Annotated in this window: 48 protein-coding genes (2 of these 48 cut by a window edge); 20 read left to right on the plus strand and 28 right to left on the minus strand. The window is 57.0% G+C overall.

The window, feature by feature from the left end:
• The 4 genes from nirB to UR504_RS17490 form a co-directional block, all read left to right on the plus strand.
• Window positions 1-711, plus strand: the end of a protein-coding gene (gene nirB, locus UR504_RS17475) for a nitrite reductase large subunit NirB (RefSeq protein WP_302237755.1). It extends 1,833 nt beyond the left edge of the window; only the last 711 of its 2,544 coding nucleotides appear in the window; its start codon lies off the left edge, out of view; the stop codon is at window positions 709-711.
• A complete protein-coding gene (gene nirD, locus UR504_RS17480) occupies window positions 708-1,034 on the plus strand; it encodes a nitrite reductase small subunit NirD (RefSeq protein WP_115876866.1) in 327 nt (108 codons plus the stop codon). Before nirB ends, nirD begins: the two co-directional genes overlap by 4 nt.
• Window positions 1,035-1,169: 135 nt before the next feature.
• Entirely contained in the window at window positions 1,170-2,543 is a 1,374-nt protein-coding gene (gene cysG, locus UR504_RS17485; protein WP_302237749.1) for a siroheme synthase CysG, read from the plus strand.
• A gap of 143 nt (window positions 2,544-2,686) precedes the next feature.
• Window positions 2,687-2,857: a YhfL family protein gene (locus UR504_RS17490; protein WP_127732476.1), complete on the plus strand. Its 171-nt coding sequence runs from the start codon at window positions 2,687-2,689 to the stop codon at window positions 2,855-2,857.
• 144 nt (window positions 2,858-3,001) lie between these two features.
• On the opposite strand, the gene trpS is transcribed toward UR504_RS17490, so the two are convergent.
• From trpS to pilM, 12 genes are all read right to left on the minus strand, one after another.
• Window positions 3,002-4,006, minus strand: a complete 1,005-nt coding sequence (gene trpS / locus UR504_RS17495; RefSeq protein WP_115876864.1) for a tryptophan--tRNA ligase — start codon at window positions 4,004-4,006, stop codon at window positions 3,002-3,004.
• A complete protein-coding gene (gene gph / locus UR504_RS17500) occupies window positions 3,999-4,760 on the minus strand; it encodes a phosphoglycolate phosphatase (protein WP_111963775.1) in 762 nt (253 codons plus the stop codon). Before gph ends, trpS begins: the two co-directional genes overlap by 8 nt.
• Entirely contained in the window at window positions 4,753-5,430 is a 678-nt protein-coding gene (gene rpe / locus UR504_RS17505; RefSeq protein ID WP_024907923.1) for a ribulose-phosphate 3-epimerase, read from the minus strand. Before rpe ends, gph begins: the two co-directional genes overlap by 8 nt.
• A gap of 41 nt (window positions 5,431-5,471) precedes the next feature.
• A complete protein-coding gene (gene dam, locus UR504_RS17510) occupies window positions 5,472-6,284 on the minus strand; it encodes an adenine-specific DNA-methyltransferase (RefSeq protein WP_111963774.1) in 813 nt (270 codons plus the stop codon).
• A 67-nt stretch (window positions 6,285-6,351) separates the two neighbouring features.
• Window positions 6,352-7,653, minus strand: coding sequence for a cell division protein DamX (gene damX / locus UR504_RS17515; RefSeq protein ID WP_302237735.1), 1,302 nt, complete (start codon window positions 7,651-7,653; stop codon window positions 6,352-6,354).
• A gap of 92 nt (window positions 7,654-7,745) precedes the next feature.
• Window positions 7,746-8,834: a 3-dehydroquinate synthase gene (gene aroB / locus UR504_RS17520; RefSeq protein ID WP_302237732.1), complete on the minus strand. Its 1,089-nt coding sequence runs from the start codon at window positions 8,832-8,834 to the stop codon at window positions 7,746-7,748.
• A 57-nt stretch (window positions 8,835-8,891) separates the two neighbouring features.
• Window positions 8,892-9,413, minus strand: a complete 522-nt coding sequence (gene aroK / locus UR504_RS17525; protein ID WP_003861630.1) for a shikimate kinase AroK — start codon at window positions 9,411-9,413, stop codon at window positions 8,892-8,894.
• A 286-nt stretch (window positions 9,414-9,699) separates the two neighbouring features.
• The gene (gene hofQ / locus UR504_RS17530) at window positions 9,700-10,938 is read right to left on the minus strand and encodes a DNA uptake porin HofQ (protein ID WP_302237729.1); all 1,239 of its coding nucleotides are present in this window, start codon (window positions 10,936-10,938) and stop codon (window positions 9,700-9,702) included.
• Window positions 10,850-11,254, minus strand: coding sequence for a HofP DNA utilization family protein (locus UR504_RS17535; protein WP_133295253.1), 405 nt, complete (start codon window positions 11,252-11,254; stop codon window positions 10,850-10,852). Before UR504_RS17535 ends, hofQ begins: the two co-directional genes overlap by 89 nt.
• The gene (locus UR504_RS17540) at window positions 11,244-11,597 is read right to left on the minus strand and encodes a HofO (protein WP_240741469.1); all 354 of its coding nucleotides are present in this window, start codon (window positions 11,595-11,597) and stop codon (window positions 11,244-11,246) included. Before UR504_RS17540 ends, UR504_RS17535 begins: the two co-directional genes overlap by 11 nt.
• Window positions 11,598-11,702: 105 nt before the next feature.
• Window positions 11,703-12,197, minus strand: coding sequence for a PilN domain-containing protein (locus UR504_RS17545; protein WP_271369608.1), 495 nt, complete (start codon window positions 12,195-12,197; stop codon window positions 11,703-11,705).
• Window positions 12,194-12,970 (minus strand): pilus assembly protein PilM, encoded by a 777-nt coding sequence (gene pilM, locus UR504_RS17550; RefSeq protein WP_127732488.1) that lies wholly within the window; start codon window positions 12,968-12,970, stop codon window positions 12,194-12,196. Before pilM ends, UR504_RS17545 begins: the two co-directional genes overlap by 4 nt.
• A 120-nt stretch (window positions 12,971-13,090) precedes the next feature.
• On the opposite strand from pilM, the gene mrcA reads away from it, so the two are divergent.
• Complete coding sequence (gene mrcA, locus UR504_RS17555) at window positions 13,091-15,643, plus strand: peptidoglycan glycosyltransferase/peptidoglycan DD-transpeptidase MrcA (protein WP_111963766.1); 2,553 nt, start codon at window positions 13,091-13,093, stop codon at window positions 15,641-15,643.
• An 80-nt stretch (window positions 15,644-15,723) separates the two neighbouring features.
• On the opposite strand, the gene nudE is transcribed toward mrcA, so the two are convergent.
• Window positions 15,724-16,284 carry an ADP compounds hydrolase NudE gene (nudE, locus tag UR504_RS17560; protein ID WP_008503041.1) on the minus strand — a complete coding sequence of 187 codons (561 nt, stop codon included), beginning with the start codon at window positions 16,282-16,284 and terminating at the stop codon, window positions 15,724-15,726.
• A gap of 324 nt (window positions 16,285-16,608) precedes the next feature.
• On the opposite strand from nudE, the gene UR504_RS17565 reads away from it, so the two are divergent.
• From UR504_RS17565 to pckA, 5 genes are all read left to right on the plus strand, one after another.
• The gene (locus tag UR504_RS17565) at window positions 16,609-18,744 is read left to right on the plus strand and encodes an intracellular growth attenuator family protein (RefSeq protein ID WP_115876853.1); all 2,136 of its coding nucleotides are present in this window, start codon (window positions 16,609-16,611) and stop codon (window positions 18,742-18,744) included.
• A 66-nt stretch (window positions 18,745-18,810) separates the two neighbouring features.
• The gene (gene yrfG / locus UR504_RS17570; RefSeq protein ID WP_127732494.1) at window positions 18,811-19,494 is read left to right on the plus strand and encodes a GMP/IMP nucleotidase; all 684 of its coding nucleotides are present in this window, start codon (window positions 18,811-18,813) and stop codon (window positions 19,492-19,494) included.
• Window positions 19,491-19,892 (plus strand): ribosome-associated heat shock protein Hsp15, encoded by a 402-nt coding sequence (gene hslR / locus UR504_RS17575; protein ID WP_302237718.1) that lies wholly within the window; start codon window positions 19,491-19,493, stop codon window positions 19,890-19,892. Before yrfG ends, hslR begins: the two co-directional genes overlap by 4 nt.
• Window positions 19,893-19,909: 17 nt before the next feature.
• Entirely contained in the window at window positions 19,910-20,794 is an 885-nt protein-coding gene (gene hslO / locus UR504_RS17580) for an Hsp33 family molecular chaperone HslO (protein ID WP_161495995.1), read from the plus strand.
• Between the two features lie 360 nt (window positions 20,795-21,154).
• Window positions 21,155-22,774: a phosphoenolpyruvate carboxykinase (ATP) gene (pckA, locus tag UR504_RS17585; RefSeq protein WP_274241111.1), complete on the plus strand. Its 1,620-nt coding sequence runs from the start codon at window positions 21,155-21,157 to the stop codon at window positions 22,772-22,774.
• Between the two features lie 66 nt (window positions 22,775-22,840).
• On the opposite strand, the gene envZ is transcribed toward pckA, so the two are convergent.
• Both envZ and ompR read right to left on the minus strand, forming a co-directional pair.
• Window positions 22,841-24,187, minus strand: coding sequence for a two-component system sensor histidine kinase EnvZ (envZ, locus tag UR504_RS17590; RefSeq protein WP_008503047.1), 1,347 nt, complete (start codon window positions 24,185-24,187; stop codon window positions 22,841-22,843).
• Window positions 24,184-24,903 (minus strand): two-component system response regulator OmpR, encoded by a 720-nt coding sequence (ompR, locus tag UR504_RS17595; RefSeq protein ID WP_001157751.1) that lies wholly within the window; start codon window positions 24,901-24,903, stop codon window positions 24,184-24,186. The genes envZ and ompR overlap by 4 nt, the downstream gene beginning before the upstream one ends.
• A gap of 232 nt (window positions 24,904-25,135) precedes the next feature.
• On the opposite strand from ompR, the gene greB reads away from it, so the two are divergent.
• The 5 genes from greB to feoC all read left to right on the plus strand — a co-directional run bounded on the left by greB (window position 25,136) and on the right by feoC (window position 31,170).
• Window positions 25,136-25,609, plus strand: a complete 474-nt coding sequence (gene greB / locus UR504_RS17600) for a transcription elongation factor GreB (protein WP_133295259.1) — start codon at window positions 25,136-25,138, stop codon at window positions 25,607-25,609.
• Between the two features lie 88 nt (window positions 25,610-25,697).
• Entirely contained in the window at window positions 25,698-28,028 is a 2,331-nt protein-coding gene (locus UR504_RS17605; protein WP_302237710.1) for a Tex family protein, read from the plus strand.
• A 318-nt stretch (window positions 28,029-28,346) separates the two neighbouring features.
• Window positions 28,347-28,574, plus strand: a complete 228-nt coding sequence (feoA, locus tag UR504_RS17610) for a ferrous iron transporter A (RefSeq protein ID WP_008503050.1) — start codon at window positions 28,347-28,349, stop codon at window positions 28,572-28,574.
• Between the two features lie 30 nt (window positions 28,575-28,604).
• Window positions 28,605-30,923: a Fe(2+) transporter permease subunit FeoB gene (gene feoB, locus UR504_RS17615; protein WP_302237707.1), complete on the plus strand. Its 2,319-nt coding sequence runs from the start codon at window positions 28,605-28,607 to the stop codon at window positions 30,921-30,923.
• Window positions 30,924-30,933: 10 nt separating this feature from the next.
• The gene (gene feoC / locus UR504_RS17620; protein ID WP_048976275.1) at window positions 30,934-31,170 is read left to right on the plus strand and encodes a [Fe-S]-dependent transcriptional repressor FeoC; all 237 of its coding nucleotides are present in this window, start codon (window positions 30,934-30,936) and stop codon (window positions 31,168-31,170) included.
• A 33-nt stretch (window positions 31,171-31,203) separates the two neighbouring features.
• Here the strand turns inward: feoC and UR504_RS17625 are convergent, their stop codons facing one another.
• Both UR504_RS17625 and bioH read right to left on the minus strand, forming a co-directional pair.
• The gene (locus UR504_RS17625) at window positions 31,204-31,473 is read right to left on the minus strand and encodes a YdgH/BhsA/McbA-like domain containing protein (RefSeq protein WP_048976276.1); all 270 of its coding nucleotides are present in this window, start codon (window positions 31,471-31,473) and stop codon (window positions 31,204-31,206) included.
• A 111-nt stretch (window positions 31,474-31,584) separates the two neighbouring features.
• On the minus strand, window positions 31,585-32,358 hold the full coding sequence (gene bioH, locus UR504_RS17630; protein WP_274241123.1) for a pimeloyl-ACP methyl ester esterase BioH: 774 nt from the start codon (window positions 32,356-32,358) through the stop codon (window positions 31,585-31,587).
• Between the two features lie 36 nt (window positions 32,359-32,394).
• On the opposite strand from bioH, the gene gntX reads away from it, so the two are divergent.
• From gntX to gntT, 3 genes are all read left to right on the plus strand, one after another.
• Window positions 32,395-33,078 (plus strand): DNA utilization protein GntX, encoded by a 684-nt coding sequence (gene gntX, locus UR504_RS17635; RefSeq protein ID WP_127732505.1) that lies wholly within the window; start codon window positions 32,395-32,397, stop codon window positions 33,076-33,078.
• A gap of 61 nt (window positions 33,079-33,139) precedes the next feature.
• Window positions 33,140-33,715: a Fe-S biogenesis protein NfuA gene (gene nfuA / locus UR504_RS17640; RefSeq protein ID WP_008503055.1), complete on the plus strand. Its 576-nt coding sequence runs from the start codon at window positions 33,140-33,142 to the stop codon at window positions 33,713-33,715.
• 382 nt (window positions 33,716-34,097) lie between these two features.
• On the plus strand, window positions 34,098-35,414 hold the full coding sequence (gene gntT / locus UR504_RS17645) for a gluconate transporter (protein WP_024907902.1): 1,317 nt from the start codon (window positions 34,098-34,100) through the stop codon (window positions 35,412-35,414).
• Window positions 35,415-35,501: 87 nt separating this feature from the next.
• On the opposite strand, the gene malQ is transcribed toward gntT, so the two are convergent.
• Together malQ and malP are read right to left on the minus strand one after the other, a co-directional pair.
• Complete coding sequence (gene malQ / locus UR504_RS17650; protein ID WP_115876846.1) at window positions 35,502-37,580, minus strand: 4-alpha-glucanotransferase; 2,079 nt, start codon at window positions 37,578-37,580, stop codon at window positions 35,502-35,504.
• Window positions 37,581-37,589: 9 nt separating this feature from the next.
• Window positions 37,590-39,983 carry a maltodextrin phosphorylase gene (gene malP / locus UR504_RS17655; RefSeq protein WP_302237695.1) on the minus strand — a complete coding sequence of 798 codons (2,394 nt, stop codon included), beginning with the start codon at window positions 39,981-39,983 and terminating at the stop codon, window positions 37,590-37,592.
• 585 nt (window positions 39,984-40,568) lie between these two features.
• Between malP and malT the strand changes: the two genes are divergently transcribed.
• Entirely contained in the window at window positions 40,569-43,274 is a 2,706-nt protein-coding gene (gene malT / locus UR504_RS17660; RefSeq protein WP_008503059.1) for an HTH-type transcriptional regulator MalT, read from the plus strand.
• A 61-nt stretch (window positions 43,275-43,335) separates the two neighbouring features.
• Here malT and UR504_RS17665 read toward each other — a convergent pair whose 3' ends face one another.
• The 3 genes from UR504_RS17665 to glpE are packed head-to-tail and all read right to left on the minus strand — an operon-like array spanning window position 43,336 to window position 45,321.
• Window positions 43,336-44,094 (minus strand): DeoR/GlpR family transcriptional regulator, encoded by a 759-nt coding sequence (locus UR504_RS17665; protein WP_008503060.1) that lies wholly within the window; start codon window positions 44,092-44,094, stop codon window positions 43,336-43,338.
• 16 nt (window positions 44,095-44,110) lie between these two features.
• Window positions 44,111-44,941, minus strand: coding sequence for a rhomboid family intramembrane serine protease GlpG (glpG, locus tag UR504_RS17670; protein ID WP_028015659.1), 831 nt, complete (start codon window positions 44,939-44,941; stop codon window positions 44,111-44,113).
• Window positions 44,942-44,988: 47 nt separating this feature from the next.
• Window positions 44,989-45,321, minus strand: coding sequence for a thiosulfate sulfurtransferase GlpE (glpE, locus tag UR504_RS17675; protein ID WP_008503062.1), 333 nt, complete (start codon window positions 45,319-45,321; stop codon window positions 44,989-44,991).
• 188 nt (window positions 45,322-45,509) lie between these two features.
• On the opposite strand from glpE, the gene glpD reads away from it, so the two are divergent.
• Entirely contained in the window at window positions 45,510-47,018 is a 1,509-nt protein-coding gene (gene glpD, locus UR504_RS17680) for a glycerol-3-phosphate dehydrogenase (protein WP_320739961.1), read from the plus strand.
• Window positions 47,019-47,113: 95 nt separating this feature from the next.
• Here glpD and glgP read toward each other — a convergent pair whose 3' ends face one another.
• From glgP to asd, 6 genes are all read right to left on the minus strand, one after another.
• Window positions 47,114-49,561, minus strand: coding sequence for a glycogen phosphorylase (gene glgP / locus UR504_RS17685; RefSeq protein ID WP_302237689.1), 2,448 nt, complete (start codon window positions 49,559-49,561; stop codon window positions 47,114-47,116).
• 18 nt (window positions 49,562-49,579) lie between these two features.
• Entirely contained in the window at window positions 49,580-51,013 is a 1,434-nt protein-coding gene (gene glgA / locus UR504_RS17690; protein ID WP_008503065.1) for a glycogen synthase GlgA, read from the minus strand.
• Window positions 51,013-52,308: a glucose-1-phosphate adenylyltransferase gene (gene glgC, locus UR504_RS17695; protein WP_008503066.1), complete on the minus strand. Its 1,296-nt coding sequence runs from the start codon at window positions 52,306-52,308 to the stop codon at window positions 51,013-51,015. Before glgC ends, glgA begins: the two co-directional genes overlap by 1 nt.
• 17 nt (window positions 52,309-52,325) lie before the next feature.
• Entirely contained in the window at window positions 52,326-54,299 is a 1,974-nt protein-coding gene (glgX, locus tag UR504_RS17700; protein ID WP_302237685.1) for a glycogen debranching protein GlgX, read from the minus strand.
• A complete protein-coding gene (gene glgB, locus UR504_RS17705) occupies window positions 54,296-56,482 on the minus strand; it encodes a 1,4-alpha-glucan branching enzyme (RefSeq protein ID WP_320739962.1) in 2,187 nt (728 codons plus the stop codon). Before glgB ends, glgX begins: the two co-directional genes overlap by 4 nt.
• Window positions 56,483-56,731: 249 nt before the next feature.
• Window positions 56,732-57,671, minus strand: partial view of an aspartate-semialdehyde dehydrogenase gene (asd, locus tag UR504_RS17710; RefSeq protein ID WP_033146834.1) — the 3' portion only. 164 nt of this gene lie beyond the right edge of the window; the window shows 940 of its 1,104 coding nt (coding positions 165-1,104); its start codon lies beyond the right edge, outside the window; the stop codon is at window positions 56,732-56,734.

Here is a 57,671-nt window from a genome sequence, read left to right on the forward strand (position 1 = left end):
GATCTGCCGGAAATCTGGCGTCAGCTGATTGAGGCTGGCTTCGAAACCGGTCACGCGTATGCCAAAGCGCTGCGCATGGCGAAAACCTGCGTGGGCAGCACCTGGTGCCGCTACGGCGTCGGCGACAGCGTGGGCTTCGGCGTGGAGCTGGAAAACCGCTACAAAGGCATCCGTACCCCGCACAAAATGAAGTTCGGCGTCTCCGGCTGCACCCGCGAATGTGCGGAAGCGCAGGGTAAAGACGTGGGGATCATCGCTACCGAAAAAGGCTGGAACCTCTATGTGTGCGGCAACGGCGGCATGAAACCGCGTCATGCGGACCTGCTGGCTGCGGATCTCGATCGCGACACGCTGATTCAGTATCTCGACCGCTTCATGATGTTCTACATCCGTACCGCCGATAAGCTGACCCGTACCGCCTCCTGGCTCGATAACCTCGAGGGCGGCATCGACTACCTGAAATCAGTCATTATCGACGACAAGCTGGGCCTGAACGAGCATCTGGAAGCCGAGATGGCCCGCCTGCGCGAGGCGGTGATCTGCGAATGGACGGAAACCGTCAACACCCCGGCGGCGCAGACGCGCTTCAAACACTTCATAAATAGCACCCAGCGCGACCCGAACGTGCAGGTAGTGCCGGAGCGCGAACAGCATCGTCCGGCCACGCCGTATGAACGTATTCCGGTTACGCTGGTGGAGGAAAACGCATGAGCCAGTGGATAAACATTTGCGATATTAACGACATTATCCCCGCCACCGGTGTGTGCGCGCTGCTGGGCAGCGAGCAGGTGGCGATTTTCCGCCCTCACCACGATGAACAGGTCTTTGCTATCAGCAACATCGACCCGTTCTTCGAGGCCAGCGTGCTCTCCCGCGGACTGATTGCCGAACATCAGGGGGAACTGTGGGTTGCCAGTCCGCTGAAAAAGCAGCGTTTCCGCTTAACCGACGGACTCTGCATGGAAGATGAAAGCTTCTCGGTCAAACACTACGACGTCCGCGTGAAGGACGGCGAGGTGCAGCTGAAAGCATAACCCCTCTCCTTTTCAATACGAAAAGCTTATGACCCCTTATGGGTAACGGCAGGAAAAACCGTATGTTCTGTACGATTCCTGCTGTTATCCTGACGTCAATTCTTACTCCCTCCATGAATGCTGCGAGGTAACGTCGTGGATCACCTGCCGATTTTTTGTCAATTACGCAACCGCGACTGCCTGCTAGTGGGCGGCGGCGACGTGGCCGAGCGTAAAGCGCGCCTGCTGTTAGAGGCTGGCGCCCGACTGACCGTTAACGCCATTGCCTTCGCCCCACAGTTTGAGGTCTGGGCTCAGGAAGGGATGCTCACGCTGAAACAGGGAGAGTTTGATGAGTCCCTGCTGGATACCTGCTGGCTGACCATTGCAGCGACGGATGACGATGAAGTGAATCAGCGCGTGAGCGATGCCTGCGAAGCGCGCAGAATTTTCTGCAACGTGGTGGATGCGCCGAAAGAGGCCAGCTTCATCATGCCGTCGATTATCGACCGCTCGCCGTTGATGATAGCCGTATCGTCCGGCGGACGCTCCCCGGTTCTCGCCCGCCTGCTGCGGGAAAAGCTGGAAGCCCTGCTGCCGCAGCATCTTGGTCAGATTGCGCATTACGCCGGGCAGCTCCGCTCCCGCGTGAAGCAAACCTTTTCGACCATGGGCGAGCGTCGTCGCTTCTGGGAAAAATTCTTTGTGAACGACAGGCTGGCGCAGTCGCTGGCGAATCAGGACACCAAAGCCGTTGAAGAGACCACCGAACAGCTGCTGAGCGAGCCGTTGGATCACCGCGGTGAAGTGGTGCTGGTGGGCGCAGGCCCCGGCGATGCGGGCTTGCTGACGCTAAAAGGGCTACAGCAGATCCAGCAGGCCGATACCGTGGTTTACGATCGCCTGGTCTCCGATGACATTATGAACCTGGTGCGCCGCGATGCCGACCGCGTCTTCGTGGGCAAACGGGCGGGCTACCACTGCGTGCCGCAGGAGGAGATTAACCAGATCCTTCTGCGCGAGGCGCAGAAAGGTAAACGCGTAGTGCGCCTTAAGGGTGGCGATCCGTTTATCTTTGGTCGCGGCGGCGAGGAGCTGGAAACTCTCTGTGACGCGGGTATTCCCTTCTCCGTCGTGCCGGGCATTACGGCGGCATCCGGCTGTTCAGCGTACTCTGGCATTCCGCTGACCCACCGCGACTACGCCCAAAGCGTGCGTCTGGTGACGGGGCATCTTAAAACCGGCAGCGAGCTGGACTGGCATAACCTGGCCGCTGAAAAGCAGACGCTGGTGTTCTACATGGGGCTAAACCAGGCCGCCACGATTCAGGCGAAGCTGCTGGAGCACGGTATGAATGCGGATATGCCCGTCGCGCTGGTCGAAAACGGCACCGCCATTACGCAGCGCGTGGTGGATGGCGTGCTGACGCAGCTAGGCGAGCTGGCGCAGCAGGTCGAAAGCCCGGCGCTGATCGTGGTGGGCCGCGTGGTTGAGCTGCGCGATAAGCTGAACTGGTTCTCGAATCACTAACGCATATTCTTCCTTTCCGGAGTAGTCCCTATACGGACTACTCCCCTCTTACCGCTGTCGATAACATACTGCCCCGAAGTGGAACTTTCCCCTTTATTCCCCTGATATACATCTAACTTTCGTTTTTAAGACAAGGAATGCGTATGTTCAAACTGGCAAAGGTCGCCGTTCTGGTTGGCCTGTTATCGACTCTGACTGCCTGTACCGGTCATGTACAGAACACCAAAAATAACTGCAGCTATGATTACCTGCTGCACCCGGCGATCTCCATTTCGAAGATCATCGGTGGTTGCGGTCCGGCGGCACAGCAGTAAGCGTTTTACAGGCGTAAAAAAACCGGGATGTCCCGGTTTTTTTAGTTTTGGAGAGTGTGTTTTTTTTCGGGTGGCGGCTTTGCCTTACCCGACCTACACGATCCTGTAGGCCGGGTAAGCGTTAGCGACACCCGGCAAGCAGACTCAAGGCTTCGCAACAAACCCAATCGCGTTGTACACCGCTTTCAGGGTTTCGGACGCGCGCGCGCTGGCTTTTTCCGCGCCCTCTTTCATCACTTTCTGCAGGAAAGCTTCGTCGTTACGGTAGCGGTGATAACGCTCCTGCAGCTCAGTAAGCATGCCGGAAACGGCATCTGCCACTTCGCCTTTCAGGTGGCCGTACATCTTGCCTTCGAAGTGTTTTTCCAGCTCAGGGATGCTCTGACCGGTCACACCGGAGAGGATATCGAGCAGGTTGGAGACGCCCGCTTTGTTCTGCACGTCGTAGCGCACAACTGGCGGCTCGTCGGAGTCCGTGACCGCGCGCTTGAGTTTTTTCACCACCGATTTTGGATCTTCCAGCAGGCCGATAACGTTATTGCGGTTATCGTCAGACTTGGACATCTTCTTGGTCGGCTCAAGCAGCGACATGACGCGCGCGCCGGACTTCGGAATGAATGGCTCAGGTACTTTAAACACATCGCCATAGATCGCGTTAAAGCGCTGGGCGATGTCACGGCTCAGCTCCAGGTGCTGCTTCTGGTCTTCACCCACCGGCACCTGGTTGGTTTGATACAGCAGGATGTCTGCCGCCATCAGCACCGGATAGTCGAACAGTCCGGCGTTGATGTTTTCAGAGTAGCGGGCAGATTTATCCTTGAACTGGGTCATGCGGCTCAGCTCGCCGAAATAGGTGTAGCAGTTCAGCGCCCAGCCCAGCTGCGCGTGCTCCGGCACGTGGGACTGAACGAAAATGGTGCTCTTCTCAGGATCGATGCCGCAGGCCAGGTACAGCGCCAGGGTGTCCAGCGTGGCTTTACGCAGCTTCTCAGGATCCTGACGCGCGGTAATCGCATGGAGATCGACGATGCAGTAAATGCAATGGTACTCATCCTGCATGCTGACCCACTGACGTAGCGCACCCATGTAGTTACCAATGGTCAATTCACCTGAAGGCTGTGCGCCACTAAAAACGATGGGCTTAGTCATTGTTCAATTCCTGATTTTCACTGTGCGAAAGCCCGAGAGCGGGCAACAAATCTTTGAAGTGGTCGAAAACAACGTCCGGCTCACTCAGCGTGATGGCTTCACCGTAGTTGTAGCCATAGGTTAACCCCACGGAAGGACATCCAGCCGCGCGGGCAGCCAGAATATCATTGCGTGAATCGCCGACAAAGAGCAGCTCCGCAGGCGTTAAGGATAATTTTCCTGCCACCAGCAGCAGCGGTTCCGGATGGGGCTTTTTATTTTGCACGTCGTCGCCGCCCACAATCACGGAGAAATACTTCGCGATATCGAGCGCTTCCAGCAGAGGTGCGACAAAAGGTGTCGGTTTGTTGGTCACCAGTCCCAGCGGAATGCCCTTCGCGGACAGCGCGCTCAGCGTTTCCTGAACGTCCGGGAACAGGAAGCTGCCCTCTTCGACCGTCTCTTCATAGAAACGATCGAACAGTTTGCGCAGAATACGCAGCTGCTCTTCCTGCGGGATATCCGCGTGATCGACGCTCGGTTTACCCTGGGCGGAACGCTGTGACGCACGCTCCTGACGCGCCCACGTCAACGCGCGCTCCATCAGAACATCGGCCCCGTTGCCAATCCACGTGACGACACGCTCTTCACCCGCAACGGGAAGTTCAAGCGCGTACAGCGCCTGGTCTACGGCGCTCGTTAAGCCCGGCGCGCTGTCGACCAGCGTGCCGTCGAGGTCAAATGCGATACCCCGAATTGCCTGCAATTTATCCATGACTTACCTTCGCCAGCTCGCGGCGCATTTCATCAATGACTTTTTTGTAATCCGGTTGGTCGAAAATGGCTGAACCGGCAACGAACATATCCGCACCTGCCGCCGCAATTTCACCAATGTTATTCACTTTCACACCGCCGTCCACTTCCAGACGAATATCGTAACCTGATTCATCAATGCGACGGCGTACTTCACGCAGCTTATCCAGCGTATGGGGGATAAACGACTGACCGCCAAAGCCCGGGTTAACAGACATCAGCAGGATCACGTCCAGTTTATCCATGACATAATCGAGATAGCTCAGCGGCGTGGCCGGGTTAAACACCAGGCCCGCTTTACAACCGTTCTCTTTGATCAGCTGCAGCGTGCGGTCTACGTGTTCAGAGGCTTCCGGATGGAAAGTGATGATGCTGGCACCCGCTGCGGCGAAGTCAGGCACGATGCGATCAACAGGCTTCACCATAAGATGAACGTCGATCGGGGCGGTAATGCCGTAGTTACGTAATGCTTTGAGCACCATTGGGCCAATGGTCAGATTAGGGACGTAGTGGTTGTCCATAACGTCGAAATGGACAACATCTGCACCAGCCGCGAGAGCTTTGGCAGTGTCTTCACCCAGGCGGGCAAAATCGGCCGACAGAATTGAGGGAGCAATCAAAAACTGTTTCATCCGCTTCTCCTTGAAATGTGTTTACCGGCGGGCAAAACGGCTCAGGGGCGATAAAGAGCCAGAAGTTCGTCCACCTTTTTACGCGTGCCGCCGTTGCTGCTAATGCTACGCCGCACCTTAACCTGAAAATGCTTCGCGGCTTTGTACCATTCGCGCGTATCAGGCGTGTCGTGATTTGAAATTAACACCGGAATTCTTTTGCTGACCAGCTTTTCCGCCATCTCAGCCAGACGAGCCTGTTCAGCCGGGCTGAAGCTGTTGGTGTGATAAGCGGTGAAATTCGCCGTTGCAGACAATGGTGCGTAAGGCGGATCACAGTAAACCACCGAGTTTACGCCTGCCAGCTCCATACACTCTTCATAGGAGAGGCAATGAAACTCAGCGTTCTGCGCTTTTTCGGCAAAGTGATACAGCTCGTCCTGCGGGAAATACGGGCGCTTATAGCGACCAAACGGCACGTTAAATTCCCCACGAAGATTATACCGGCACAGGCCGTTGTAACCATGACGGTTGAGATAGAGGAATAGCAGCGCTCTGCGGAATGGATCCTGGCTCTGATTAAACTCCGCGCGGAACTGATAGTAGACGTCAGGGGTGTTGTTCTCTGGCGTAAACAGCTTGCGCGCCTCTGCGACATACTCTTCGGTACGCAGCTTAACGATGTTATAGAGGCTGATAAGATCGTTGTTGATATCCGCCAGGATATAACGAGAAAAATCGGTGTTGAGGAACACCGATCCTGCACCCACGAAAGGCTCGATTAGACACTCGCCTTCAGGCAGGTGTTTTTTAATATCATCGAGCAGGGGGTATTTCCCCCCTGCCCATTTCAGAAAAGCGCGATTTTTTTTCATGCTGACTAACTGATTACACCTTCTCCGGCTGTGGAGAAAGCTCCGACAGCATCCTGCGCTTTAAACATTACTTCAGATCGGCCTGAACCTGATGAATCGGCTTCGCCCAGGGGTTTTTCGCCTGAACATCAGCTGGCAGTGCCGCTACAGCACGTTTCGCTTCATCTTTGGACGAATACACGCCGCTGACCAGCACGTACCACGGTTGACCGTTACGGGTCGTCTGATAAACAACATAGTTTTTCAGATTTGATTTCTTCGCCCAGCTGTTGAGGTTGTCATAGTTAGACGAACTGCTCAGCTGCAGGGTGTAGTTGCTGGATGGCGCAGACTTCAGCGAGCCAACGTTACCTGCCGTTTTGCCTGCTGTGGCGCTGGAGGCTGTTGCCGTTGCTGCAGGCGCAGCTGTGGCAGCCGGTGCCGTGGTGGTCGCTGTTGCTTTCGGTGCGGTCTGAGTGACTGGCGCTTTAGCAGGCTCGCTCACCGCCGCCGTTTCAGTATGTTTAGGCTGTGCCGGTACGGCTTTCACTTCAGGCGCTTTGACTACTGACTGAGGTTTGGTTTCACGCTTAGGCTCAATCACCGCCTGCTTACGTTCAGGACGTGTCGCAGTTTGCGTCTGGCGCGGTTTGGTTTCCGTCGCAGCCGTTTGTGGTTGGGCGTTACCACCGCGAATCGGGGCAACGGTTGCCGGCTCGGTTGGCAGCGTGGAGTTAACCACGACGTTATCAACCTGCTGCTGGTTCTGCGGCTGCGTCAGCGCATTGTTCAGGTCTCCCTGAACTTCTACGCGCTGCTGACCTTCAGGCGTAGCAGGTGCCTGGCCCTGAGCAGAGGTTGAAGAAACGGGCGGCAGAGAAACATCCTGCGGCGCTGTGGTGTTGCCTGCGGTCTGCTCTGCGGAAGTCGCTCCCGGTGCAGGCTGTGCACCATTCGCCTGATTGGACGCATCGTTACCGGAAAGGTTGATGCTCTTCTCAGCGGAAGCCGTTTGCTCGGTTGAGTTCGTTGACGGTGCTTTAAGCGCGGAGCCAATGCCGACAATCAGCAGCACAAGCACCAGAACGCCAAGGCCCATCATAATGTACTGGCGGGAAGCCGGTTTCGGCGCAGCAGCTTTTTTACGTTTACGCGGGCGACGCTCTACAGGCTGTTCGTCCATTGAATCTTCTTCGGACTCATAATCCTCTTCTGCTCGCTCTTCGTGCGCGTTGCGGCTGCGCGAAGGGCGACGATCGTCTGCATCCAGATCAACATCGTCAAAGTTGATCTGCGGCTCGTTATCACGTTCTGAAGATTGACGAGAACGACCAGTACGACGATCGCTGGGATCGGGTTTCAGCTCGTCTTCTGGTTTGAATTCATCCATTTAACACCCCACTCAAAGGCTTATGCCAACGACTTTGCATTTCACCTGAAGCTAAACGACCACCTGCGACAGTGGCCTGACCTTTCTAGTTGTTACGCCTGCTGACAATCAGCGATAGCGCCAAGAACGACATCGTGCGGCACTCCGCCGCGCACTTCACTCTTCCCTATTGCAAGCGGGAGTACAAGACGCATCTCACCTGCCAATACTTTTTTATCGCGCATCATGTGGGGTAAATACGCTTGCGCCGACATCTCCTGCGGCCCGGTCACCGGCAAACCTGCACGTTCAAGCAGCGCAATGATACGTGCCGTCTCTTCCGGTTTGAACTGTCCGAGGCGTTCAGAGGTGCGCGCTGCCATGACAATACCGGCCGCGACGGCTTCACCGTGCAGCCAGTTGCCGTAACCCATCTCGGCTTCAATGGCGTGGCCAAACGTATGCCCAAGATTCAGTAAAGCACGTAAGCCCGTTTCACGCTCGTCTGCAGCGACAACTTCTGCTTTCAGCTCACAGCAACGACGAATGCAGTATGCCAGTTTAGCCTCATTCAGGCCCAGCAACGCATCCATATTCTCTTCAAGCCAGACAAAGAACTCGCCATCCAGAATAATGCCGTATTTGATCACTTCCGCCAGACCCGAAGCCAGTTCGCGCTTCGGCAGGGTTTTCAGACAGTCGAGATCCACCACCACCGATGCAGGCTGGTAGAACGCGCCAATCATGTTTTTGCCGAGCGGATGGTTGACTGCCGTTTTGCCACCCACAGAGGAGTCGACCTGGGACAGCAACGTGGTTGGGATTTGAATAAAACGGACGCCGCGCTGATAGCTTGCGGCCGCAAAGCCGGTCAGATCGCCCACAACACCGCCGCCCAGGGCAAGCAGTGTTGTATCGCGACCGTGCGGTTTTTGCAGCAATGCGGTAAAGACGGTATCCAGTACCGTCAGGCTTTTATACTGCTCGCCATCGGGGAGAATCACACTGTCGACTTTTACGCCCGCCTGCTCAAGCAGGTGGCGTACGCGGTCGAGATAAAGCGGAGCCAGCGTCTCATTGGTGACCAGCATCGCCTGATCACCCGCTTTCAGTGGTAAAAAGGAAGCTGGGTCGTTAAACAAACCAGCCGCGATGGTGATAGGGTAACTACGTTCCCCGAGAGTAACTGTAATCCTCTCCATGACGCGACATCCACCTTTAATGCTTTTACCCGCAGGCGAGTGTATATAAAGCCAGAATCAGTTGCTTTCCAGCATATGAATAATCTGGTTTGCAACCACTTTAGCGCTCTGGTCGTCAGTACGAATGGTCACATCGGCAATCTCTTCATACAGCGGATTGCGTTCATCGGCCAATGCTTCCAGAACTTCGCGTGGTGGCGTTTCAACCTGCAGCAGCGGGCGCTTTTTATCGCGCTGCGTACGTGCCAGCTGTTTCTCGATAGTCGTCTCAAGATAGACCACTACGCCACGGGCGGAGAGACGGTTACGGGTTTCGCGAGATTTCACAGAACCGCCGCCTGTTGCCAGAACGATGCCCTGTTTTTCCGTGAGTTCGTTGATCACTTTTTCTTCTCGGTCACGGAAACCTTCTTCGCCTTCTACATCGAAAACCCAGCCCACATCAGCTCCGGTTCGTTTCTCAATCTCTTGATCAGAATCGTAAAATTCCATATTGAGTTGTTGAGCTAACTGACGCCCAATAGTGCTTTTGCCGGCACCCATAGGCCCAACCAGAAAGATATTGCGTTTCTCTGCCATTTTATCGGTACTACTAAGACTATTCGTTAATGGTAATCCCCGCTTCGCAGACACCCAGCGTAGCAGGACATGAACTGAAACCTCATATGCAATAGAGCGAGAGTCAGACTAAAAATTATCTCAATACTCCGGCTTGTTTGGCAACTGATTAAATCACCGCGTCGGGCGCATAAGGTAATAAGACGTAAGTCCAACTCAAATCGGTACTCCTTGTATGCTAATTCATGCCCCACGTCAAACATCTGCAACAAACTGAATGCAAAATCATTGCGGGGATCGTTACCCGTCAGCGAATACCGACCAGACGTGGCGTAATAAACACCACTAATTCACGCCTTTCGTTGTCTTTCCCGTCATGGCGAAAAAGCGATCCAATCCAGGGGATGCTCCCAAGCCCCGGTACGCTGTCAGTGCCAGTTTTGTTCTTCTGGGAAAATATTCCGCCCAACGCCAGCGTTTCTCCACTTTTTACCTCCACCTGGGTTTCTATCTCCTGCTTGTCGATAGCCAGCGTTTCGCCATCGGCCTGCTGCAGAACCTGTCCCGGCATATTTTCGCTGATGTGTAATTTCAGGCGCACGCGTCCCCCCGGCAACACCACCGGCGTGACCTCCATGCCTAATACCGCCTCCTTAAACTCAACTGAGGTCGCCCCGCTTTCACCGCTTGAGACCTGATACGGGATCTCACTCCCCTGCTTGATGCTGGCTGGTTGCATATGCGAGGCCAGAAGCCTCGGGCTGGCGATAATATCGACCTGCTGTTTTTGCTCCAGCGCAGAGAGTTCCAGATCAAGCAGCCGACCATTGATCCGTCCGATGTTAAAACCCACGTGGCTGGTGGCGCTGGCAACGGAAAGATCGCTGCCAAGCGTGGTGAGCTGTCCAACTTTGCCCGCGTCGGTGGCGTCGGCGAGATTCCACTTCACCCCTAGCTCGCGCAGGCTTTTTTCATTAATGGTCACAATGTGCGCCGCCAGCTCGACCTGTTCGACGGGAATATCCATCTGGGCGGCCCAGCGCTGTAGAGTCTCCACCACCGTCTGGTTATCCCGAATCAGCAGCCGGTTGGTACGCGTGTCGACGGATAAACTCCCCTTTGGACTCAGGAGTTTTTCCGCGGCTTTCTGCAGCTCTCCGGCATCGGCATAGGAAAAAGCGATGCTGTGAGACACCAGCGGCGCATCAAGCTGTCTTCGGGCCCGCTCCTGTTCCGAGCGTTCCTGCTGTTCACGCTGCCAGGCCGCGGTATACACATAAAAAATGCCGCCCTCCTCTCGCAAAACGAGGCCAGCGCTGGAGACAACCGTCTGTAATGCCTGTCGCCAGGGGACGCGCTTCAGATTGAGCGAAAGCGTGCCGCCGACATCAGGCGATATCACCAGATTTCTATTCTCCTGGGCAACCAGACTCTGTAGTACCTGGGCTACAGGAACGTCATCCACCACCAGCGTGACCGGTTTTGGCGCGGCGGCCCACAGCGGATGGCTGAACGCCAGCAGCCACAGCATTATCCGTAAATTCATTCTTATCCGTTCCTTCTCGTTGCCACGTCCATTTTCCTGGTTCACATGTGTCACCCACATCAACAACCAGTTCCGTTTCATTGATGGTTGTTATCGTCCAGCCTTCCGGAAAGCGCTCATGCGTTTTCAGCCGATACCAGCGCTTTTGCCCATCCTGTAAAATGCCGATAGCCTGCTGTCCTCCCACCATGCCGCGATAGTGCCACTGCGCCAGCTCGGCAATGGCGCAGGGATCGTCCGGCGGGTGAAAGGGATCGCGCATACCGGTTAGTAGCAGCGCAGAGCAAACCAGCAAACATCGCGTGCTATTTCGCATGTTCTAGCTCCAGCCGCAGGCGCAACGCTGTGCCATGTGGTGTAATCGCGAAAGCGGCGATCTGCACATCCCGCTGCGCCAGCCGGGAAAAAAGCGCCGGGATAGCCTGCCACTCAACCTCCAGCATCAGTTCTCCTCCGTTCTGTAGCGGCTTCCAGTGAACGAGCGTCGCGTCATCGCCCTGAAAATCGAGCGGGGAGAACGGCGTCTTCTCCAGTGCTTCCGTTATTTTCGGACGAAACGGCGTCTTTCTGACGGCAGACCATAACGCTGCATTCGTCCTCACGTCCTGAATCAGCTGGCGTTGTCGTTCGGCACTCTGCCCGTCTACCGGTCTGAGCATGGTGCCCCACGCTGCCAGTCCAGCCAGGAGGCTCGCCAGAAACCAGAAGAGCACCCGATTCAAGGGACTGCTTTCGCACCAGCGTTCTAACAGGGTATCCACGCGTTACCCCTCGCTTTTAAGATGAAGGGTGAACATCCATCGCCCCTGGCTGTCCTGCCGAAGCTCACCCGTCGTCCCGGGCGTAAAATCCGCTATTAGGCCAAGCGCATCGCGCAGAGCAGACAGGGCCGGCAGGGTTATGGCATACCCGCTCAGCATCAGAGCAGGGGGCTGATAGCGCAACTCCGTCAGCCAGACCTGTGCCGGAACGGCGCGGGAAAGGGATTCCAGCACCGGTTGCCATGCCCGTTGTTGCAGGGTCTGCACGGGCATCTGCGCCTGTGCGGTCAGTCTTTGCCGGGCGACAAGCGCGTGCTGCACGGCCTGCATTCCCGTCAGATCCGTTTGCAGTGCGCGCAGCTTCACGAGATGGTTGATCCGCAGACAGAAAATGGTCACGAACAGCAACAGCACTGTGCCGACACACATTGCGCCCCAGAAGCGCAGGCATCGCGAGCGCCGCTGCTGTCGCCACGGCAGAAAGTTCATGATGCTCATGCGGGCACCTCGCTCATGGCCAAAGCCAGCGCAACGGTATAATCAGCGCCGCAGTCCGGTAATGGAGCATGGTAACGTTCCAGGATTTCCCACGGGTCACGTCGGCTATCAAACAGCGCGATGTCATCCGGCCCAAGAGCCAGCAGCGCCGCCAGCTCAGCCATGCTTTCTGCTTCGGTAGTTAAGCGGCGTCCCCACTGGTGGCGCATAGCCCAGAGCCACTGCCGATCGTCCCGCCAGGCGATGCATTTCGCTGGTGCCACCGCAGGAAGAAGATTCGCCAGCGCGCTGGCATCCGGAGTAATGGTTACCAGCCGCAAACGCAGCGTTTTCGCCAGCGCCAGTAAGGTGTCGACCTCGTTATTTTGCGCGGCAGTCACGTGAAAGGTATTGCTGAAGGTATCCTGCGCGTAATCGAAACAGAGCGTTTCGGCAGACATCTCCAGTTCTCGCGCGAGCGCCGCACCGAGCCATGTGAGCTGCTCGCTGTCGCGCAGCGCAGCGGCCGGAAGGGGAAGCGACCGCTGCAGGGTGCGTGCTGCCGGGAAAGAGAGGAACACGCGGTGGTAGTGGGGCAGCGTTTTTCGCCAGTCGCGTAACGCATCAACCATCTGTTCTGGCTGACAAATTTTGCCGTCACGAATGATACCTTCGGCCAGAGGTATCGCCCACCAGCGGCGTAAGCACCAGCCAGACCTCTCCCGGGCCAACGAGACGATTCGCACCCTATCCTGTTGAATATGAACGCCCGTTTGCCATATTTTGAAAGCCATGCTTCACGATCTCCTTATCGCCCGTCGTCTTGACGGCTATATCAATGAATCAGGCTTGCCTTTATACTACCGCGCGATTGTTTAGAAACTGCCCAAGTGAAACCAAATGGGAAATCTCCGGTGAAGTTCGTAAAGTATTTATTCATCCTTGCAGTCTGTTGCATTCTGTTGGGAGCAGGCTCGATTTACGGTTTGTACAAATATATTGAGCCACAGCTGCCTGATGTCGCCACGCTTCGCGATGTGCGCCTCCAGATCCCGATGCAAGTCTATAGCGCCGATGGCGAGCTGATGGCGCAGTATGGCGAGAAGCGCCGTATTCCGCTGACCTTAAACCAAATTCCACCCGTGATGGTGAAAGCCTTTATCGCCACGGAGGACAGCCGTTTTTACGAGCACCACGGTGTCGATCCGGTGGGAATTTTCCGTGCCGCGAGCATTGCGTTGTTCTCTGGTCACGCCTCTCAGGGGGCGAGCACCATTACGCAGCAGCTGGCGCGTAACTTCTTCCTCAGCCCTGAAAAAACGCTAATACGTAAGATCAAAGAGGTGTTTCTTGCGATCCGTATTGAGCAGCTGCTGAGCAAAGACGAAATCCTTGAGCTGTACCTCAACAAAATCTACCTGGGCTACCGCGCCTATGGCGTGGGGGCTGCCGCACAGGTGTACTTCGGCAAGCCTGTTGAGCAACTCACCTTAAGCGAAATGGCCACCATAGCCGGGCTGCCAAAAGCACCATCCACGTTTAACCCGCTTTACTCGCTCGATCGCGCCACCGCGCGTCGCAACGTCGTCCTGTCACGTATGCTGAGCGAAGGCTACATCAGCCAGAGCGAATACGACCAGGCGCGTAACGATGTCATTGACGCTAACTACCACGCCCCTGAGATCGCCTTTGCATCTCCTTACCTGACCGAAATGGTTCGCCAGGAGATGGTGAATCGCTATGGTGACAAGGCCTATGAAGATGGCTATCGCGTGTACACCACCGTCACCCGCAAAGTCCAGCAGGCGGCTCAGGAAGCGGTAAGGAACAACGTGATGGACTACGATATGCGTCACGGCTATCGCGGCCCGTCAAACGTGCTCTGGAAAGTGGGCGAAAGCGCGTGGGATAGCAAAAAAATCACCAGTACGCTGAAGGCGCTGCCAACCTATGGTCCGCTCCTGCCTGCCGTGGTAACGCAGGCCGATCCTCAGGAAGCCGTTGCGACGCTCGCGGACGGCACCTCCGTCTCTCTGCGCATGGACGGTGTCCGCTGGGCGCGTCCGTACCGCTCGGATACCCTACAGGGCGCAACGCCGCGTAAAGTGACCGATGCAGTTCAGACCGGGCAGCAAATCTGGGTGCGCAAAGTAGGCGAAGCCTGGTGGCTGGCACAGGTGCCGGACGTCAACTCGGCCCTGGTCTCTATCAATCCACAGAACGGTGCGATCCTGGCCCTGGTCGGTGGATTTGATTTCAACCAGAGCAAATTTAACCGCGCCACGCAGGCGCTGCGTCAGGTCGGTTCCAATATCAAACCGTTCCTCTACACGGCCGCGATGGATAAGGGACTGACCCTCGCCAGCATCCTCAACGACGTGCCAATCTCCCGCTGGGATGCCGGTGCGGGTTCCGACTGGCAGCCGAAGAACTCCCCTGCGGAGTATGCCGGTCCTATTCGTCTCCGTCAGGGTCTGGGGCAGTCGAAAAACGTGGTGATGGTGCGCGCCATGCGCGCGATGGGCGTCGACTATGCCGCAGAATATCTGCAACGCTTTGGTTTCCCGGCACAGAACATCGTTCGCACCGAGTCGCTGGCGTTAGGCTCAGCCTCCTTTACGCCGCTTCAGGTCGCCCGCGGGTACTCGGTGATGGCTAACGGCGGCTTCCTGGTTGACCCGTACTTCATCAGTAAAATCGAGAACGATCAGGGCGGCGTACTGTTCGAAGCGAAGCCGAAAATTGCCTGCCCTGACTGCGATATTCCGGTCATTTACGGCAATACGCCGAAATCCGAGGTGCTTGAGAATAAGGACATGGAAGACCCTGCCGTGTCGCAGGAGCAGCAGAACGGCGTTGTGCCACAGCCGCAGCTCGAGCAGGCGAACCAGGCGCTGGTGGCGCAGACCGGCGCGCAGGAGTACGCACCGCATGTGATCAACACGCCGCTGTCGTTCCTGATTAAGAGCGCGCTGAACACCAACATCTTCGGTGAACCGGGCTGGCAGGGTACCGGCTGGCGCGCAGGTCGTGATTTGCAGCGCCATGATATCGGCGGTAAAACGGGGACAACCAACAGCTCGAAAGATGCGTGGTTCTCCGGCTACGGCCCGGGCGTGGTGACATCAGTCTGGATCGGCTTCGACGATCACCGCCGTGATTTAGGTCGTACCACGGCATCCGGCGCGATTAAGGATCAGATTTCCGGCTACGAAGGCGGAGCGAAGAGCGCGCAGCCGGCCTGGGATGCCTACATGAAGTCCGTTCTTGAAGGTGTGCCGGAGCAGCCGTTAACGCCGCCGCCAGGCGTGGTGACGGTCAATATCGACCGCAGCACCGGTCAGCTTGCCAACGGCGGTAATAGTCGCGAAGAGTATTTCATTGAGGGCACCCAGCCTACCACACAGGCGGTGCACGAGGTGGGTACAGAGATTATCGATAACGGCGAAACGCACGAGCTGTTCTAAAAATAAGAATGCCCGGTAAAAACCGGGCAAAGCATCGTAGGCCGGGTAAGGCGAAGTCGCCACCCGGCTTTTTTTATGGCCTACAGTCGCCCCTGCCCCTTCAACCACTCCCGTACCAGGAACAGCGCGCTCACGTTGCGGGCCTCATTAAAGTCAGGGTCTTCCAGCAGATCCATCAGGTGGGCTAACGGCCAGCGAACCTGCGGCAACGGCTCCGGCTCATCCCCTTCCAGCGATTCAGGATAGAGATCTTCAGCCACCACAATATTCATTTTGCTGGAAAAATAGGACGGTGCCATGCTCAGCTTTTTCAGGAATGAAAGCTCATTAGCCCCGAACCCCACCTCTTCTTTCAGCTCGCGGTTTGCCGCTTCAAAGACGGTTTCACCCGGGTCGATAAGCCCTTTCGAGAACCCGAGCTCGTAAGATTCCGTTCCCACAGCGTATTCGCGGATCAAAATCAGATGATCGTCGACAATGGGAACAATCATCACCGCTTCGCGCGAAGAAGGGCGCATACGTTCATAAACGCGACGCACACCGTTGCTGAACTCCAGATCCACACTTTCGACATTAAACAGGCGCGATTTGGCGACAGTTTCAACATTCAGAATGGTGGGTTTTTGTAGTGGTTTGCTCATCTTGATGGGTCTTAGCAGTGAGAACTGGCGTTATTGTGCGATACGCTGCACGGTTTCGGCAATGTCAATTGTTCTTTATTTACATTTATGCAACGTATTTGGGATCAATCCTCAATTCAAAACAAATGTCAAGAGGTTGAAATGTTTCCAGGAATTTGCTGATATCGCGCCATAACAGGCTTTGCTATCATCACCGGTCACTGGGATGCGCTTCAGAATGCTCAAGTTCGACTCCATACTTGCCGATAGCCAACCACAGACTCTCATTCAATGTAAAGGTGCTACTGACTACACCTGTAAGAAGATAAGTAAGATGGGGAAAGCATGAGCACCATTTTGATTGTTCTCGCTGCTATGCTGGCCGGTGCGTTGGTTGCAGGGTGGTTGTACAGGCGCCGCGTACAGCGCCGTTATCGCCTGCCCTTTTTAAATGCATTTGCGGGTGCGAGCACGCGTAAACTTACGCAAGACGAGCGCGATGCGGTTGAAAACTATCTCGAAATCCTGAACCGTACTCAGTTAACGCCTGGGCCAACGGGAGCCACCGCTGCGCCCGTCGCGCTAAATCTTAATGCACAAAGTGATACCGTGCTCTGCGTGACGCGCTCCATCACGCGCTATGGCATCACTACTGATGACCCTAACAAATGGCGCTATTACCTTGATTCCGTCGAAGTGCATCTGCCCCCGTCCTGGGAGCAATACATTAACGACGAAAACAGCGTTGAGCTGATTCACACCGACTCGTTGCCCCTGGTTATCTCGCTTAACGGCCATACGCTGAATGAATACCTTCAGGAAGCCCCTCGTTTTGCGCTGGAACGCGCCAGTTCAACGCAGGCCTCCATTCGTGGCGAAGAGACTGAGCAGATTGAACTGCTGAATATTCGCCAGGAAACCCATGAAGAGTACGCTCTGAGCCGCCCGGACGGCATCCGCGAAGCCATTCTGATCGTTGCTGCCTTCCTGCTCTTTTTTATCTGCCTCCTCACGCCGGATGTGTTTGTCCCCTGGCTGGCTGGCGGTGCGGTTCTGCTGCTGGCGGGCGGGCTTTGGGGGCTCTTTGCCCCACCGGCCAAAACCTCGTTGCGCGAAATCCACTGCCTGCGCGGAACGCCAAAGCGCTGGGGCCTCTTCGGTGAAAACGATCAGGAACATCTCAACAATATCTCGCTCGGTATTATCGACCTGATCTACCCGCGCCACTGGCAACCGTGGATCGCGCAGGACCTGGGGCAGAAAACCGATATTGATATCTACCTTGACCGCCACGTTGTGCGTCAGGGGCGCTTCTTATCCCTGCATGATGAAGTGAAAAATTTTCCGCTTCAGCACTGGCTTCGCAGCACGGTCATTGCCGGCGGCGCCGCGCTGGTCTTAGTCATGCTGCTGCTTTTCGTGCCGCTGGATATGCCCATTAAATTCACCCTGTCGTGGATCAAAGGGGCGCAAACCATTGAAGCGACCAGCGTCAACAAACTGGATGAAGCCGGTGTGCGCGTGGGGGACACGCTGCGCCTGAAGGGAACCGGGATGTGTAATATTCACACCCCGGGGGCGTGGAACATGCGCCAGAACTCACCGTTTATGCCGTTCGATTGCTCACAAATTATCTGGAACGACGCACCGCCGCTGCCGCTGCCGGAATCCGAAGTCGTGAATAAAGCCACGGCTCTTACCCAGACGGTTAACCGCCAGCTGCACCCGAAACCGGACGATGATTCACGCGTTAGTCCCGCACTGCGTTCGGCCATTCAAAAATCAGGCATGGTTCTGCTGGATGATTTTGGTGACATCGTCCTGAAAACGCAGGATCTTTGTTCCTCTCAGGATGAGTGCATACGTCTTAAAAATGCCCTGGTAAACCTCGGGAACAGTAAAGACTGGGACTCGCTGGTGAAACGCGCCGAAGCGGGACGGCTGGATGGCGTCAACGTGCTGCTGCGGCCGGTTAGCGCTGAATCTCTTGATAACCTGGTCGCCACCTCGACGTCACCGTTCATGATGCGCGAGACCACCCGTGCGGCTCAGGCGCTGAACAGCCCGGCACCGGGCGGCTTTGTAATTGCAAGCGATGAGGGCAGCGACCTGGTCGATCAGCCTTATCCGCAGGTGGCGCTTTATGATTATCCGGCGCAGGAGCAGTGGAGCCAATTCCAGCGCCTGGCGCAGATGCTGATGCAAACGCCGTTCAGCGCAGAAGGGATTGTCACGAGTATTTATACCGACGCCAACGGCACTCGCCATATCGGCCTGCACCGGATGCCGGATAGCGCTGGGCTGTGGCGCTACATCGGCACCTCGCTGCTGATGACCGCGATGCTGATCGCCATTTTCTGGAACGGTTTTATGGCCCTGCGCCGCTACCAGCGCTCGCGCACGCGGCTTGCCGACATCCAGCAATATTACGAAAACTGCCTCAATCCTAAGCTGATCCCCTCGTCTGAGAGCCTGATCTGATAACGTCGTTGCGCGACAAGATGTGCTACCCTGTCGCGCACGTTTCTTCTGGCTGGAGTTCCCCTAATGCATCTTGATATCGCCTGGCAGGAGGTTGATACCGTTCTGCTGGATATGGACGGCACGCTGCTCGATCTCGCCTTTGATAACTATTTCTGGCAAACGCTGGTTCCAGAAACCTATGGCGAACAGCAGGGGATCTCCCCGGCAGAAGCGCAGGCATTCATTCGTTCACAATATAGCGCCGTGCAACATACGCTAAACTGGTACTGTCTTGACTACTGGAGCGAGCGCCTCGGTCTGGATATTTGTGCCATGACTACCGCCCAGGGCCCGCGCGCCGTTCTGCGCGAAGATACATTGCCCTTTCTGGATGCGCTGAAAGCAAGCGGCAAGCGTCGTATCTTGCTGACCAACGCGCATCCACATAATCTGGCGGTGAAGCTGGAACATACGGGTCTGGCGTCGCACCTTGATTTATTACTTTCCACCCACACATTTGGTTATCCGAAAGAGGATCAGCGGTTGTGGCATGCGGTGAAGGAAGAGACGGGTTTGCAGCCGGAACGTACGTTGTTCATTGATGACAGCGAGCCCATTCTGGATTCTGCCGCAAGGTTTGGCATTCGCTACTGTCTGGGCGTCACCAATCCTGACTCTGGCCTGGCTGAAAAAAGCTATCTGCGCCACCCGGGACTGAACGACTATCGCCAGATGATCCCCTCACTGACCGTGAAGGAGACGCCATGAAAGAAAAACCCTCAGACGGGGTAAGACTGGATAAATGGCTGTGGGCAGCGCGTTTTTATAAAACGCGCGCCCTTGCCCGCGAGATGGTAGACGGCGGAAAAGTGCATTACAACGGCCAGCGCAGCAAGCCGAGCAAGATGGTTGAGCTGAATGCCACCTTAACGCTGCGTCAGGGCAACGATGAACGTACGGTGGTGGTTAAAGCCATTACCGAACAACGTCGACCCGCAGCGGAAGCCCTAATGCTTTATGAAGAGACGGCGGAGAGCATTGAAAAGCGCGAGAAGACCGCGCTGGCGCGCAAAATGAACGCGCTGACGATGCCACACCCGGACCGGCGGCCGGACAAAAAAGAGCGCCGCGATCTGATGAAATTTAAACACGGTGAGACTGATTAACCTCACCCGCACGAGAGATGAAAATGGCCCAACACGACCAATTACACCGCTATCTGTTTGAACAATTCGCCGTGCGCGGCGAGCTGGTCACCGTATCCGAAACCTGGAAACAGATTCTGGAAAACCACAATTACCCGCTGCCGGTGAAGACCCTGTTGGGCGAACTGCTGGTTGCCACCAGCCTGCTTACCGCAACGCTGAAGTTTGCCGGGGATATCACCGTGCAGCTGCAGGGCGACGGCCCGATGACGCTGGCGGTCATCAACGGCAATAACCAGCAGCAGATGCGCGGCGTGGCGCGCGTTCAGGGCGACGTGCCAGAAAATGCTGACCTCAAAACGCTGGTAGGTAACGGCTACCTGGTGATCACCATCTCCCCAGAGGAAGGTGAGCGCTATCAGGGCGTGGTCGGTCTGGAAGGCGATACCCTGGCAGCCTGCCTGGAAGATTACTTCATGCGCTCCGAGCAGCTGCCGACGCGTCTGTTCATCCGCACCGGTGAAGTGGACGGCCAGCCTGCTGCGGGCGGTATGCTGCTGCAGGTTCTGCCTGCCCAGGACGCTCAGACCAATGATTTTGAGCACCTGGCGACGCTGACCGAAACCATCAAGGCGGAAGAGCTGTTCAACCTGTCGGCGACCGACGTGCTGTGGCGTCTGTACCACGAAGAAGAAGTGACCGTCTACGACCCGCAGTCCGTGGAGTTCAAGTGCACGTGCTCACGCGAGCGTTGCGCTGGCGCACTGAAAACCCTGCCGGATGAAGAGATCGACAGCATCATGGCGGAAGACGGCGAAATTGATATGCACTGTGACTACTGCGGTACGCACTATGTATTCAATTCGATGGATATCGCTGAGATCCGCAATAACGCCTCCCCGGCGGATCCGCAGGTTCACTAAAGCTCTCTTTCCCCTCACCCTAACCCTCTCCCCTTTGGGAGAGGGCTGGGTTGAGGGGTAAAAAACTCCACCCAAGCTGAATCGTTTTCCCAATGTAACTCTTACGTAATTTTCTTACGTGTATGCGATTACATTCACATTCTTTCCGATAAAATCACCAGCCTTTAACCTTTTCGGAACATTTTCCCCACCCAAAAAGCGATTCCTGCGATAATCCGCCTGCGCCGTGACTGGAGTCGCAGCGTTTTCCGTTAGTAAGGGTTTTGTCCAGATGCGTGAATCTATGAGCCCCGTCGCGGTAAACAACCTCAGAAAAACCCTACAATTTCAGGCAGTACATATTGGCTAAGGAGCAGTGATATGCGTGTTACTGGTTTAACCCCGCAAGATCTCAAGGCTTATGGTATTCACGACGTCCAGGAAATCGTCTACAACCCCGACTACGATACGCTGTATCAGGAAGAGCTCAATCCAGCACTGGAAGGATACGAGCGTGGTGTGTTGACAAATCTTGGTGCTATCGCCGTCGATACCGGTATTTTTACCGGTCGTTCGCCGAAAGATAAGTATATCGTCCGAGACGAAACCACCCGCGATACGCTGTGGTGGGCTGACAAGGGCAAAGGGAAGAACGACAACAAACCGCTCTCCCCGGAAACCTGGCAGCACCTGAAAGGGCTCGTCACCCATCAACTTTCCGGCAAGCGTTTGTTTATTGTCGACGCTTTCTGCGGCGCTAACGCCGATACCCGTCTCTCCGTGCGTTTTATCACCGAAGTGGCCTGGCAGGCGCATTTCGTGAAAAATATGTTTATTCGTCCAACCGACGAAGAGCTGCAGGACTTCGCCCCTGATTTCATCGTGATGAACGGTGCGAAATGCACCAACCCACAGTGGAAAGAGCAGGGTCTGAACTCCGAAAACTTTGTGGCCTTCAACCTGACCGAGCGTATCCAGCTGATCGGCGGTACCTGGTACGGCGGCGAAATGAAGAAAGGGATGTTCTCGGTCATGAACTACCTGCTGCCGCTGCGCGGTATCGCCTCCATGCACTGCTCGGCTAACGTCGGTGAAAAAGGCGACGTGGCGGTATTCTTCGGCCTGTCCGGCACCGGGAAAACCACCCTGTCCACCGATCCAAAACGTCGCCTGATTGGCGATGACGAACACGGCTGGGATGACGACGGCGTATTCAACTTTGAAGGCGGCTGCTACGCGAAGACCATTCGCCTGTCTGAAGAGGCCGAGCCGGATATCTTCCACGCTATCCGTCGCGATGCGCTGCTGGAAAACGTCACCGTGCGTGCCGACGGCTCCATCGACTTCGACGATGCGTCGAAAACGGAAAACACCCGCGTCTCATACCCGATCTACCACATCGACAATATCGTGAAGCCGGTGTCAAAAGCGGGTCATGCCACGAAGGTTATTTTCCTGACGGCGGATGCGTTCGGCGTTCTGCCTCCGGTGTCTCGCCTGACGGCCAGCCAAACGCAGTACCACTTCCTTTCCGGCTTCACCGCCAAGCTGGCGGGTACAGAGCGCGGCGTGACGGAGCCAACCCCAACCTTCTCCGCCTGCTTCGGCGCGGCCTTCCTGTCGCTGCACCCGACGCAGTACGCTGAAGTGCTGGTGAAACGCATGCAGGCATCCGGCGCGCAGGCATACCTGGTGAACACCGGCTGGAACGGCACCGGCAAACGTATCTCTATCAAAGATACCCGCGCCATTATCGACGCCATTCTGGATGGTTCTCTGGACGACGCCGAAACCTTCACGCTGCCAATGTTTGACCTGGCGATCCCAACGTCGCTGCCGGGTGTGGATACACATATCCTCGACCCGCGCAACACGTACGGTTCTCCGGAGCAGTGGCGCGAGAAGGCGGAATCGCTGGCGAAGCTGTTTATCGAGAACTTCGAGAAGTATACCGATACCCCAGCGGGTGCTGCGCTGGTGAGTGCGGGTCCAAAACTGTAGTCCATGTCGGGTGGCGGCTTCGCCTTACCCGACCTACAAAAAAGGGTGGCTCGTGCCACCCTTTTTTCAACTCTCTTTCACCTGCCCTCGCGTCACCGGAACCGGCAGCCAGGCGCGAATGCTCAACCCACCCCGCTCGCTGGTACCAATCTCCAGCAGTCCGTTATGGTTATCCACAATACGCTGCACAATCGCCAGGCCTAAGCCCGTACCGCTGGTGCTGCGCGCGCTGTCGCCGCGCACAAACGGCTGGAACAGATGCTTACGCTGCTCGGGCTTGATGCCCGGACCGTCGTCTTCCACCTGGAACCAGGCGCGGTTGAGCTCAGACCCGCTGCTGACCTTAATCCAGCCGTTGCCGTAGCGCGCCGCGTTAACCACCATGTTGGCGACCGCACGTTTAATGGAGAGCGGATGCATACGAACCTGAATTTCACCGGCCTGAAGGTCGGTATCAATCTCGCGCTCGTAGCCGCTTTCCGCCGCCACGACTTCGCCCAGCACCGCGTTCAGATCCGCCATCTCCATTGGCATCTCCTGCCCGGTGCGCAGGTAGTCGATGAACTGCTCAATGATGGCGTTACACTCTTCAATGTCCTTATTGATGGACTCGGCAAGGTAACCGTCCTCTTCTCCCATCATCTCCGTCGCCAGACGAATACGCGTTAGCGGCGTGCGCAGGTCGTGGCTGACGCCCGCCATCAGCAGCGTACGGTCATCCGCCAGCTGCTTCACGCCTGCCGCCATATGGTTAAAGGCGCGCGTCACTGAACGGACTTCCGAGGCGCCATACTCACGCAGCGGAGGAGGAATAATCCCTTTACCGACCTGCAGCGCAGCGTGCTCCAGGTCGACCAGAGGTCGGTTCTGTATACGGATAAATAGCCACGCGCCGCCTATCGCCAGCAGCATAATCGCCAGGGTATAGCGGAACAGCGGTGAGAAATCGCCCTGATGGATTTCGGTCAGCGGAACGCGAACCCAAATATTGGGTGACAGCCAGGTTTTCAGCCAGACGACGGGCGAGCTTTTGTTGACCTCAACGCGCACTTCCGTTGGACCGCCCAGCTGCTGCGCCATCTGCTGGCTTAGGAATTCGTAGTGCTGCGCCCAGCGCAGGCCAGCGTCTTCCGCCGCTTCGTTGGAATAGAGCGAAATGCCCAGTTCACGATAGATTTCACGGCGAAACGCCGGGGGAACGACGAGCTGCGTGCCGTCCTCCAGCTGCAGTTTATCGGTCATCAGCATACGGACTTCGTAGGCCAGGACCTTATTGAACTGCTGGAGGCTCGGCAGGATCGCAAAGTTCAACACCACCAGGTAGGTCGTCACCAGGCTGACGAACAGCAGGGTGACGATCAGTAACAGGGTGCGGGCAAACGAGCTTCGCGGCGAGAAGCGCATTCGCCTCATGCTTTAGAGCCGTCCGGGACGAACACGTAGCCCAGACCCCATACGGTCTGAATATAACGAGGATGCGCCGGATCTTCTTCCACCATGCGGCGCAGACGGGAGATCTGCACGTCGATAGAGCGTTCCATTGCGGAGTATTCGCGACCGCGCGCCAGGTTCATCAGCTTGTCACGGGAAAGCGGTTCACGCGGGTGGCTGACCAGCGCTTTCAGGACCGCAAACTCGCCGCTGGTGAGCGGCATCGGCTCGTCTTCACGGAACATTTCGCGCGTGCCGAGGTTCAGCTTGAACTTGCCGAAGGCAATAACGGCTTCTTCCTGCGACGGCGCGCCCGGCAGCTCGTTCGCCTGACGGCGCAGCACGGCGCGAATACGTGCCAGCAGTTCACGCGGGTTAAACGGTTTTGGAATGTAGTCGTCCGCGCCGATTTCGAGGCCCACGATACGGTCAACTTCCTCGCCCTTCGCCGTCACCATGATAATCGGCATCGGGTTGCTCTGGCTGCGCAGACGGCGGCAAATAGAAAGCCCGTCTTCGCCAGGCAGCATCAGGTCGAGAACCATCAGGTGGAAAGATTCACGGGTCAGCAGACGGTCCATCTGCTCAGCGTTCGCGACGCTACGAACCTGGAAGCCCTGCTCGGTCAGATAACGTTCCAGCAGCGCACGCAGGCGCATGTCGTCATCCACGACCAGAATTTTGTAGTTCTCTTGCATTGTGTGTACTCCCAAAGGTTCGGATAGTCTTTGTAACAGCGTATTCTAAAAAAGTGCACGTATTCGACCAGTTAATTCTGGTATAAATTCTAGTCGAAATTGTTACAAAGCATATTTAACAGCAGCTTATCTGCTCATTTCATCACATAAATCATTATTAATCCTGTCTGTTACACTGTGTGGTACGTATTGTGCGCAAGACAGTTAACCGGCAGGCAGCAAAGGCTTTACCATGAAAACGCCCCTGATCACCCGCGAAGGGTACGAAAAGCTCAAAAAAGAGATGGATTACCTCTGGCGCGAAGAGCGTCCTGAAGTAACCAAAAAGGTGACCTGGGCGGCAAGCCTGGGCGATCGCAGCGAAAACGCTGACTACCAGTACAACAAAAAGCGGCTACGCGAAATTGACCGCCGGGTTCGCTATCTGACGAAGTGCCTCGAGAATCTTAAAATTGTCGATTACTCTCCGCAGCAGGAGGGCAAAGTGTTCTTCGGCGCGTGGGTGGAGATTGAAAACGACGATGGTGACACCCTGCGTTTTCGCATTGTCGGCTACGATGAAATTTTTGGTCGTAAGGATTACATCTCCATCGACTCCCCGATGGCCCGCGCGCTGCTGAAAAAGGAAGTGGGCGATCTGGCCATCGTTCAGACTCCAGCTGGTGAAGCCAGCTGGTACGTCAATGAGATCATCTACGTAAAATAGTCCGAGAGCGCCCTCCCCGGCTGGCATTTTGCCGTGTCAGCCCGTATAACTATCCCCTGATTTTTTCGACTCAACAGATGATAAAGCCATGATGAATGATTCGCTCTGCCGCATTATTGCGGGTGATATTCAGGCCAGAGCCGAACAGGTAGAAGCTGCCGTTCGCCTGCTTGATGAAGGGAACACCGTGCCGTTTATTGCACGCTATCGTAAGGAAGTCACCGGCGGTCTGGATGACACGCAGCTGCGTAACCTGGAGACCCGTCTCGGTTATCTGCGCGAACTGGAAGAACGTCGTCAGGCGATCCTCAAATCCATCGGCGAACAGGGCAAACTGACCAGCGATCTGGAAAGCGCCATTAACGGCACCCTGAGCAAAACCGAATTAGAAGATCTCTATCTGCCGTACAAACCGAAGCGCCGCACGCGCGGGCAGATTGCGATTGAAGCGGGCCTTGAGCCGCTGGCCGACCTGCTGTGGAACGAGCCGTCGCACGATCCGGAAACCGAAGCGGCGAAATTTATCGACGCTGACAAAGGCGTGGCGGACACCAAGGCCGCCCTCGACGGCGCACGCTACATTCTGATGGAGCGCTTCGCCGAAGACGCCGCGCTGCTCGCTAAAGTGCGTGATTACCTGTGGAAGAATGCCCACATCGTCTCTACCGTCGTCGCGGGTAAAGAGGAAGAAGGCGCGAAATTCCGCGACTATTTCGATCACCACGAACCGATTTCCACCACCCCTTCCCACCGCGCGCTGGCAATGTTCCGCGGCCGCAACGAAGGTGTGCTCCAGCTCTCCCTGAACGCCGACCCGCAGTTTGACGAGCCGCCGAAAGAGAGCCACTGCGAGCAGATCATTATCGACCATCTCGGCCTGCGTCTGAACAACGCGCCGGCGGACAGCTGGCGTAAAGGCGTAGTAAGCTGGACCTGGCGCATCAAGGTGCTGATGCACCTCGAAACCGAGCTGATGGGCACCGTGCGCGAACGCGCCGAAGATGAAGCGATTAACGTCTTCGCCCGTAACCTGCACGACCTGCTGATGGCTGCCCCTGCCGGCCTGCGCGCGACCATGGGTCTCGACCCGGGTCTGCGTACCGGCGTGAAGGTCGCTGTGGTTGACGGCACCGGCAAGCTGGTGGCGACCGATACCATTTATCCGCACACCGGCCAGGCAGCGAAAGCGGCCGTCGTGGTGGCGGCGCTGTGCGAAAAATACAACGTCGAGCTGGTTGCCATCGGCAACGGTACGGCCTCTCGTGAAACCGAGCGTTTCTACCTCGACGTGCAGAAGCAGTTCCCGAAAGTGACGGCACAGAAAGTGATCGTCAGCGAGGCCGGGGCGTCCGTCTATTCCGCGTCCGAGCTGGCGGCCCAGGAATTCCCGGACCTGGACGTTTCCCTCCGCGGGGCGGTTTCTATCGCTCGCCGCCTGCAGGATCCGCTGGCGGAGCTGGTGAAGATCGATCCGAAATCCATCGGCGTGGGCCAGTATCAGCATGACGTGAGCCAGACTCAGCTGGCGCGCAAGCTGGATGCGGTGGTGGAAGACTGCGTAAACGCCGTTGGCGTTGACCTGAATACCGCCTCCGTTCCCCTGCTGACCCGCGTGGCGGGCTTAACCCGTATGATGGCGCAGAACATCGTCGCCTGGCGTGATGAGAACGGCCAGTTCCAGAACCGTCAGCAGCTGCTGAAGGTGAGCCGTCTGGGGCCAAAAGCCTTTGAGCAGTGTGCGGGCTTCCTGCGCATCAACCACGGCGATAACCCGCTGGATGCCTCCACCGTGCACCCGGAGGCGTACCCTGTGGTGGAACGCATCCTGGCCGCCACCCAGCAGGCGCTGAAAGATCTCATGGGTGACAGCAGCGCCCTGCGCAACCTGCAAGCCGTTGATTTCACCGACGACAAATTTGGTGTGCCAACCGTCACCGACATTATTAAAGAGCTGGAAAAGCCGGGCCGCGATCCGCGTCCTGAGTTCAAAACGGCGACCTTTGCCGACGGCGTGGAAACCATGAACGACCTGCTGCCCGGCATGGTGCTGGAAGGCGCGGTGACCAACGTCACCAACTTTGGCGCGTTCGTGGATATCGGCGTGCATCAGGATGGTCTGGTGCATATCTCATCCCTTGCCGACAAGTTCGTTGAAGACCCGCACACCGTGGTCAAAGCGGGCGACATCGTGAAGGTCAAAGTGCTGGAAGTGGATCTGCAGCGCAAGCGTATCGCGCTGACCATGCGTCTGGACGAGCAGCCGGGCGACACCAACGCGCGCCGCGGCGGCCATGGCGGAGGCCGCGAACAGCAGCGTCCCGCCGCGAAAGCGGCAAAACCGCGCGGACGTGATACTCAGCCTGCAGGCAACAGCGCGATGATGGATGCGCTGGCGGCTGCGATGGGTAAAAAACGCTAAGATCATAAATGCCCGGTGGCGCTGCGCTTACCGGGCCTACGGTTTTGTAGGCCGGGCAAACGCAGTGCCGCCCGGCAAGCAGGCCGCAGGGAATTAAAATAAATAGTGTGTAGCCATATTTAAACCGCGAATTATCACCCCGTTAACAAATACTCCCCTTTTCGTTTTCCAGGCAATTCAGCAAATATTGAGCAAGGTCAAACAGGCCGTAAATTAATACCGCAAACAACATTCCGTCACAGTTTTAATATTGCTGATAAAAACTATTCTCATTATCATCCCATAGTAGATAATTTAACCTTTCGTGGAATCAGGCTTATGCAATTCACTCCAGACAGTGCATGGAAGATTACCGGTTTTACCCGCGAAATTAGCCCAGCCTATCGGCAAAAGCTGCTGTCGCTGGGCATGCTACCCGGCTCGTCATTTCAGGTCGTGCGCGTGGCGCCGCTGGGAGACCCGGTTCATATCGAAACCCGCCGCGTGAATCTGGTCCTGCGTAAGAAAGACCTCGCATTAATAGAAGTCGAAGCCTTATCCCGATAACAAGCCAGCGGTTTCAGTGAGTCTAAAAAAATGAAAAAGTTAACTATTGGCTTAATTGGCAATCCTAATTCCGGCAAGACCACGCTTTTTAACCAGCTGACCGGGGCACGCCAGCGCGTAGGCAACTGGGCGGGCGTGACGGTTGAGCGTAAAGAGGGCCAGTTCACGACGACAGACAACCAGGTGACGCTGGTTGACCTTCCCGGCACCTACTCCTTAACCACCATTTCGTCACAAACCTCGCTCGATGAGCAAATCGCCTGTCACTATATTCTTGGCGACGACGCGGATCTGCTGATCAACGTGGTCGATGCCTCAAACCTCGAGCGTAACCTCTATCTGACGCTGCAGCTGCTGGAGCTGGGTATCCCCTGCATCGTGGCGCTCAACATGCTCGACATCGCAGAGAAACATAAGCTGCGCATCGACGTCGATGCCCTCTCCGCGCGCCTGGGATGCCCGGTCGTTCCGCTGGTTTCGACGCGGGCTCGCGGTATTGATGCGCTGAAGCTGGCCATTGACCGTCACGCGGGAAATCGCGACGTTGAGCTGGTGCATTACGCCCAGCCTCTCCTGCGCGAAGCCAACGTGCTGGCGCAGGAGATGGACACCGGTATGCCAGCAAAACAGCGCCTGTGGCTTGGCCTGCAGATGCTGGAAGGGGATATCTACAGCCGCGCTTACGCCGGGCATGCGGCCGATAAGCTGGACGCGACGGTAGCCCGTCTTAGCGACGAGCTGGACGACCCGGCGCTGCATATCGCCGATGCGCGTTACCAGGCCATAGCCTCGATTTGCGACGTTGTCAGTAACGCCCTGACGGCAGAGCCCAGCCGCTTTACGGCGGCGGTGGATAAGGTCGTGCTTAACCGCTTCCTCGGTTTGCCCATCTTCCTGCTGGTCATGTACGTGATGTTCCTGCTCGCCATTAACATCGGCGGCGCACTCCAGCCTATTTTCGACGCCGGTTCCGTCGCGGTCTTCGTGCACGGCATTCAGTGGGTGGGATACACCCTTCACTTCCCGGAATGGTTAACCATCTTCCTCGCGCAGGGGATCGGCGGCGGTATCAACACCGTTCTGCCTCTGGTGCCGCAGATCGGCATGATGTATCTGTTCCTCTCGTTCCTGGAAGATTCCGGCTACATGGCGCGCGCCGCGTTCGTGATGGATCGTCTGATGCAGGCGCTGGGTCTGCCGGGTAAATCCTTCGTCCCGCTGATTGTCGGCTTCGGCTGTAACGTGCCGTCGGTGATGGGCGCACGCACCCTGGATGCGCCGCGCGAGCGTCTGATGACCATTATGATGGCGCCGTTTATGTCCTGCGGTGCCCGACTGGCGATCTTCGCGGTCTTTGCCGCAGCCTTCTTTGGTCAGCAGGGCGCGCTGGCGGTCTTCTCGCTGTATGTGCTGGGCATCGTGATGGCGATCCTCACCGGTCTGATGCTGAAGCACACCATCATGCGCGGTGAAGCGTCACCGTTTGTAATGGAGCTGCCGGTGTATCACGTGCCGCATCTGAAAAGCCTGGCGATCCAGACCTGGCAGCGCCTGAAGGGCTTTGTGCTGCGCGCCGGTAAGGTGATTGTCATCGTCAGCATTTTCCTGAGCGCGCTGAACAGCTTCACCCTCAGCGGACAGGCGGCAGATAACATTAACGACTCTGCCCTCGCCTCCGTCAGCCGCGTCATCACGCCGGTCTTTAAACCGATTGGCGTGCATGAGGATAACTGGCAGGCAACCGTCGGGCTGTTCACCGGCGCGATGGCGAAAGAGGTGGTTGTCGGCACCCTGAACACGCTTTACACCGCAGAGAACATTCAGGAACAGGAATTTAATCCGGCAGAGTTTCATCTCGGTCATGAACTGCTGGGTGCCGTAGAGGAGACCTGGCAGAGCCTGAAAGACACCTTCAGCCTGAGCGTGCTGGCGAACCCTATTGAGGCCAGCAAAGGCGACGGCGAAATGGCGACGGGAGCCATGGGCGTGATGGGCGAGAAATTTGGCAGCGCGTCCGCGGCCTACAGCTACCTCATCTTTGTCCTGCTCTACATTCCGTGCATCTCCGTGATGGGGGCGATTGCCCGCGAGTCCAGCCGCGGCTGGATGGGCTTCTCCATCCTGTGGGGGTTAAACATTGCGTACTCGCTTTCGACGCTCTTTTATCAAACCGTTAATTTCAGCCAGCATCCGCGCTACAGCCTGGTCTGCATTCTCGCGGTTGTGCTGTTTAACGTGATAGTGCTCGGTTTGCTGCGGCGTGCGCGCAGCCGCGTCGACATCGACCTGCTGGCAAACCGTAAAACCGCCGCGACCTGCTGCAGCAGCCCGGCGGGCGACTGTCACTAAGGAGTAAACCATGGCATCGTTGATTCAGGTTCGTGACCTGCTGGCACTGCAGGGGCGAATGGAGGCGAAACAGCTGAGCCTCAGCCTGCATACGCCGCAGCCGATGATCGATGCCATGCTGGAAAGACTGGAAGCCATGGGGAAAGCCGTGCGAATTCAGGAAGAAGCGGACGGTTGTCTCTCCGGCAGTTGTAAAAGCTGTCCGGAAGGAAAGGCCTGCCTCAGGGAGTGGTGGACGCTGCGTTAACAAAGCCGGGCATCGCTGCCCGGCTTTATCGTATTACTTGTAGACGTCCGCCGTTGCGCGTACGTTTTTGGTCTGTTTTTCTGCACTGGTGACGACGTAGTACGTTCCGCCCAGCTCATCCGCTTTCTTCGACAGCTCTCTGCGAGCATCCATCGGCGCGGTGGTGTCAGACGTAGAAATCTCACCAATTTTCGTCAGATTCATGCTGGCAACTTTATCTTTTTCCAGCTCTTTTGCCGCAAAGACGCCAAATGACAGTGACCCAATAACCAGAGAAGTGACAATACCTGTAACAAGTTTCATAGCCTGACTCTCCATAGGATTGTTGTTTTGATTATCGTAGGCAGAACAACCGCAACGACATCTGGAGTATGGTTGCGGTGTGTTACTTTTTCCAGGCAGGATAGAAAATAATCAGTCGAAACGTTGACTTAACGCAATCAGCGCTGAACAAAATTCCGTCGGATGAGAGATAAACGGGGCATGTGCAGCTTTGGCAACGATCTGCGATTCGCTGTCCGGCCAGAGCGAATCCAGCAGCGGAGCCACTTTGCGCGGCACAATTCCGTCGAGGTAGCCATAGATACGCAGGTGCGGCATCGTCAGGGCGGCCAGCGGCTCGCGCAGATCAACCGTTTTCAGGAGTTCCAGCCCGCCGTTTAGAACCTCAACCTCCGGCATCGGCAGCGACAGCACGGTCTGCTTCAGCGTACGGGCATCCTGACGCGCGGTTTCAGTACCCATCGTCTGCAGCGCGAGGAACCGCTCTACGGTCCGCTGGAAATCTTCGCACAGCTGCTGCTGAAAGCCCGCCAGTACCTCGGGTTTTATCCCTGGCCACGCGTCCTGCGCGCTAAAACAGGGCGACGACGCCACCGTCACCAGCGCTTTTACGCGGTCAGGTCTCGACAGCGCAATCTGGCTCGCCACCAGCCCGCCCAGGCTCCAGCCCAGCCAGATGGCATTTTGCGGAGCAGCGTTCAGAACCTGCTCCGCCATCTCATCAAGCGACATGGCCCCAAAACCGCGGCTGCGGCCATAACCTGGCAAATCCACCAGATGCAGCGTGAAATGCGAGGCGAGTTCCTCGCTTACGCAACGCCATACTTCAGCATTCAGTCCCCATCCGTGCAGCAGCACAAGATGGCAATTTCCTGTCCCGACGGTCTGCCACCACAGCGTCTTCATCAGTTACTGTTCTCTTTTTTCACATGGAGGTTGCACATGCTAACAGTACCTGGGTTGTGCTGGCTATGCCGAATGCCGCTGGCACTAGGCGGGTGGGGCATCTGCTCCGTCTGTACGCGATCGCTGCAATGGCGTATCGGGATCTGCCCACAATGTGGTTTACCGGCCACGAATCCCGCTTTGCCCTGTGGCCGTTGCCTGAAAAAGTCCCCGCCGTGGAGCGCGATGGTGGCGGTGGATGATTATGTTCCGCCGCTGAACAGGCTGATCCACGCGCTGAAGTTTTCCGGGCAGAGCTCGCTGGCACAGCCCCTTGCTCGCCTGCTGTTGCTGGCGGTTTTGCAGGCGCGACGTCAGCGGGCTCTGCCAAAAATCGACATGGTGGTGAGTGTCCCCCTATACCGGCGTCGTCACTGGCGGCGCGGCTATAACCAGAGTGACCTGCTCTGCCGTCCCCTCGCACGGTGGCTCGGCTGTCGGTATGATGCCCGCGCGCTGACACGTGTTCATGCCACCGCCATCCAGCATCAGCTCAGCGCCCGGCTTCGCAAAAGAAACCTCAAAAACGCCTTTCGCCTTGAATTGCCGGTCGACGGGCTCCATATCGCGATTGTGGATGATGTTGTCACCACAGGCAGTACCGTTGCTGAACTTTCCCGACTGCTTTTGCAAAGCGGCGCCGCGTCGGTTCAGGTATGGTGTCTGTGCCGTACCTTGTAGCCCTTCTTCAATGGGCGTATGATTATACCCAGGTAATTTAGTCAACTATTAGGCCAAAGCTATGATCCGTATTTCCGATTCTGCACAAGCGCACTTTGCCAAACTGCTGGCAAATCAGGAAGAAGGGACGCAGATCCGTGTGTTTGTGATCAATCCAGGCACGCCGAATGCAGAATGTGGTGTTTCTTATTGTCCTCCGGACGCTGTGGAAGCTACTGACACTGCCCTTAAGTTTGAACAGCTCACCGCCTATGTTGATGAGCTGAGCGCACCGTATCTTGAAGATGCGGAGATCGACTTCGTCACCGATCAGCTGGGTTCTCAGCTGACCCTGAAAGCGCCGAACGCGAAAATGCGTAAAGTGTCTGACGATGCCCCTCTGATGGAGCGCGTTGAGTATCTGCTGCAATCCCAGATCAACCCACAGCTGGCGGGCCACGGCGGCCGTGTTTCCCTGATGGAAATCACCGACGAAGGTTTTGCCATCCTGCAGTTTGGCGGCGGTTGTAACGGTTGTTCAATGGTCGATGTCACCCTGAAAGAAGGGATCGAGAAGCAGCTGCTGAACGAGTTCCCGGAACTGAAAGGCGTGCGTGACCTGACCGAACACCAGCGCGGCGAGCACTCTTACTACTAATTCAGCGCCCGTCTGTATTGCCCGGTGGCGCTGCGCTTACCGGGCCTACAGAAACAGTGCGGTCTGATGCCCTCTCCCTCGTGCGAGGGTGAAAACATCAAAAACGGTAACCTCGTGGTTACCGTTTTGCGTTTACCTCTCCCTCTATATGTTGACCTGCGTCTCATAATTCACATTTTGCCTGCCAGGGTGATTCTCAATCACGTCATGTTACCCGTATCATTCTCATGGGCACTAAGCACACCCATAACAGCCGACTAAACTTAATCGTTTAAAAGGCATCAGTATTAGTGCCGTTACTTCTCTGTTCCCAGTTGGGACAATCGGAATTTGTCGTTGAAACAATGACGTTACCCATAACAATTCAAAGGCCAGGTAAATCATGCCATTAGTCATCGTTGCTATCGGTGTTGTGTTATTACTGCTCTTGATGATCCGTTTCAAAATGAACGGATTTATCGCTCTGGTTCTGGTGGCACTTGCAGTCGGTCTGATGCAGGGGATGCCGCTGGTGAAAGTTATCAGCTCGATTAAAGCCGGTGTCGGCGGCACGCTCGGCAGCCTGGCATTGATCATGGGCTTCGGCGCCATGCTCGGTAAAATGCTGGCGGACTGCGGGGGCGCGCAGCGTATTGCCACCACGCTTATCGACAAATTCGGTAAGAAGAACATTCAGTGGGCAGTGGTGTTAACCGGCTTTACCGTTGGTTTCGCGCTGTTCTATGAAGTGGGCTTCGTATTGATGCTGCCGCTGGTGTTCACCATTGCGGCTGCCGCGAGCATCCCGCTGCTCTATGTCGGCGTGCCAATGGCTGCGGCGCTGTCCGTGACCCACGGCTTCCTGCCGCCGCACCCGGGTCCAACCGCTATCGCGACCATCTTCCACGCGGATATGGGTAAAACTCTGCTGTTCGGTACGATTCTGGCGATCCCGACGGTGATTCTGGCCGGCCCGGTTTATGCCCGCTTCCTGAAAGGCATTGATAAGCCGATTCCGGAAGGTCTGTACAGCGCCAAAACCTTCACCGAAGAAGAGATGCCGGGCTTTGGCGTCAGCGTCTGGACCTCCCTGGTACCGGTGATCCTGATGGCGATGCGCGCCGTGGCGGAGATGATCCTGCCTAAAGGTCATGCGTTCCTGTCCGTGGCGGAATTCCTGGGTGACCCGGTGATGGCAACGCTGATTGCCGTGCTGATCGCGATGTTCACCTTCGGTTTGAACCGTGGCCGCTCCATGGATCAGATCAACGACACGCTGACCTCTTCAATCAAAATCATCGCCATGATGCTCCTGATCATCGGCGGTGGCGGTGCATTCAAGCAGGTTCTGGTCGACAGCGGCGTGGACAAATACATCGCCGCCATGATGCATGAAACCAACGTATCGCCGCTCCTGATGGCCTGGTCTATTGCCGCGGTTCTGCGTATTGCGCTGGGTTCAGCGACCGTTGCGGCGATCACCGCAGGCGGTATCGTTGCCCCGCTGATTGCGACCACGGGCGTAAGCCCTGAGCTGATGGTTATCGCCGTCGGTTCCGGTAGCGTGATTTTCTCTCACGTTAACGACCCTGGCTTCTGGCTGTTCAAGGAGTACTTCAACCTGACGATCGGTGAAACCATCAAGTCCTGGTCCGCGCTGGAAACCATTATTTCGGTGTGTGGTCTGGTCGGGGTGCTGCTGCTCAACATGGTGGTCTGATGCCCTAAGTCGGGTGGCGGCTACGCCTTACCCGACCTGCATGAGCACTGCCTGATAATAAAAAACCCGCCACTGGCGGGTTTTTTATTACTTCTTACCAGCAGCTTTTCGCCGCTTATCCAAATCCTTGATCAGCCTGTTCACCCCATCATCGGCAAACATCGCCTCAAGCGTGGTGGACAGCTTGCGACGCCAGTTCTTGTACTGATAGCTGGTGCCCGGGATGTTCACCGGCTCAGCCATATCAATCCAGTCTTCCGGCTGCAGCCCCAGCAGCGCGCTGTTGCTGTCGGCAATATAGCGCTGCAAACCGCGATTGAGGGTCGCGGTCATCGACATCAATGACGCTTTATGTCCCGCACGTTTCGGCAGACAGCCCTGCTTGTGCAGAGCATCCAGTAGCCCCTGTTTGGAAAGCTCGCGATCCTGATACAGGCCGCGTAACACCTCCTCATCAGGATACAGGCCCAGCGTTTTGCCGAGCGTCAGATCGCCGCTTTCCCAATAGCCACGAAGCGTAGGAAGGTCATGCGTCGTCGCGACTGCCATTGACTGTTCAGGGTACGCTTGCGGCGCGCGGAAGGTTTTCTCATGGTCGTTTTCAAAATAGAGCACTTTATAGGAATAGACGCCGCTGTCGCGGAGCTTGCTGACAATTTCCACCGGCACGGTACCGAGATCTTCACCGATCACCATGCACTGATGGCGCTTGCTTTCCAGGGCCAGGATCGACAGCAGATCGTCAACCGGATACTGCACATACGCCCCGTGATCGGCTGTTTCACCGTACGGGATCCACCACAGACGCAGCACGGACATTACGTGGTCAATACGCAGCGCTCCGCAGTTCTGCATGTTAGCGCGCAGCAGGTCGATAAACGGCTCGTAAGCGCGCTCCGCCATGACGTGCGGATCCATCGGCGGCAATCCCCAGTTCTGGCCCAGCGGACCAAGGATATCCGGCGGCGCGCCGACGGAGGCTTTCAGACAGTAAAGCTCACGGTCACACCAGGTTTCCGCGCCGCCTTCCGCCACGCCCACGGCCAGATCGCGGTACAGGCCAATCGGCATTTTATAGCCCTGGCTCACCTGCCAGCAGGCGGCAAACTGGCTATAAGCCAGCCACTGCAGCCACAGGTAGAAGTCCACTTCATCGGCATTTTTTTTACAGAACGCTTTCACTTCAGGCGTGTCGACGCTCTGATACGCTTCGGGCCAGACCGGCCAGCCCCAGCGCATTTCGTCCTCTTTTACCTGATATGCGTGCAGCGCATCGAACGCCGCCTGCCAGTACAGGCTCTCGCCCTCCTGCGTCACAAACTGGCGGAACGCGGCCATCTGCTCGTCATCGCGCTGCGAAAAGCCTTTCCACGCCAGGCGCAGCGCGGCCATTTTCAGCGCCGTGACGGTGGAATAGTCCACCCAGTCAGCTTCGCGCGCCTGCTTCAGCGCCTGCTGTGTGGTGCTGAGTTTCCACCACGCCTGCGCCTCCTGGCTGTTTTTGAAATCATCTAAGGCGTTAACGTCGATATAAATAACGTTCAGCCAGCGACGGGACGACGGACTATACGGGCTGGCGCTCTCCGGGTTGGCCGGATAGAGCGCGTGGATCGGGTTGAGACCGATAAACGCGCCGCCGCGCTCGCCCACGGATGCCAGCATCTTTTTCAGATCGCCAAAATCACCGATGCCCCAGTTGCTGTCGGAACGCAGAGTGTAGAGCTGCACGCAGGCGCCCCACAGCTTTTTGCCTTCAAGCAGCGCCTGCGGCTCGTAGCAGCGTTTTGGCGCGACGATCACCCGGCAGTGGAAACGCAGATCGTCCTGGGTGAGCGTTAAGGTGTGATACCCCTCCGGCAGCTTTGCCGGAAGGTTTAACGTTTTGCCGCCGGTGGCGTGACCTTTATGCTGATGCCCCTCTTCGGTGGTAAGAAGCCAGCTAAACTCGCCGCGCCCCTCGACCGCCAGCGGCATCTTTTTGCCTGCGGTGAATACCTTCACGTTCGGCACCGGCGCAGCCGACGCTTTCGCGTCGGTTTTGTGCATGGCATCCAGCAAACGTCTTTTGGTGTCCGCACCAATAGACTGCGGTTTGCCGTGAGCATTAATGTAACTGAGGCTAATTCCCGCCGCCTGCGCGGCACTGTCCAGACGTTTACTCTCCATCGCGCTTCCTTAGCGTTTTGCCTGCCAGATACGGGCCTGATAATCACGGATTGAGCGGTCAGAGCTGAACATACCGCAGCGGGCGGTATTCAGGATGCACGCGCGGGTCCACGCTTCCTGGTCGCGATACAGCACGTCGACCTGCCTTTGCGCTTCAACGTAGGCCGTGAAGTCCGCCATTACCAGATACGGGTCACCGCCGTGTTTGTCCATGCTGTGCAGCATCTGGTCAAACGCGTGCTTATCGCCGTCGCTGTATTTACCGCTCTCCAGCTCCTTCAGCACCGCATCGAGGACTTTGTCTTTCTTACGCCATTTCACCGGGTCATAGCCTTTGGCCTTGATGGCTTTCACCTCTTCCACGGTATGGCCGAAGATAAAGATGTTATCTTCGCCCACCTTCTCGGCGATTTCGACGTTCGCCCCGTCGAGCGTGCCGACGGTCAGCGCGCCGTTCAGCGCCAGCTTCATGTTGCCGGTACCGGAGGCTTCTTTTCCTGCGGTTGAGATCTGCTCGGAGATATCCGCCGCCGGGATCAGCATTTCCGCCGCCGAGACGCAGTAGTCCGGCAGGAACACTACCTTCAGCTTGTCGCCCACTTTCGGATCGCTGTTGATCGCCGCCGCCACTTTATTGATGGCGAGGATAATGTTTTTCGCCAGGTAGTAGCCCGGCGCCGCTTTCGCACCGAACAGGAACACGCGCGGCACGCGGTCGGCCTGCGGGTTCTCGCGGATCTCTTTGTACAGCGCCAGAATGTGCAGCAGGTTCAGATGCTGGCGTTTGTACTCGTGCAGACGTTTGATCTGGATATCGAATATGGCGTTCGGGTTGATCTCAATCCCGGTACGCACTTTCACAAACTCCGCCAGGCGAACCTTGTTCTCAAGCTTGATCGCCCGGTACTGCTCGCGGAATTTCGCGTCGTCAGCGTATTTTTCCAGGTTGATGAGCTGGTCCAGATCGTTGGCCCACTCTTTCTTCAGGGTCTTATCCAGCAGGCCGGCCAGCAGCGGGTTGCACTGCTTGATCCAGCGACGCGGCGTGATGCCGTTGGTCACGTTGTGGAATTTGGTTGGCCACAGCTGGTGGTATTCCGGGAAGAGATCTTTGACCACCAGATCCGAGTGCAGCGCCGCCACGCCATTCACCGCAAAGCCGCTGACCACGCACATATTCGCCATGCGCACCTGCTTATCGTGAACCACCGCCAGCTTCGCCCAGACCGCCTTGTTGCCCGGCCAGGTTTTATCCACGAGCTTTTTAAACTGGTCGTTAATTTTGTTGATGATCTGCATGTGGCGCGGCAGCAGCGTTTTCACTAGCTTCTCATCCCAGCACTCAAGCGCTTCTGGCATCAGGGTGTGGTTGGTGTAGGCAAAGGTACGGCTGGTGATGGCCCAGGCGTCATCCCAGCTCAGCTGGTGCTCGTCGATCAGCACGCGCAGCAGCTCCGGGATGGCAATGGTCGGGTGCGTGTCGTTGAGCTGAATCACTTCAAAGTCCGGCAGCTGCGCCAGCTTGCGGCCCGCCAGGTGATGGCGACGCAGAATGTCCGCCACGGAGCAGGCGCACTGGAAGTACTGCTGCATCAGGCGAAGCTTTTTACCGGCCAGGTGGTTGTCGTTCGGATAGAGGACTTTGGTCAGCTTCTCGGCGTCGATGCCCTGCTGCTCGGCCCGCAGGAAATCGCCGTCGTTGAATTTTGTCAGGTTAAACGGGTGGGCGTGCTTCGCCTGCCACAGACGCAGCGGCTGCGCCACGCCGTTACGATAGCCAAGCACCGGCAGATCCCAGGCTTCGCCGGTGATGGTGAACGCCGGTTCCCAGAGACCCTGCTTTGTCACTTTCCCGCCAATGCCAACCTGTACGTCCAGCTGCGCGTTGTGGCGGAACCACGGATAGGTATTGCGATGCCAGTCGTCCGGCGCTTCCATCTGATGCCCGTCGGCAAACGACTGACGGAACAGGCCGTACTGATAGTTCAGACCATAGCCAATCGCCGACTGGCCGACGGTCGCCATGGAGTCCAGGAAGCAGGCCGCCAGGCGTCCCAGGCCGCCGTTGCCCAGCGCCGGGTCAATCTCTTCTTCCAGCAGGTCGGTCAGGTTAATGTCGTGTTCTTTAAGAACGTCACCGACCTCCTGATACCAGCCGAGGTTCAACAGGTTGTTGCCCGTCAGACGGCCAATCAGGAATTCCATTGAAATGTAGTTTACATGGCGCTGGCCTTTTACCGGGTTTGCCAGGGGTTGAGCATCCAGCTGCTCTGCGAGCGCACCGCTCACTGCCTGCCACCACTGGTGAGGCGTCATTTCGTTTGCAGCATGAAGGCCAAAACGCTGCCACTGACGCGTCAGGGCAGCCTGGAATTGAGCTTTGTTGAAGGTAGGCTGTGACATAGGGGATCGGCATCCTTTAGAAAGAAAACACAAGTTGGCGCTAGTGTGCCTGGCTCATTTCCCCTCTTCCTCCTCCTGTGGGGGATTAGACAGGGAGGAGTAGCGGGGATGAGCATAAAAGTGTGATCGAGGCCACTCTCAGAGCATAGTTCGAGTGTGCCCGGAAGATAAAAAAGTAACCGAGGAGAATGTCAAAGAAATGAAATGCGGTTTCGGGTGAAATTAAACCCCGCCGAAATAATTACTTACGTAGAATAATATTTCGGCAATCGGGAAATCGCTAAGGAGATTATTAATCTCCCTTAACTTTACCAGAAGTATATTAAATTCGACGTCACTATCCCTTTCTGAAACCAGTTTCAGCGCAGCCGCAGCACAGCCATACAAGCCAGCATTGACGGGGCATCAAAGACCTTTTCAGAAAGTTCCCTCCTCTGCCTGAATGTTTTGTGACAGAGTGCAAATTCACAGCCACCAAATCCAGACATAACTTGCAATAGTTAACTTATTGGCCGACCTTATATCCATTAATTACGAAGCGCAAAAAAAATAAAATCTCTCGTTCCCCACAGTGAAGTGAAACCTATGTTGATTCCGTCTAAATTAAGTCGCCCGGTTCGCCTTGACCATACAGTGGTCCGCGAGCGTCTGTTGGCTAAACTTTCCGGCGCGCATAATTTCCGACTGGCGCTGGTTACGAGCCCTGCAGGTTATGGAAAAACAACGCTCATTTCGCAATGGGCCGCGGGTAAAAGCGATCTTGGCTGGTACTCTCTCGACGAGGGCGATAACCAGCAGGAGCGTTTTGCCAGCTATCTGATTGCCGCCATACAGCAAGCAACCCATGGACACTGCGTCGCCAGTGAGGTGATGGTGCAAAAGCGCCAGTACGCAAGCCTGTCCTCCCTTTTCTCTCAGCTGTTTATCGAACTGGCCGAATGGCATCGCCCGCTTTACGTGGTGATTGATGATTACCATCTCATCACTAACCCGGTAATTCATGAATCGATGCGTTTCTTCCTGCGCCATCAGCCGGAAAACCTGACCTTAGTCGTGCTGTCACGCAACCTGCCGCAGCTGGGTATTGCCAACCTGCGCGTGCGCGATCAGCTCCTGGAAGTGGGCAGCCAGCAGCTGGCCTTTACCCACCAGGAAGCGAAACAGTTCTTTGACTGCCGCCTGAACTCACCGATTGAGGCCGCCGAAAGCAGCCGCCTGTGTGATGACGTTGCCGGCTGGGCAACGGCGCTGCAGCTGATTGCCCTCTCAGCCCGGCAAAATAACAGTCCGGCACATCAGTCTGCGCGGCGCCTGGCGGGCATCAACGCCAGCCACCTTTCTGACTATCTCGTGGATGAGGTGCTGGACAGCGTCGATCCCTCAACGCGTAATTTCCTGCTGAAAAGCTCTCTGCTGCGCTCCATGAACGATGCGCTCATCGTGCGGGTGACGGGCTGTGAAAACGGCCAGCTGCAGCTCGAAGAGATTGAACGTCAAGGCCTTTTCCTGACGCGCATGGACGATCCGGGGGAGTGGTTTAGCTATCATCCGCTGTTCGGCAGCTTCCTGCGCCAGCGCTGTCAGTGGGAGCTGGCGGTTGAACTGCCGGAGATCCACCGCGCCGCTGCCGAAAGCTGGATGGCGCAAGGCTTCCCGAGCGAAGCCATCCACCACGCGCTGGCCGCCGGTGATGCCAGCATGCTGCGCGATATTCTCCTCAATCATGCGTGGGGCCTGTTTAACCACAGCGAGCTGACGCTGCTGGAAGAATCCCTCAAAGCCCTGCCGTGGGAAAGCCTGCTTGAGAATCCGCGTCTGGTGCTGCTGCAGGCCTGGCTGATGCAGAGCCAGCATCGCTACAGCGAAGTGAACACCCTGCTGGCGCGCGCCGAGCAGGAGATGGAAAGCGAAATGGATACCACCCTGCACGGCGAGTTCAACGCGCTGCGCGCTCAGGTGGCGATTAACGATGGCGACCCGGACGAAGCTGAACGGCTGGCGATGGTCGCGCTGGATGAACTGCCGCTGGCCAACTTCTACAGCCGCATCGTGGCGACCTCCGTGCACGGCGAAGTGCTGCACTGCAAAGGCGACCTCACGCGTTCGCTTTCACTGATGCAGCAAACCGAACAGATGGCGCGTCGTCATGATGTCTGGCATTACGCGCTGTGGAGCCTGATCCAACAGAGCGAGATTTTATTCGCGCAGGGGTTCCTGCAGGCTGCCTGGGAAAACCAGGAAAAAGCGTTCCAGCTGATTCGTGAACAGCATCTGGAACAGCTGCCGATGCACGAGTTCCTGTTGCGTATTCGCGCCCAGCTGCTGTGGGCATGGTCGCGTCTGGATGAAGCGGAAAGCTGCGCCCGTCAGGGTGTGGATGTTCTTTCCAGCTTCCAGCCTCAGCAGCAGCTGCAGTGCCTGGCGCTGCTGGTGCAGTGCTCGCTGGCGCGCGGCGATCTCGACAACGCCCGCAACCATCTTAACCGCCTGGAAAACCTGCTCGGCAACGGCCAGTATCATAGCGACTGGGTGTCAAACGCCGACAAGGTCCGGGTGATTTACTGGCAGATGACCGGCGATAAAAAATCCGCCGCCAACTGGCTGCGCCAGACGCCAAAACCGGAATTTGCCAACAACCACTTCCTGCAGAGCCAGTGGCGCAACATTGCCCGCGCGCAGATCCTGCTCGGTGAATTAGAGCCCGCTGAGATTGTGCTGGAGGAGCTGAACGAGAACGCGCGCAGCCTGCGCCTGATGAGCGACCTAAACCGCAACCTGCTGCTGCAAAACCAGCTCTACTGGCAGGCGGGTCGTAAAAACGATGCCCAGCGCGTGCTGCTGGAGGCGCTGCAGCTGGCAAACCGCACCGGGTTTATCAGCCACTTTGTAATTGAAGGGGAAGTGATGGCGCAGCAGTTGCGCCAGCTGATTCAGCTCAACACGCTGCCGGAACTGGATCAGCATCGCGCCCAGCGCATTCTGCGCGAGATTAACCAGCATCATCGGCACAAGTTCGCGCATTTCGATGAGAACTTTGTTGAACGTCTGCTGAACCACCCGGAAGTGCCGGAACTTATCCGCACCAGCCCGCTCACCCAGCGCGAATGGCAGGTTCTGGGGCTGATCTATTCAGGCTACAGTAACGAGCAGATTGCCGGTGAGCTTGCGGTGGCGGCGACCACCATCAAAACGCATATCCGCAATCTGTATCAGAAGCTGGGCGTGGCGCATCGTCAGGATGCGGTGCAGCATGCGCAGCAGCTGTTGAAGATGATGGGATACGGCGTTTAGGTTTGTGCGGCCTGATGCCCTCACCCCGGCCCTCACCCACAGGGAGAGGGCGCACGGCTTTTCAACACAACTCTAACTGCAAATTATTATCTTTAATTACCTGCATCACGCCCGCCGGCGGCATCACGTCGGTATAGACCGCATCCACCATGCTGATGCTGCCCATGTTCACCATCGCGTTACGGCCAAACTTGGAATGATCCACCACCAGCATCACGTGGCGTGAATTTTCAATAATCGCGCGCTTGGTGCGCACCTCGTGGTAATCAAACTCCAGCAGCGAGCCGTCGCTGTCGATACCGCTGATCCCCAGAATGCCGAAGTCGAGGCGGAACTGCGAGATAAAGTCGAGGGTCGCTTCGCCGATAATCCCGCCGTCGCGGCTGCGCAGCTCGCCGCCCGCGAGGATGATGCGGAAGTCGTCTTTCTGCATCAGGGTATTGGCCACGTTCAGGTTGTTGGTGACCACGCGCAGGTTCTCGTGATCCAGCAGCGCATGGGCGACCGCTTCCGGCGTGGTGCCGATATCAATAAACAGCGTCGCGCCGTTCGGGATCTGGCTGGCGACCTTGCGGGCGATGCGCTCTTTCTCTGCCGTCTGCGTGGCTTTACGGTCATGCCAGGAGGTGTTGACCGAGCTGGACGGCAGCGCCGCGCCGCCGTGGTGGCGAAGGATGCGGTTCTGATCGGCCAGGTCGTTCAGGTCACGACGGATGGTTTGTGGGCTGACGGCAAACTGCTCCACCAGCTCTTCGGTGCTGACGTATCCCTGTTTTTTTACCAGTTCGATAATGGCGTCATGACGTTGTGTTTGTTTCATCAATTATCCCTGAGAATTATGTTCGTTTTCGCGCATGGAGCGTGTCGGCAAAGGCCATCGCCAGCCCCACGGCCAGCCCGGCGACGTGCGCTCCGTTGGCGATAGACATACCAAACAGATCAAACCACCCGGCAATTAGCCATATTAACGCAAAGGTTATTAATCCGCGTTGCAGATAGATGCCGCTTTCCGGATCGCGCTCCCCGCGAAGCCAGACGTAGCCCATCAGGGCATATACGACACCCGACAGCCCACCGAACCACGGCCCGCTGAACTTGTGCTGCACGTAGCCGCTTAACAGGGCGCTGATAATAGTGATAACGATCAGCTTGCCGCTGCCCAGACGCTTTTCAACGGCACCGCCGAGATACCACCACCAGAGCAGGTTAAAGAGGATATGCATCACCGAGAAATGCATCAGCGCGTGGCTAAAGTAGCGCCAGACGTCAAACTCAAGAGACGGGTCATAGGGCCACGCCAGGGCAATCATTACGCTCTGGTCGCCGACCACGTTCATGATAATGAAGACGATGATGCAGGCCGCCATCAGCAGCAGCGTAAACGGGCCCGCGCGCTCACGAATGGTGGCGAGGAAAGGAAAGCGGCTGTAGTGCAATCCGCTGCCGGTCTGGCCGGACTGCCAGCTGGCCGCCAGATAGCGCGGGTCGCCAGGGTTCTCAAGAAAACGCGCCAGCTCCTCGTTTACCCGTCCGGCCTGGCTTTCATCGGCCAGCCAGACGTCGGTCTGCGTATGTTGTTGAATAGTCAGAATAACACCCTGCGTCGCCATATAGTCGACAAACGCCTGGGCGACGCGCGGGTTAGTAAAAGAGGTGATCATCAACATGGGCAGCGGTCGCTTATTTCCACACAAAAGGGGACAGTATAGCGGGATCAGCGCTCAAAAGCGTATTCCACTTCCGCCGGGAAATGACGATGCCAGGCATCAAAACCGCCGTCGACGCTGTAAACCGCGTCGTAACCCTGCTGAAGCAGATACTGCGCCGCGCCTTTGCTGCTGTTGCCGTGGTAGCACATGACCATCACCGGCGTGTCGAAGTCGTTATCGCGCATAAACGCGCCCAGCGTGTCGTTGGTGAGATGGAACGCGCCCGGCGTATGGCCCATCGCAAAACTCTGCGGATCGCGGATGTCCACCAGCACTGCTTTTCCCTGGTGCATCTTCTGGTGGGCTTCTTCTACGTTAATACATTCAAACTGATCCATGGTGTTCTCTTTACAGTGGTCAACGACAAGATTTTACCCCGTAGTGTACGTCCTGGCGGCGGGTAAACGCCATTATGTTATCCATATCACTCTAAATTGTTTTTTTGATGTTACCAAAAGCGCGTTCCTTTGCTATTATGAGCGATATCGAACATTTCTGAGCTTTAACGAAAGTGCATGAGGGTGTTATGGAAACCAAAGATCTGATTGTGATAGGCGGTGGCATCAACGGTGCCGGTATTGCGGTCGATGCCGCAGGACGCGGTTTGTCCGTACTGATGCTGGAAGCTAACGATCTCGCCTGCGCGACGTCGTCCGCCAGCTCCAAACTGATTCACGGCGGCCTGCGCTACCTGGAACACTACGAATTCCGCCTGGTCAGTGAAGCACTGGCCGAACGTGAAGTGCTGCTGAAAATGGCCCCGCATCTGGCGATTCCGATGCGCTTCCGGCTGCCCCATCGCCCGCATCTGCGTCCGGCGTGGATGATCCGAATCGGTCTATTTATGTACGATCATCTGGGTAAACGCACCAGCCTCCCGGGTTCGAAAGGGTTGCGTTTTGGCTCAGAATCGGTCCTTAAGCCGGAAATCGTGCGCGGATTCGAATATTCCGACTGCTGGGTGGATGATGCCCGCCTGGTACTGGCGAATGCGCAGATGGTTGAGAAGAAAGGTGGCGAGGTGAAAACCCGCACCCGCGCAACCGCTGCCCGTCGTGAAAATGGCCTGTGGATTGTGGAAGCGGAAGACATTGATACCGGCGAGAAATTCAGCTGGAAAGCGCGCGGCCTGGTGAACGCTACCGGCCCGTGGGTGAAGCAGTTCTTCGACGACGGCATGCATCTGCCTTCTCCATACGGCATTCGCCTGATCAAAGGCAGCCACATTGTGGTGCCGCGCGTGCATACCCAGAAGCAGGCTTACATCCTGCAGAACGAAGACAAGCGCATCGTGTTTGTGATTCCGTGGATGGACGAATTCTCGATCATCGGTACTACCGACGTGGAGTACAAAGGCGATCCGAAAAACGTCGAGATCGACGAGAGCGAAGTGAACTACCTGCTCAAAGTGTATAACGCGCACTTTAAGAAACAGCTGTCGCGCGACGACGTTGTCTGGACCTACTCCGGCGTGCGTCCGCTGTGCGATGACGAGTCTGACTCACCGCAGGCCATTACCCGCGACTATACGCTCGATATTCACGACGTTGACGGTCAGGCGCCGCTGCTTTCCGTGTTTGGCGGTAAGCTCACCACCTACCGCAAGCTGGCCGAGCACGCGCTGGAAAAACTGGCGCCGTACTATAAAGGCATTGGCCCGGCATGGACCAAGGGCGCGGTACTGCCCGGCGGTGATATCGGCGATAACCGCGATGATTACGCCGCGAAGCTGCGCCGTCGGTTCCCGTTCATCACCGAAGGAATGGCGCGCCACTATGCCCGCACCTACGGCAGCAATACCGAGCTGATTCTGGGCGATGCGAAGGACATTGCGGATCTGGGCGAGCATTTCGGCCACGAGCTGTACGAAGCCGAGCTGCGTTACCTGGTTGAGCACGAGTGGGTGCGTCGTCTGGACGATGCTATCTGGCGCCGTACCAAGGAAGGGATGTGGCTCAACGCCGATCAGCAGTCTCGCGTGGCGCAGTGGTTACTGCAACATGCGGGGAAGCGTGAGCTGTCGCTGGCGTCGTAATACGACTGGTGCGGACTGATGCCCTCACCCTGCCCCTCTCCCACAGGGAGAGGGAACAAACACTAAAAACGGCAACCGAGGTTGCCGTTTTGCTTTTATAGCCTCACCGGATCAATATGCCAGATCGTCTCGGCATACTCCTTGATGGTCCGGTCTGACGAGAAATAGCCCATATTGGCGATGTTGTACATCGCGGCGCTGGTCCATTTCTCCGGCTGGCGATAAAGTTCATCCACCTTATCCTGACAGTCCACGTAGCTGCGATAATCCGCCAGCACCTGGTAGTGATCGCCAAAGTTAATCAGCGAATCCACCAGATCGCGGTAGCGGCTCGGTTCATCAGGGCTAAACACGCCGGTCGCGATCTGCGTTAGCACCTGACGCAACTCTTCATCCTCTTCGTAATACTGACGCGGCGAGTAGCCTTTCCTGCGCAGCGCCTCCACCTCTTCCGTCGTATTACCGAAGATAAAGATATTCTCATCGCCCACGTGCTCCAGCATCTCGACGTTCGCCCCGTCCAGCGTGCCGATGGTCAGCGCGCCGTTGAGGGCAAACTTCATGTTACTGGTACCGGATGCCTCCGTTCCCGCCGTGGAAATCTGTTCAGAGAGATCCGCCGCCGGGATGATCAGCTGCGCCAGGCTGACGCTGTAGTTCGGAATGAACACCACCTTCAGCTTGTCGCCAATGTCCGGATCCTGGTTAACCACCTTCGCCACGTCGTTGATGAGATGAATAATGTGCTTCGCCATGTAGTAGGCGGAAGCCGCCTTACCGGCGAAGATCTTCACGCGCGGCACCCATTCAACCGTCGGATCTGCCTTGATGCGGTTGTAATGGGTGATCACGTGCAGCACGTTCATCAGCTGACGCTTGTATTCGTGGATGCGTTTGATCTGCACGTCGAACAGCGCTTTCGGGTTAGCGACCACGTTGAGGTGCATCGCCAGCCAGACCGCCAGACGCTTTTTGTTCAGCAGCTTTGCTTCCCGTACGGCTTTGTTCACCGTCGGGAAATCAATATGCTGTTCCAGCTCGCTCAGCTGGCTCAAATCGGTACGCCAGGTGCGGCCGATATTCTCGTCCAGCACCTCAGAGAGCGGCTGGTTGGCCAGCGCCAGCCAGCGGCGCGGCGTGACGCCGTTGGTCACGTTGCAGAACCGCGTCGGGAAGATCTTCGCGAAGTCCGCAAACAGCGACTGCACCATCAGGTTCGAGTGGAGCTCGGACACGCCGTTGACCTTGTGGCTGATGACAACCGCCAGCCAGGCCATGCGCACGCGACGACCGTTCGACTCATCAATGATGGACGCGCGGCTCAGCAGGCCGGTATCGTTCGGATACTGCTCCTGCAGCGTCTTGAGGAAGTAGTCGTTGATCTCAAATATAATCTGCAGGTGGCGCGGCAGGATTTTGCCGAGCATGTCCACCGGCCACGTCTCCAGCGCTTCGCTCATCAGCGTGTGGTTGGTGTAGGAGAACACCTGACAGGTCACCTCAAAGGCGTCATCCCAGCTGAACTTATGCTCGTCGATCAGCAGGCGCATCAGTTCCGGAATTGAGAGCACCGGGTGGGTGTCGTTAAGGTGGATCGCGGTTTTCTCCGCCAGGTTGGCGTAGGTTTTGTGCAGCTGATGGTGGCGGCTGAGGATGTCCTGAATGGTCGCCGAAACGAGGAAATACTCCTGACGCAGGCGCAGCTCACGGCCCGAGTAGGTCGAGTCATCCGGGTACAGCACGCGGGACACGTTCTCGGAGTGGTTTTTATCCTCCACCGCCGCGAAGTAGTCACCCTGGTTAAATTTACCGAGGTTAATTTCGCTACTGGCCTGAGCGCTCCACAGGCGCAGCGTGTTGGTGGCGTCGGTATCGTAGCCGGGGATAATCTGGTCGTAGGCCACGGCCAGGATCTCTTCCGTTTCTACCCAGCGGGACTTTTTCCCTTCCTGCTGGATACGCCCGCCAAAGCGCACCTTGTAGCGCGTGTTGTGGCGTTTGAACTCCCACGGGTTGCCGTACTCCAGCCAGTAGTCCGGGGACTCTTTCTGACGCCCGTCGACGATGTTCTGTTTGAACATACCGTAGTCGTAGCGAATACCGTAGCCGCGGCCCGGCAGCGCCAGCGTCGCCAGCGAGTCGAGGAAGCAGGCGGCGAGACGCCCCAGACCGCCGTTGCCGAGGCCCGGGTCGTTCTCTTCGTCGATCAGCTCTTCTAAATCTAACCCCATCTCTTCGAGTGCGGTTTTGACATCGTCATAAATACCGAGCGACAGCAGCGCGTTGGACAGCGTGCGGCCAATCAAAAATTCCATCGACAGGTAGTAAACCTGACGCGTCTCCTGCGAGAGCTGGGCGCGGTTTGAGCGCAGCCAGCGTTCAACTAAGCGGTCACGCACGGCAAACAGGGTGGCGTTCAGCCACTCGTGCTTGTTGGCAATAACCGGATCTTTCCCGATGGTGAACATCAGCTTGTAGGCGATGGAGTGCTTTAACGCCTCAACGCTGAGCGTGGGTGAAGAGTAGCTAAATGGAGCGTTCATATCAGTAACTTCGCCTCGTTACATCAAGCGTTGATAGAGATCGCGGTATGACTGCGCCGCGACGTGCCAGCTAAAGTCCATGGACATCGCCTGACGCTGAACGTAACGCCAGAGTGATGGACGGGACCACAAGACGAAAGCACGCCGAATCGCCCGAAGCAGCGACCAGGCATTACTGTCCTCAAAGACAAATCCGCTGGCGATACCGTCCGCCAGATTTTCCAGAGAGCTGTCGGATACGGTATCCGCCAGTCCGCCCGTGCGGCGCACCAGCGGCAGCGTGCCGTATTTCAGACCATAAAGCTGCGTCAGGCCGCAGGGTTCGAAACGGCTTGGCACCAGAATGACGTCCGCGCCGCCCATAATTCGGTGAGAGAACGCCTCGTGGTAGCCAATCTGCACGCCTACCTGTCCCGGGTGTTCCGCGGCGGCGGCAAGGAAACCTTCCTGCAGCACCGGGTCGCCCGCGCCGAGCAGCGCCAGCTGTCCGCCCTGCTCCAGTAAACCGGGCAGCGCCTCCAGCACCAGATCCAGCCCTTTCTGGCTGGTCAGGCGGCTCACGACGGCGAACAGCGGCACTTTATCGTTAACCTTCAGGCCCATCGCAATCTGCAGCTGGCGTTTGTTTTCCGCTTTGTCTTCAACGGAATCACGGCCATAGCGCGCCGCCAGCAGGAGATCGGTTTCCGGGCTCCAGATCTGTTCATCCACGCCGTTCAGAATGCCCGACAGGCGGCCTTCGCGATGGCGCTGCTGCAGCAACCCTTCCATGCCATAGCCAAACGCCGGCTGGGTGATCTCACGCGCGTAGGTTGGGCTCACCGCCGTGATGTGATCGGCGTAGTACAGCCCCGCCTTCAGGAACGAGATCTGCCCGTTAAACTCCAGACCGTGCATGTTAAAGAACGACCATGGCAGATCGATGTCATTCATGTGATGGGCGTAGTACATCCCCTGATATGCCAGGTTATGCACGGTAAAGACCGATTTCGCCGGGTGGCCGCGCGCGGCGAGATACGCCGGGGCAAGCCCGGCGTGCCAGTCGTGCGCGTGCACCACATCCGGACGCCAGAACGGATCCAGCCCCGTCGCCATTTCTGCTCCAACCCAGCCGAGCAGCGCAAAGCGCAGCACGTTGTCGGTGTAGGCGAACAGGTTCGTATCGTGATACGGGCTGCCCGGTCGATCGTATAAGTGCGGCGCGTCGATCAGGTAAATCCCTACGCCATTGTAATGTCCAAACAGCAGGGTAATGCGTCCGGCAAACGTTTCACGGCGGGTCACCACTTTTGCATCGGGTATACCGCGCCGGATATCCGGAAAGGCGGGCAGCAGGACTCGGGTATCCACGCCTCCGGCGATTTGCGCCGCCGGTAATGCGCCAAGCACATCTGCCAGTCCGCCCGTTTTTAATAACGGGAACATCTCAGAACATACGTGTAAAACCTGCATCATCGCTCCTGTTTGATCTGCAGCTTCCGCAACATTTCCCGTGTGACTAACACGATCCCCTCTTCCGAACGGTAGAAACGACGCGCGTCTTCTTCCGCATTCTCCCCAATGACCATCCCTTCAGGGATGACGCAGGCACGGTCGATCACGCAACGACGCAGACGACACGAGCGCCCTACCCAGACATCCGGCAACAAGACTGCCGAATCGATATTACAGAATGAATTTATCCGCACGCGCGGGAACAGCACCGACTGCACCACGACCGAACCGGAGATAATGCACCCGCCGGACACCAGCGAGTTCAGCGTCATACCGTGGCTGCCGGAGCGGTCCTGGACGAACTTGGCCGGCGGCAGCGACTCCATATGGGTACGAATCGGCCAGTTCTGGTCGTACATATCCAGTTCAGGCGTGACCGATGCCAGGTCGAGGTTCGCTTTCCAGTAGGCTTCCAGCGTACCCACATCGCGCCAGTAGGGTTCCGCATTCGGATCGGACTGTACGCAGGACAGCGGGAATGGATGTGCATACGCCATGCCAGCTTTCGTGATTTTCGGAATGATGTCTTTACCGAAGTCGTGGCTGGAGTTTTCGTCTTTGTCGTCTTCTTCCAGCAGCTCATAAAGATAATCTGCGTCAAAGACATAGATCCCCATGCTGGCGAGCGATTTGGTGTCATCGCCCGGCATGGTTGGCGGGTTCGCCGGTTTTTCAACGAAGTCGATAATTTTGTCGTCGGCATCCACGTGCATGACGCCAAACGCCGTCGCTTCGGCAACGGGCACAGGCAGACACGCCACGGTGCAGCGCGCCCCTTTTTCGACGTGGTCGATCAGCATGTGGGAGTAATCTTGCTTGTAGATGTGGTCCCCGGCGAGGATCACGATGTATTCCGCGTTATAGCGACGAATAATGTCGAGGTTCTGGGTCACCGCATCCGCCGTACCGCGGTACCAGTTCTCGCCGTGAACGCGCTGCTGAGCAGGAAGGAGATCGACAAACTCGTTCATCTCTTCGCTGAAGAATGACCAGCCGCGCTGGATATGCTGAACCAGCGTGTGCGACTGATACTGCGTAATGACGCCGATGCGGCGAATGCCCGAGTTCAGGCAGTTGGAGAGCGCAAAGTCGATGATGCGGAACTTACCACCAAAGTGAACAGCCGGTTTGGCGCGCTTGATGGTCAAATCTTTCAGACGGGTACCACGCCCACCCGCAAGGATCAGGGCAACCGTTTTTAATGGTAGCTGGCGTGCCAACATTAAGGGATCGTTCTTCTCTAATCTAACCATGACTAACTCCTTTTTTATCATCTTTGGAATACGCACACTCCGTGCGCAGGCCCGTGCCAGACAGCCATTACTACCGGATTATCCGCTCCGGCAAAGGGGGGAACGGCGCGCCACTCCCCGTCAGGTAAAACAATCTCTGCGACGTCATCCGTCGCGTTCAGCGTGACCAGCCATTTATCCGACAGCAGGATTTGCAGGCGTGGTACGCCGTGTTGCCACTCTTGCGCGCTTAACGGTTGCGCGTCTTTATTCAGCCAGCGAACGTTGCCGTCACCCTCTTCCCACCAGCTGTTGGCGGTCAGCGCGGGGATCTGCTGGCGAAGATGGATCAGCGCAGCGGTGAAGTGAATCAGCCCGCTGTTGGCTTCCCCCCAGTCGAGCCAGGTTAAGGTGTTGTCCTGGCAATACGCATTGTTATTACCGTGCTGGCTGTGACCATGCTCATCGCCTGCCAGCAGCATCGGCGTGCCCTGCGACAGTAAAAGCGTTGTCAGCAGCGCATGAACGCTGGCGCGTCGCCGCTCGATGACGTCGAGGCTTCCGCCTAACCCTTCTATACCATGATTAAAGCTATGGTTATTGTTAGTGCCATCGCGATTCTCTTCGCCGTTTGCCTCATTGTGTTTCTGATTGAAACAAACGCAGTCCCTGAGCGTAAAACCGTCGTGCGCCGTCAACAGGTTGACGGTAGCCGACGGGCGTTTGCCGTCGCGCTTAAAGAGATCGCTCGACGCGGCAAAGCGTCCGGCAAATTCCCCCAGCGACAGATTGCGTTCCAGCCAGAAGCGGCGTACGGCGTCGCGGTAGTGATCGTTCCACTCGGCAAACAGCGGCGGGAAATTCCCGACCTGATAACCGCCTTCGCCAATGTCCCACGGCTCGGCAATGAGCTTCACCTGCGAGAGCACCGGACAGTTTTTTATCGCCTCGAACAGCGGCGCCTGCCGGCTGAACGCCGGCGTGCGCCCCATCACGGGCGCCAGGTCGAAACGAAAACCGTCGACGTGGAACGTCTCCACCCAGTATTTCAGGCATTCATACGCAAAATGCGTGACCGCCGGATGGCTGAGGTTGAGCGTGTTACCGCAGCCGGTCCAGTTCTCATAATCGCCATCCTGCCTGATCCAATAATAGCTACGGTTATCAATTCCGCGCATGGAGAGCGTCGGACCGTCGAGATCGCTTTCTGCACTGTGGTTGAGCACCACGTCCAGAATGACCTCAATGCCCGCCGCGTGGAGCGCCTTAACCGCATCGCGGAACTCGTCCCGCGCTTTTTCCGGATGGACGGCATAGCGCGGCTCGAGCGCGAACATCGCCAGCGGGTTGTAGCCCCAGTAGTTGCTGAGCCCCAGCCGCTGCAGACGCGGCTCGCTGGCAAAATGGGCAACGGGAAGCAGTTCCAGGGCGGTGATACCGAGATGTTTCAGGTAGGCGATCATGGTGGGATGCCCGAGCGCCTTATAGGTGCCGCGCATCTCTTTGGGGATCGACGGGTGCAGGTACGTCAGCCCTTTAACGTGGGCTTCATAAATGACGGTATTGCCCCACGGCGTGTGCGGCGGGGCATCGTCTTCCCAGTCATAAAGATCGTTCACCACCACGCTTTTTGGCGAGACGGGCGCGCTGTCGCGGTGGTCGGGCTCGCCGTAGCCCACGTGGAAGAGCGGGTCATCTTTAAATTCGCCGTCCACGCGGTGCGCGCACGGGTCAATCAGCAGCTTCGCCGGGTTAAACCAGTGCCCCTGCGCCGGATCCCACGGACCGTGTACGCGAAAGCCATAGTGCATGCCTGGCCGTCCTCCGGCCAGGTAGCCGTGCCAGGTATCCCCCGTGCGCGCGGGTAAATCGTAACGGTGCTCGTTACCTTCCCCGTCAAACACGCACAGTTCTACCCGCTCGGCGTGAGCGGAAAAGAGGGTGAAATTGACACCCTTTCCGTCAAAACGCGCCCCGAGCGGTTCGGGTTTACCTGCCGTAAGCTGCGTCATTCGCCCTCCCGCATCAGCCAGATGGTGCCAAGCGGCGGCAGCGTCAGGCTCAGGGAGTTGGGTCGCCCGTGGCTTTCTATGGCGTCACTCTGTACCAGCCCGCCGTTACCGGCGTTGCTGCCGTGGTAGTGCATCGAGTCGGTATTCAGAATTTCACGCCATTTGCCCGGCTGGTTAATGCCGAAGCGGTAGTGTTCGCGCGGTACCGGCGTGAAGTTACTGGCGACGATGATCTCGTTACCGACTTTGTCACGACGCACAAAGACAAACACCGAGCGCTCATGGTCGTCCACCACCAGCCATTCAAAGCCGTACGGATCGAAGTCGAGCTCGTGCAGCGCTTTGTGGTGGCGATAGGTCAGGTTCAGATCGCGCACCAGACGCTGCACCCCGTGGTGCCAGTTGTCGCCGCCTTCCAGCAGATGCCAGTCGAGGCTGGCGTCGTGGTTCCACTCGCGTCCCTGAGCGAACTCATTGCCCATGAACAGCAGTTTCTTGCCCGGGAAGGCAAACATCCAGCCGTAATAGGCGCGCAGGTTGGCAAACTTCTGCCACGCGTCGCCCGGCATGCGGTCGAGAATGGATTTTTTGCCGTGCACCACCTCATCGTGCGACAGCGGCAGCATGAAGTTTTCGGTGTAGTTGTAGAGCATCCCGAACGTCAGCTTATCGTGATGATACTTACGGTGAACCGGATCCAGCTTCATATAGTCGAGCGTGTCGTGCATCCAGCCCAGGTTCCACTTATACCAGAACCCCAGGCCGCCCAATGACGGCGGACGGGAGACGCCCGCAAAGTCGGTCGACTCTTCCGCCATGGTCACGGCACCGTCCACCTGCTCGCCGATAATGCGGTTGGTATTGCGCAGGAACTCAATGGCTTCCAGGTTTTCACGACCGCCAAACTCGTTCGGGATCCACTCCCCCTCTTTGCGGCTGTAGTCTCGGTAGATCATCGACGCCACCGCATCGACGCGCAGGGCATCAATACCAAACCGCTCGATCCAGTACAGGGCATTCCCGACCAGATAGTTGGCGACCTCACGACGACCGTAGTTGTAGATCAGCGTGTTCCAGTCCTGGTGATAGCCTTCCCGCGGATCGCTGTGCTCGTAAAGCTTCGTGCCGTCAAACTCTGCCAGCGCGAAATCATCCGCAGGGAAATGGCCCGGCACCCAGTCGAGGATGACGTTCAGCCCGGCGGCGTGCGCGGCATCAATGAAATAGCGGAAGTCGTCGCGCGTGCCAAAGCGGCGCGTTGGCGCATACAGCCCGGTGGGCTGATAGCCCCAGCTGCCGTCGAACGGGTGTTCATTGACCGGCAGCAGCTCAAGGTGAGTAAAGCCCATCCATTTGGCGTACGGCACCAGCTGGTCGGCAAGCTCCCGGTAGCTAAGCCAGAAGTTGTTATCGGTGTGGCGGCGCCAGGAGCCGAGATGAACTTCATAGACGGAGATAGGCGCATCAAAGCGGTTGGCCTGTTTACGCTCTTCCGTCTGGACGACCTTCTCCGGCAGGCCGCAAATCAGCGACGCGGTATCCGGGCGCATCTGCGCTTCGAAGGCATACGGGTCGGCTTTAATGCGTAGCTTGCCGTTGGCGTCGATCATCTCGAATTTATAAAGCTGCCCGGGGTGCGCCCCGGGGATAAACAGCTCCCAGATGCCGGTTTCCCGGCGCAGGCGCATCGGATGGCGGCGACCGTCCCAGTAGTTGAACTGGCCGACAACGGAGACGCGCTGGGCGTTAGGTGCCCACACGGAGAACCGCGTGCCGGTAATACCGTCCATGGTATCGGCATGGGCACCCAGCGTTTCATAAGGGCGAAGATGCGTTCCTTCGGAGAGCAGCCAGGCGTCCATCTCTTTTAAGAGCGGACCAAAGCTGTAAGGATCGTCAATCAGGTTTTGCTGACCGTGCCAGAGAACGGCGAGCTGATAGCGAAAAGGGTTTTTACGACGGGGCATTACGCCCGAGAAGAAGCCACGCGAATCGAGGCATTCAAGATTACCAACCTTGCGGCCAGTTTTGGGTTCAATCACCCAGACTTCTGTGGCATCCGGTAATAGCGCCCGAACTTCCAGACCCGCCTCAGTACGATGCATCCCAAGCACAGAAAAGGGGTCAGCGAAATGACCCGCAATAAGCGCATTAATCACGTCTCTATCCACACGATCGGACATGGTATTCATCCTGTTTTTTATGTCGTCCTTTTTAAGCGCTCCGGGACGACTTTTAATGTGACCTGAACGGGACAGCACAAAAATGTGCATCCATTCTGCTCCGTTCGAACCTCAGGTAAGAAATGACTCTTCCTTAAAGCATAGCCAACGCTCTAGATGACTCCTGATAAAAAATAAGACATACGCGTGTTACTCCGTGTAGTACGCAAAAAAAAGGGGTGAAAATCACCCCCGGTAGTTAACAAATTATTACGCCAGCTGGCGCAGCATGCGGCGCAGCGGCTCGGCGGCGCCCCACAGGAGCTGGTCACCGACGGTGAACGCGGAGAGATACTCCGGCCCCATGTTCAGCTTGCGCAGACGGCCAACCGGCGTGGTCAGCGTGCCGGTAACGGCAGCCGGGGTCAGCTCGCGCATGGTGATATCACGATCGTTTGGCACCACTTTCGCCCATGGGTTATGCGCGGCCAGCAGTTCTTCCACGGTCGGAATAGACACATCTTTTTTTAGTTTAATGGTGAAGGCCTGGCTGTGGCAGCGCAGCGCGCCGATACGCACGCACAGACCGTCAACCGGAATGGTGTTCGCGGTCGCGAGGATTTTGTTGGTCTCTGCCTGGCCCTTCCACTCTTCGCGGGTCTGGCCGTTATCAAGCTGTTTGTCGATCCACGGGATCAGACCGCCGGCCAGCGGTACGCCAAAGTTATCCACCGGCAGCTCGCCGCTGCGAGTCAGCTGGGTGACCTTACGCTCGATATCCAGAATAGCGGATGCCGGGTTTGCCAGCTCGGTCGCAACGCTCTGGTGCAGCTGGCCCATCTGGGTCAGCAGCTCGCGCATATGGCGCGCGCCGCCGCCGGACGCGGCCTGGTAGGTCGCCACGGAGACCCACTCCACCAGATCCTGAGCGAACAGGCCACCGAGGGACATCAGCATCAGGCTGACGGTGCAGTTGCCGCCAACAAAAGTTTTTACGCCGTTGTTCAGGCCATCGGTGATCACGCCCTGGTTCACCGGGTCGAGAATAATGATGGCATCATCTTTCATGCGCAGCGAAGAAGCCGCGTCAATCCAGTAGCCCTGCCAGCCGCTTTCACGCAGCTTTGGATAGATTTCGTTGGTATAATCGCCGCCCTGGCACGTCACAATAATGTCGAGTGCCTTCAGCGCTTCCAGATCGTAAGCATCC

The sequence above is a fragment of the Enterobacter sp. 241F3 genome (genome assembly GCF_034106785.1).
Classification (GTDB): Bacteria; Pseudomonadota; Gammaproteobacteria; order Enterobacterales; family Enterobacteriaceae; genus Enterobacter; species Enterobacter vonholyi.

Bases quoted from the DNA above. Each gene is read 5' to 3' on its own strand.
- UR504_RS17665 (WP_008503060.1), bottom strand. From the start codon at position 44,094: ATGAAACAAACACAACGTCATGACGCCATTATCGAACTGGTAAAAAAA.
- greB (WP_133295259.1), top strand. From the start codon at position 25,136: ATGAAAACGCCCCTGATCACCCGCGAAGGGTACGAAAAGCTCAAAAAA.
- malT (WP_008503059.1), top strand. From the start codon at position 40,569: ATGTTGATTCCGTCTAAATTAAGTCGCCCGGTTCGCCTTGACCATACA.
- nfuA (WP_008503055.1), top strand. From the start codon at position 33,140: ATGATCCGTATTTCCGATTCTGCACAAGCGCACTTTGCCAAACTGCTG.
- pilM (WP_127732488.1), bottom strand. From the start codon at position 12,970: ATGGCTTTCAAAATATGGCAAACGGGCGTTCATATTCAACAGGATAGG.
- gntX (WP_127732505.1), top strand. From the start codon at position 32,395: ATGCTAACAGTACCTGGGTTGTGCTGGCTATGCCGAATGCCGCTGGCA.
- gph (WP_111963775.1), bottom strand. From the start codon at position 4,760: ATGGATAAATTGCAGGCAATTCGGGGTATCGCATTTGACCTCGACGGC.
- bioH (WP_274241123.1), bottom strand. From the start codon at position 32,358: ATGAAGACGCTGTGGTGGCAGACCGTCGGGACAGGAAATTGCCATCTT.
- UR504_RS17535 (WP_133295253.1), bottom strand. From the start codon at position 11,254: ATGCGAAATAGCACGCGATGTTTGCTGGTTTGCTCTGCGCTGCTACTA.
- glgX (WP_302237685.1), bottom strand. From the start codon at position 54,299: ATGACGCAGCTTACGGCAGGTAAACCCGAACCGCTCGGGGCGCGTTTT.
- hslR (WP_302237718.1), top strand. From the start codon at position 19,491: ATGAAAGAAAAACCCTCAGACGGGGTAAGACTGGATAAATGGCTGTGG.
- UR504_RS17625 (WP_048976276.1), bottom strand. From the start codon at position 31,473: ATGAAACTTGTTACAGGTATTGTCACTTCTCTGGTTATTGGGTCACTG.
- malP (WP_302237695.1), bottom strand. From the start codon at position 39,983: ATGTCACAGCCTACCTTCAACAAAGCTCAATTCCAGGCTGCCCTGACG.
- feoC (WP_048976275.1), top strand. From the start codon at position 30,934: ATGGCATCGTTGATTCAGGTTCGTGACCTGCTGGCACTGCAGGGGCGA.
- feoB (WP_302237707.1), top strand. From the start codon at position 28,605: ATGAAAAAGTTAACTATTGGCTTAATTGGCAATCCTAATTCCGGCAAG.
- hslO (WP_161495995.1), top strand. From the start codon at position 19,910: ATGAAAATGGCCCAACACGACCAATTACACCGCTATCTGTTTGAACAA.
- UR504_RS17540 (WP_240741469.1), bottom strand. From the start codon at position 11,597: ATGCTCAGACCGGTAGACGGGCAGAGTGCCGAACGACAACGCCAGCTG.
- glgC (WP_008503066.1), bottom strand. From the start codon at position 52,308: ATGGTTAGATTAGAGAAGAACGATCCCTTAATGTTGGCACGCCAGCTA.
- hofQ (WP_302237729.1), bottom strand. From the start codon at position 10,938: ATGAATTTACGGATAATGCTGTGGCTGCTGGCGTTCAGCCATCCGCTG.
- UR504_RS17605 (WP_302237710.1), top strand. From the start codon at position 25,698: ATGATGAATGATTCGCTCTGCCGCATTATTGCGGGTGATATTCAGGCC.
- glgA (WP_008503065.1), bottom strand. From the start codon at position 51,013: ATGCAGGTTTTACACGTATGTTCTGAGATGTTCCCGTTATTAAAAACG.
- ompR (WP_001157751.1), bottom strand. From the start codon at position 24,903: ATGCAAGAGAACTACAAAATTCTGGTCGTGGATGACGACATGCGCCTG.
- glpE (WP_008503062.1), bottom strand. From the start codon at position 45,321: ATGGATCAGTTTGAATGTATTAACGTAGAAGAAGCCCACCAGAAGATG.
- pckA (WP_274241111.1), top strand. From the start codon at position 21,155: ATGCGTGTTACTGGTTTAACCCCGCAAGATCTCAAGGCTTATGGTATT.
- damX (WP_302237735.1), bottom strand. From the start codon at position 7,653: ATGGATGAATTCAAACCAGAAGACGAGCTGAAACCCGATCCCAGCGAT.
- yrfG (WP_127732494.1), top strand. From the start codon at position 18,811: ATGCATCTTGATATCGCCTGGCAGGAGGTTGATACCGTTCTGCTGGAT.
- gntT (WP_024907902.1), top strand. From the start codon at position 34,098: ATGCCATTAGTCATCGTTGCTATCGGTGTTGTGTTATTACTGCTCTTG.
- envZ (WP_008503047.1), bottom strand. From the start codon at position 24,187: ATGAGGCGAATGCGCTTCTCGCCGCGAAGCTCGTTTGCCCGCACCCTG.
- trpS (WP_115876864.1), bottom strand. From the start codon at position 4,006: ATGACTAAGCCCATCGTTTTTAGTGGCGCACAGCCTTCAGGTGAATTG.
- aroK (WP_003861630.1), bottom strand. From the start codon at position 9,413: ATGGCAGAGAAACGCAATATCTTTCTGGTTGGGCCTATGGGTGCCGGC.
- feoA (WP_008503050.1), top strand. From the start codon at position 28,347: ATGCAATTCACTCCAGACAGTGCATGGAAGATTACCGGTTTTACCCGC.
- glgB (WP_320739962.1), bottom strand. From the start codon at position 56,482: ATGTCCGATCGTGTGGATAGAGACGTGATTAATGCGCTTATTGCGGGT.
- UR504_RS17565 (WP_115876853.1), top strand. From the start codon at position 16,609: ATGAGCACCATTTTGATTGTTCTCGCTGCTATGCTGGCCGGTGCGTTG.
- aroB (WP_302237732.1), bottom strand. From the start codon at position 8,834: ATGGAGAGGATTACAGTTACTCTCGGGGAACGTAGTTACCCTATCACC.
- UR504_RS17490 (WP_127732476.1), top strand. From the start codon at position 2,687: ATGTTCAAACTGGCAAAGGTCGCCGTTCTGGTTGGCCTGTTATCGACT.
- glpG (WP_028015659.1), bottom strand. From the start codon at position 44,941: ATGTTGATGATCACCTCTTTTACTAACCCGCGCGTCGCCCAGGCGTTT.
- glgP (WP_302237689.1), bottom strand. From the start codon at position 49,561: ATGAACGCTCCATTTAGCTACTCTTCACCCACGCTCAGCGTTGAGGCG.
- glpD (WP_320739961.1), top strand. From the start codon at position 45,510: ATGGAAACCAAAGATCTGATTGTGATAGGCGGTGGCATCAACGGTGCC.
- malQ (WP_115876846.1), bottom strand. From the start codon at position 37,580: ATGGAGAGTAAACGTCTGGACAGTGCCGCGCAGGCGGCGGGAATTAGC.
- rpe (WP_024907923.1), bottom strand. From the start codon at position 5,430: ATGAAACAGTTTTTGATTGCTCCCTCAATTCTGTCGGCCGATTTTGCC.
- UR504_RS17545 (WP_271369608.1), bottom strand. From the start codon at position 12,197: ATGAGCATCATGAACTTTCTGCCGTGGCGACAGCAGCGGCGCTCGCGA.
- dam (WP_111963774.1), bottom strand. From the start codon at position 6,284: ATGAAAAAAAATCGCGCTTTTCTGAAATGGGCAGGGGGGAAATACCCC.
- nirD (WP_115876866.1), top strand. From the start codon at position 708: ATGAGCCAGTGGATAAACATTTGCGATATTAACGACATTATCCCCGCC.
- nudE (WP_008503041.1), bottom strand. From the start codon at position 16,284: ATGAGCAAACCACTACAAAAACCCACCATTCTGAATGTTGAAACTGTC.